Origin of the sequence: Emticicia aquatica (assembly GCF_923079645.1) — a bacterium.
Lineage (GTDB): Bacteria > Bacteroidota > Bacteroidia > Cytophagales > Spirosomataceae > Emticicia > Emticicia aquatica.
In genome coordinates, this window is record NZ_CAKLPY010000008.1 from 1 (window position 1) to 57,671 (window position 57,671).

Sequence of the window (57,671 nt, forward strand, 5' to 3'; positions counted from 1 at the left end):
TGTTATCAAACAAATGATTGTTTTTTAGTAAATTCATCAATTCGACTTTGGCGTTGGTTGGTCCAAATAGTAGCACTTCATCAAAATGACGAATTTCCTCACCAAGTTTTTTATAATAAGCGGCCTGTTGATGTTGTTCTTTATTGTGCATCAGGTTTTCGCTTTTATTCAAACTATGCTCTTTTTCTTCGTGCGTAAATTTGGAGGTAATGATTTTTGTTTCAGTTGGATTATTTGAAAATCCCATCAAATAGGCAATAGAATGGTCCATCCAAACACCTAAATATTTTGCTTTGGTCATTTTTTTAAGGTTTTTTTGTTGTGTTTCCATGATTTACCGCATAATCTTTCAGTAAAGTTGCCAGTGAATCGTGATACTCTTCAAGGATTTTTATATTGATTTGTGGTGTAGCAATGTCTGGAGCCGAAATGGGCATTTCTACGATATATTTTGATAATTCAGGAAAATTTTCTTGAATTGTCATCGTAATTTTTAAAATATCAGCATTAAGCTTTTTTTCGGTTTTCATACATTCTATTAGAAGTTTTTAAATAGAAAAAAAATCGCTTTTACATAAAACTTATAAAAGCGATTTGAACTTACCACTAAAATTAAACCACTTACCAACTACTTTATTCACTATTTACATTCACTTTTTGGATACAATATACAATTTACAACAAAAGTATCAAGAGCAGTAATATCACAATGATTGCTCCGACTGAAAGATAAACACCACCACCAATTTGGGCGATATTTGTTTTCAACGTACGAACCTCTTTGCGTAATTGTTTCTTTTCTTGGAATGTCATTTTTGACTTATCCATTGCTTTTATTTCGTTCAATCGACTAATCAAAACGTTGGCTTCTGCCGATTCGGCTTTCTTGGTTTTATCAGCGAATGTTGCGTTTGATTCGGCTTTCAAGAGGGTTGGCATCAATGACAACAATACGATTGTTAATATATAAAGGCTATATTTTTTCATCAAGTTGTTATTAGTTTTCCGATATTGACGGAGCAAGTGTGAAATAATTTTCACTTAACAAAGGTGCGTCTCTTTTGGTAAAGAAGTGTTACATAATTGTTAGAAAGTATTACATAATTCACACATTATCAAGCGGATTACGTTTTTTGTCCTTCAGCGACTTGAAAAAAGAAGGTGTTAAACCAGTTACTTTTTTGAATTGGGTGGAAAGGTGAGCCACACTACTATAATGTAGTTTGGCAGCAATTTCGGTCAGATTCATTTCATCATAAATAATCAATTCTTTTACTCGCTCAATTTTATGCCGAAGTATATAATGTTCGATGGTTGTCCCTTCTGTTTCTGAAAAAAGGTTGGCCAAATAAGTATAATCATAATGCAATTTATCGGTTAAATAATTAGAGAAATTAACTTTTGGTAATTCGTCTTTATAATGAACCATTTCAACAATTACATTTTTTATTTTTTCAATCAACATTGATTTTCTATCGTCCATTAGCTCAAGTCCAGATTTTGATAAAGATTCTTTTAATTGGTCGTGCTGTTGGGGGCTAATATTTTCCATGACTTCGACTTCACCTAGCGAAACATTAACAAAATGAAGTCCGAGTTTTACTAATTCCTCTTTGACCCGCATTTTGCACCTCAAGCTAACCATGTATTTGATATAGATTTTCATGTTTTATCCATCAATTTAATTTACGATGCAGCAACTCAACGTAAATGGTGGAAGCTGTTTTTAACCTAAAAACAATCTTTTTTAAGTAGTTAATACTTATATTTTTTACAAATACTACATTCTTTCCATGTACCAATTTAGTTCTTTTTCCATTTTTTGGTAACGAAAAATAGCGTTAATAATCTTTTGTAAACGCATAAAAGCGGTTTCGCTTTTCATGACATAATCGAAAGCTTTGTGGTGCATACAATTAACCGCCACATCTATTTTGTCTTGTGAAGAAAGGATAATTACAGGTATTTTGGCGTTATATTCTTGGATTTTATCCAATGTTTCGAGTCCATTCATGGCATTTTTATCAATACCATCAAGATGATAATCTAAAATTATTATATCGGGATTGTTTGATAAATGCTCAACGCAGTGTTCGCCAGTTGCGTATGCTTCAACGTCAAAATCGGCGTGTTGTAAGAATTCTATTTCTAGTGATTTCAAAAATACAGCGTCATCATCAACTAAAAATAGTTTTACTTTTGTTCCGTTTTTCATTATTTAGGATTTTTAATTTTAAATAATTCTTCTTCTAGTTCTTCACAAGCTTGTACACAAACATTTTCGAGTTTAAAAACCAACTCTTGAATTTCGTTAGCTTGTTGTTGCGTGTTGGCATATTCTTGTATTTTTTTTGCCATATTTTCAAAATCTGGACTGATGCCCATAATTGAAAATGAAGGAATCATTTTATGAACAGCCGAGAGCAATAAAGTCCAATCATTATTTTGAAGACTTTTTTTCATCGCATCAATTAATGGCGGTGTTTGTTCTAAATAAAGCGAAATCATCTCTGACATTAACCTCGGATTAGACTTTGTGCGATGGCTTAAATACCTCAAATCCGTACATTTTATCTTTGTATTTGCATCACTTTCGAGATGTTCGTTCGTTGTTTTTTTCATGTTAAAAGAGTTTTTCAAAAGACTCACTATTTTGGTGTACAACAACCGTTCATCCAAAGGTTTGGCTATGTAATCATTCATTCCAACGGCTTTACATTTGGCCAAATCAACGGTTGTTACATCGGCGGTTAGAGCAATAATCGGAATGCTTGAATTCATTTTTTTGCGGATATATTCGGTTGCTTCAAAGCCATTCATTTCGGGCATTTGTAAATCCATCAAAATAATATCATACGATTTGGTTGCTAACTTTTCGACGGCTATTTTTCCATTGGCGGTAATGTCACATTCAAAACCAAAGTCATCTAAAAGCGTTTTCATCAACAACTGATTAAGAGCAATGTCTTCAACAACTAATACCTTTATGTTTTTAATTTCGGTATCTAATTCTATAATTTCGTTAACAAATGTGGCATCGGCTTTGGTTTTACGGAATTGTAAGCAAAAGCTAAAGGTAGAGCCTTCGTCTGTTTTGCTTTGTACGCTGGTTTTACCGCCTTGCTGTTCTACCAATTGCTTGACAATAGCCAAACCTAATCCAGTTCCGCCATACAAACGAGCCGTTCCACTGGTGGCTTGCTGAAAATTATCAAAAATATTACTGATTTTGTTTTGAGGAATTCCGATACCCGTATCTGTAACCGAAAATTGAATAATTACATTTTCTGAATCTTCATTGATTAGGTCAACGCTAACAGTTATTAGTCCTTTTGTAGTAAATTTTACGGCATTACTTACCAAATTAAGTATTATTTGGTGTAAACGAACGGGGTCACCGAGCAAAACAACAGGAATGTTTTTGTCGTATTTTGAGATTAATTTTAGGTTTTTTTCTTGAATTTTTGTTTCAAATAAATGCAACATCGCCGAGATTGAAGAAGCCAAACGGAAAGGGATTTCTTCAAATGTCATTTTTCCTGCATCAACTTTTGCTAAGTCGAGAATATCATTGATTAATACAATTAAAGCATCGCCACTCATTTTAATGGCGGTCAAGTATTCCTTTTGTTTGGCCGACAAATCTGTTTTTAGTACTACTTTTGTAAAACCAATAATCGCATTCATCGGAGTTCTGATTTCATGGCTCATGTTTGACAAAAATTGCTGTTTGGCTTTTACGGCATCTTCTGCAATTTTTCTGGTTATTTCAGATTTACTTTGAGCTTCTTCGGCAATTGCCGTGGCTAGTTCGGCAAAAACTTTGGCTTCAATCAATTCTTTTTCAATTCTTTTTTGCTCTGTAATATCCCTTGCAACCACCACAACACCCAAAACTTTCCCTTGTTCGTCTTTATAAACTGAGCCATTAAATAGTACATCGGTCAATTTATGGTCTCGAATAGTGAGCGGATAATCAGCCACAAATCCTTTGGCAAATACTTCTTGGTAGCCCTTTCTGGCTTTATTTGGTTCAGTAAAATAGTTGAAAAAATCAGTCCCGATTAATTTTTCACGAGAAACTCCTGTAATATTGACCGAGGCGTTATTCATATCGGTTATTTTACCTTTGATGCTAATCGTAAAAAGTGGGTCTAAACTCGCTTCTATGAGACTCCGAGCATAATTTGCGATGATTAATTCTGCTGCACGTTTTTCTTTTTCTTGATTCTGAAATGCTAATTCATTATTTGCTATGATTAGCTCATTGGCACGTTTTTCTTTCTCTATATTCTGAAACGCCAATTCTTTTTTCGCAATTATTAATTCATTAGCACGTTTTTTCTTTTCTACGTTCAAAAAGGCCAATTCTTTATTGGCAATGATTAACTCATTAGCACGTTTTTCCTTTTCTTTATTCTGAAAAGCAAGTGCTTTATTGGCAATGATTAACTCGTCCGATTTTATCATTTTTATGATTATATTTTAGTGGTAATAGGTTTTCATAATTTAGTTGCTTTCATTAAAATCACCAATATTTTCGATTGGAATGCGTCGTTTTTCCTTCAATTGTTTGAAATGTGAGGGAGAAAGTCCCGTAACTTTTTTAAACTGGCTTGACAAATGAGCAACACTGCTATAATTCATTTTATTGGCAATTTCAGTAATATTCATCTCTCCGTAAATAATCAATTCTTTGATGCGTTCGGTTTTATGCGAAATAATAAACTGTTCGATTGTCATTCCTTGAACTTCCGAAAAAAGGTTTGCCAAGTAAGTATAATCGTGATCTAGCTTTGTGCTTATAAAATCAGAAAAATTTGTTTTAGGCAATTCATCAGCGTAATGAACCATTTCTATGATGACTTTTTTGACTTTTTCAATCAACATTGCTTTTTTATCGTCCATCAATTCAAGGCCAGCAGCTAACAATTCTTTTTTTAGTCGTTCTCGCTGTATATCTGAGATATCTTCCATAATTTCTACAACACCCAAATCAACCACGATAAAGTGGAGTTTAAGCTTTTTCAATACCTCTTTCACCATCATTTTGCAACGAGTACTGACCATGTATTTGATATATAGTTTCATGCTTTAACCATCAAATTTAAAAATCATTAATTCTTCCGAAGTTTGATTAATCCTCACACCCACTTTTGATAACCGTTGAAATCTTTTTGAACTGTTCGTTTGCATTGAAAATGTGATATGCGTGAGTTGGAATAATCATTCCTTTTCGTTTTGGAAGCGGATACAGTTGTTTTTCTAATAATTGTTTTGCTAACAACCATTTTTGGTAAATTTTCAATTATTTCGACAATAATATGGGCTTTTGATTTTTCCGATTCTGGGGTCTCCATGCTGTTTTATTTTTATAGGCAGCTTTACTTGTATAGATGGCGTAAAGGTGAGGATATTAATAGCTTAAATTTTATATAATTCTTAAAATTGTTTACATAATTCACACATTTGGGTATTTGGGTGGTTTTTAGAAATAAAAGCGGAAGAAGTTTTTGTACGAACAAAATGAGAAGAAAGTAGGCTTTAAACTTGCGAAATGGAGTAGTCCAAACGAAATATTGAAAAAAGATCAAACAAAATATTGAATTTAGTATTTAAAAAACAGTTCTTTTGTTGATGGAAATGGACGAACGTCACGACTTCTGATAAACTACATACCTTCTTATCATAGAATGCCCATGACAATCGCATTTGAAGAAGATAGGCAAGAATATATTGAAAGTTAAATAGAAACACGAAAATAGGAAAACATTCAAATATTTTTAGGTTTAATGGAGAGTCAGCATCTACAGTTTTTGAATAAAGAGATAAAGAAATCGCAACAAATACCACAACCTAAAAAAGGGAACAATATAAATATTAGATTTATTTTTTAATAATAACCTTACAAAACAACAGATTTTTCAGGTTCAATAAGGAGAATTATGTTAAATAGTTAAAGTATGAATCTAAAACTTCAAATAAATTTTAAAGGAAGTTCATTGTTTTAAAGCAGAGTATCGTTTTTTTATAAAAATAGACACATATTTTCATCATAAACATAAGGGTACTTATATTACATAACATATGCTACTAATTTAGCTTGACATATATGATATAAATATATGATAATCAAGGTGTTTATGAAATTTAATTAATCTGATAACAGATTTGTAAAGAAAAAAAGTGTAGTCGATAATTGCAAATTTTTCTGTGGATAGCAGTTTATTTTCGTTTCATAAAGATTAAATATACAAATAATATTTTCTATGGTGTGATTTTCTATGAATAGTTATATTATCATTGGGTTCAAAAAGTCGTAACTTTTTAAACCATTGGATTCTGAAAATGTACATATATAAATCCTATATATTTAATGTTGAATGTATCGCCCAAAAAGTAGGTTTAGCTAAATATGGAGTTCATGAGGTTTCATAGAAGTTGTAATAGTTGTATTGTGAAACCTAAACGTTGAAAACTCACATGAGTTAATCCCTATATTTTGCATATCCCATTTAGCCACAAAGCTTTGTTGCAAGAATATATACAAATTCCCTATTTGATGTAATCAATAAGCCATTTTTCTTGATTTTCACCATAACAATTTAAGACACTATCTAAGGAAGACAGCAATAAACCATTTTTACAACTTGTGGTCGTACCACTCCAATAAGGTAAAATATACCTTGGCTGTATCGTATAAATGGTCCCAGATGAAAAAGAAACCCTACAATTGGGTAAATCCATTTTTTTTGAGTGTCGAATATCGTGAAGAATATAACTTTCACCAAGGCCTGAAAGCATTTTAACGCTGTTTGATACGGCCGAATAACTCTTATGTACCAACTCTAAGTTATAAGTTTTTTTGCCTTTTGCTTTCCAATCCTTCCATGAACAGACCACTTAAACTAAAAAAATCAAGACCAGTTTTATAACGTTCCAGTCTAAATTTAACTCGACCTTCTATTCATTTGATTATGACATTACGAAACCTTTTGATTTTAATATCTCTTTTTTTAAAAGATAACTGACTTTTGAGCAATAAATCTGCTTACAAGTCGGGCTGAGAGAGTAATTATAATTTTGAGACTTGCCATGATTTTTGTAGGTTTGTTTAATACCTTGCTAATAACTCATTTTTGATTTACCCATGAAAAAATACGGTAACAAATATTTTATATTTTCTTTTATCAATATAAATATTAGTTGAAGCTAGGTATTTATAAAATTTCAATGACAACTTCCAATGAATATTGTAATATGATGAAGATGCTACTTCTGATGCTTGCCATTATGGTAAGTTTTATTACGTTTTCGCAAAACGTTACTGTTAATCCCGGGGCTGGTTCTTACGCAGATTTATCGTCTGCATTTGCCGCCATTAATTTAGGCACACATACTGGTGTGGTTACGGTAAGTATTGTTGGCAATACTGCTGAGCCAGCTGGTGGTGCAATTCTTAATGCCAGTGGGACGGGTGGTGCTTCTTACACATCTATTACCATTTCTCCAAATGGTGGGGCTGCAAGAACAATTACTGGTGCTGCAACTGCGGGGTTGCCAATGATTGATTTAAATGGTGCCGATAATGTAACTTTTGATGGATTAAATACTGGAGGGAATTCGCTTACTATTGAAAACACTACCGTGTCAGTTACATCGGGAACTTGTACATTACGTTTTGTTGGCGGTGCCACTTCTAACACCATTACAAGATGTTCTATTAAAGGTGCCAGCAATGCTTCTGTATCCACCAATGGTGCTACAATCATTTTCTCAATTGATGCCGTTACAGCAAACGGTAACGACAACAATACCATTTCCAATTGTGATATCGGCCCTTCTGGTGCCAACCTGCCTACTAAAGCCATATTGGGCAATGGTTCTACTACCACTACGGCCATCGGTAACAGTGGTATCACCATCAATAACAATGACATTCACGACTATTTTGGAGCAGCAGTAACCAGTGCCGGAATTTCCACTAATGGTGGTTGTAATACATGGAGTATTACCAATAACCGCTTTTATCAATCGGAAACCAGAACATGGACTACAGGTGCTCAACATAATGCAATAAATATTAGTAACACAACTGCCAATAGCGGTGCACAGGGATTTACCATTACGGGGAATATTGTTGGCTATGCTTCAAATACACAAACTGGAATATACACATTGACAGGTTCCAACGGTACTTTCCGTGGCATAGTCTTCAATGGTATTACCGCAGGTACAGTTTCCAACATTAATAATAATACGGTTGCTGCCGTTAGTGTAACCGGTGTTACATCAAGTGGTGTAAGCTCCGCTTCTCCTTTCATAGCCATTTACATAAACAATGGTGTGGCAAATACAAACAGCAATACTATCGGAAGCCAGTCAGCAACAGGTTCATTGGTTTATGCAACAAACTCTGCAGGTGCCGCTGATATGATGGGTTTCTTCAATTTCAGTAGTGATACTTGGACTGCAAACAACAATTTAATTGGAGGGATGACGACTTCCAATGCGGGTACAGGAGCAGCCAATGCTTATGGTTTGCGTGTAAATACTACGTCAACGGTAACTACTACCCTGAATGGAAACACGATTGGGGGTACCGTAGCCAATTCCATTCAAAGTACGTCAACGGCAGCGAGTGCACAGGTGGCTGGTATTTTTATTTCAACGTCTTTTGCAACAGTCTCTAATAATACAATCAGAAATCTTACGAATGCAGGCGGAACCGGAACAACAACAGCCGCATCGGTTGTGGGTATTGATTTTATCGGTGCAACGCCGGTTAACAACGCAGTACAGAATACGATTTTTAACCTGAGCAACACCAATACTACATTAGCTACGGTTGTAACAGGTATTCAATTTACAGGTGCAACTGGAAATGTCGTGGAAAGTAACCTGATTCACAGCCTGACGTCTGCAACAAACAGCACAACTGCAGAAGTAAATGGAATCAGGGTTGGGAGTGGTACTACCACCTTTCTTAACAATATGATTGCCATTGGTGCGAGCATTACCAATGCCATTGGTACGGCTGCCAGCAACTCGAACGTGAGCGGTGTTAATGGTATTAACGAAGTCCTGGGAACAAATAGTTTCTTTCATAACAGTGTTTATATAGGCGGGGCCCCAACAGCAGGTGTGGGGGCATCTTATGCCTTTAACGGAACCCAAACTACCATTACCCGCAGTTTCCAAGATAATATTTTCTTTAATGCAAGAAGTAACAGCGGGGCAACAGGTAAAAACTATGCAGTGAAAATAAATGGTACCACTCCCAATCCAACCGGCCTAACCATTAACAACAACATTTATTTTGCCAACGGAACCGGTGGAGTATTTGGATTTTTCAATTCTTTAGATGTAGCCAATCTTGCGGCCTGGAAAACGGCTGTTGGGCAGGATGCTGTAAGCTTTGAAAGCAACCCTCTATACATTGACCCCACCAATGCAACACCTGACCTGCATCTCCATCCAACCTCTGCTACAGTAGCAGAGGGCAATGGGGTTGATGTGGGTGTAGTGAATGATTATGACGGGCAAACAAGGGCTGGTTTAACACCAGTTGATATTGGTGCTGATGCTGGTAATTTTATTGGGGTTGATTTAGCCCCCCCCGTAATCACTTATACCCCTTTAGGGTTTAGTTGCAATACAGCCAACAGGACACTTAACGGCGTTACCATAACAGACGTTTCTGGTGTACCTACAGCGGGTGCATTGCAGCCCAGGATTTACTATCGCAAAAATGCGGGTGCCTGGTTCTCATCGCAAGGTGTATTGGCCAGTGGAACTGCCACCAACGGTACCTGGAACTTTACCATTGTTGCAGCCGATATGGGCGGTTTGGTCATTAGCAACAACGTACAGTATTATGTCATTGCACAGGATATTGTGCCAACACCAAATATTGGTTCAAACTCAGGTGCAGGCCTGGTAGCTACAAATGTTAATACAGTTACCACAGCCCCAACAACACCAAATAATTACAATGTGGTGAGCACTATCAGCGGTACATATACAGTGGGTGCTACAGGAGATTACCCCACAATTACAGCGGCGTTTAATGCATACAACAACAGTTGTCTGGGTGGTCCGGTTGTATTCAGCTTGATTGATGCAGCATATACAAACACTTCCGATACCCTGCGAGCCAATCCGTTTGCCAGTAACTTCAATACACTTACCATAAGGCCTGCTGCTGCGGGAACCACCATTACAGGTAACATGAATGGCCCTGCCATTGTATTGCTGGATGCCGATTTTATTACCATTGATGGTTCATCTGCCAGCTCAATTGCCAGTCCCTGTGCTGTGGGCGGAAATGCAACTATCAGGGATTTGACCATTACCAATACTAACGTGGGTACATCGGCTGGTGTAATATCTATAGCAACCGGTGTAAATGGTGCACAGAACAATACCGTTAAAAATGTGAATATCCTTGGGCAGGACCCCACAACCACATTGATTGGTATTGCTGTGGGTGGTAATACAATGGGTACTACCGGGGCAGATAATGACAATATTACCATAGACAACTGCAGTGTAAGAAGGACTATTTTTGGTATTTATAATGCCGGTAGCAGTGCCGCCAACCGCAACACGGGCAGTAAAATAATCCGTAACGAACTTTCAGCCACTACCACCAACCGCATCAGGCGGGTAGGCATCATATTATTCAACAATGATGGTATTGAAGTTTCCTATAACAGCATTGGTGGTATCGAAACCGACGAAAGTGCAGATGCAATAGGTATAGCTCTTGGTACTCAGGCCATTGACCTTACAAATGTCACTTCGGGAGAAGTGGTGAATGCAGTGGTTGCCAACAACAAAATTAATGGTGTTGCCAGCCTAAATACCACTGGTTTTTCAGCGGCAGGTATTACTGTTGCAGGAGGTAATTCGGGTGCAAACACCATCTATAATAATATGATAACAGGTGTAATAGCTCCTTCAACAGCACCAGATATACTTGCAGGTATTTACGTAATTGGAGCTGCAGGGGCAAATACCCGTTTGTACTTTAATTCAATTTCTATGACAGGTGACAGGGGTGCCGTAACAGTGCAATCGCCATCTTATGGTATTGCCATTACCGGTACTGACCCTACAGTTGATTTACGAAACAATATTTTATATACAACTCAAATTGCCTCAGGTGGTGGTGCAGATGCCAAAAGCTATGCAATAGGTATGGTAAGCACTACGTTTGCCAACCTCAATTCCAATTACAATGCCTTCTGGAGCACAGGCACCAACGATGGTGGATTTCGTTCGGGATCTTTAGGTATAGCTGCTGGTACCAGTTATGCTACATTGGCTGGATGGGCTGCTGCAGTTGCCAATGATGCCAATTCAATAGAGACAGATCCGTTATTTAATAACCCGCTTAGTAATCTTCATTTAACTACATTTGAGCCGCTGGCTACACCTTTAGAAGGTATTACAAATGATTGTGATTGTGAAACGCGTAGTGCAACAACTCCAGATATCGGAGCGGATGAGCTTATAAATTGCTCTGTTACCCTTAGTTCCCCTACGGGTACCAATAACCAAACGGTATGTATCAATACGGCAATAACCGCTATTATTTATAACACCACCGGTGCCACGGGCATTGGCGTTGTCACCGGCTTACCAGGAGGTGTAAGTGCAAATTGGGCAACCAATGTGCTCACTATCAGCGGTACGCCAACTGCATCGGGTACGTTTAATTACATTATCCCCTTGACTGGCGGCCCTTGCACAACAGGAACGATAACCGGTACAATAACGGTAAATGCCATTCCCACCGCTCCAACCATTACAGCCAGCGGACCAACCACGTTTTGTAATGGTGGCTCTGTTACCTTAAATTCAAATGTAGGTAATAATAATGCGTTAAATTTTGTAAAAACGAGTAGTCAATACGTTAGCGTTCCGCATAGTGCCAGTATCAATTTGGGAGCAACATTTACGATGGAAGCTTGGGTAAAGTACTCAGGGCAAAATGTAACAATTGTAGATAAAGGCGATTACGACTTTTTATGGATGCTGAATCCTGACCCTTTAAGTTCGGGGTTGAATACCTTGAAAATGGGTTTTTACACAAAAAATACAGGAGTATGGTCTTATTCAACGGGTACCGTTTCAGAAAATACGTGGACGCATGTGGCTATTACCCTCGACGCAGGTATACTTACTTTTTATGTCAATGGAGTAGCTGCAGGGACTGCCTCAGTTACTTTTTCACAAGATGCACTGGAAATGAATATTGGCAGACAACAACCCACTTATTGTATCTGTAATCATTTTAATGGTAGCATGGATGAGTTACGACTTTGGAATATTGTAAGAACTCCGGCCCAAATGCTGACCAATATGAACAGCACGATTCCGACCAATAGTACAGGATTGGTAGCCTATTATAAGTTTGATGAAGGCTCGGGCACAACCACTGCTGATGCTACTGGGAATGGCAATAATGGAACATTGGTAAACAGCCCTACTTGGGAAGCACCTGCTACATCGCCTGTCAATGCCGTTGTTTGGTTGCCTGGTGGAGCAACAACACCAAGTATTGTTGTTAATAATGCTGGTACCTATACAGCTACAGTTACTAATGGTTATGGTTGCAGCACTTCATCAAGCACCATTGTAAATGTCAACTCAAATGCAGCTTTAGTAACCCTCACAAGCCCAACTGATGATTATTCAACGGGGATAATTCTGAAAACAGCATCGAGTGTAAATGGTAACATAACGGCTACCAATAAAGTAACTGGCACGGCCAAAGTTGATTATAAAGCCACGTCAATTCAACTAAATGCAGGTTTTAAGGCTGATAACGGAACAGTATTTAATGCAGTCGTGGGGGGGTGTAATTGAAATGATACTTCAGAACTAATATTTTTCAAATCCTCTAATAAATAAACCTCTTCCATCGGACATTTATGAGTGTGGTTCGTCCCTGACGCTTTTTTAATTAAATAAAATCAATCGAAATTCAAACTAAGAAAGTCCTAAATATATTTTTTATAAAAGTCATGAAAACCTATAACCTCATTTATTTCGGCATTAGAAAAAATATGAACAATTAGAAAAACTATTTTTATCTGTAACTATTTACTCAGACAACCCCTAATAAAAAAGGTCAGTAGCCAGTGAAAACTTGGCAACGCTAATACCTCCCTCTAAAGTTTGACACTCAGGGTGTTTTCCTAAGTTTCCAATAAGTGATACCTTGTTGAGACTTCTCATTATTTCTATTTTACAATTTTGATATTTCTTTCTCAAAGACTTATTTTAGTTGGTTTTTCTGCAACCAGTTAAAAAGATTCGACTCAGAAGAGCTATATCTTTTAGCTATGAATTTTTTAGTTGAACCATTACTGAGAAGAGCTTCAATCTCAATTTTATATTTATCCAATTTACTTTTCCCAGCTCCAACAGGTCTTCCAAGTTTTACCCCATTGGCTTTTTTAGTTTGCAGTGCCTCTTTTGTTCTTTTAGAAATCAAGTCTCTTTCTATTTCTGCAACCATTGAAAATACCATTGCCATCACTTTACTCTGAATGGTATCGTCCAATTGCCAGTTTCCTTTAACGGTATAAATCTTGATTCCTTTCTGAGTGGCTATCGAAATTATTTCCATGCACTCAAGCATACTTCTACCCAATCGAGAAAATTCACTTAATAGAATGGTATCTCCCGAAGTAAGCGTTTCAACAATATCTCCAATTTTTCTTTCTCTCCAATGAATTCTGCCCGAAGCCTTTTCTTCAACGAATTCAACTTTACCTAAATTTTTATCATTGGCAAGGTGTAGTAGTTGAGATTTGTTTTTTTCAAGGTCTTGGTCAATGGTTGAAACCCTTAAATAAGCGACATTTCTTGGCATAATTTTAGTTATTCGATAAATAGGTAATGATTTGAATTATAATGGATTAAAACATTCTGTAATATTAGATATTTTTATCTAATTATTCAAGTGGTATATATGAACGTTTAAACTATATGAAAATTTCTGAATTTTTGAACGAAGATTTCATTCAGTATCAAGATTTATTGTATGTCTGAAATACATACCTGCTTGATGTTTGTAAAATTCCCTCTCAGAAGATAGCAGGAATTATAGCTGCTTTTCAAACTAAAAAGACAATCTATGGAAAGCATATCAAGTCAGGCGAAAGTATTTGGCTTGAATATGACCACTTGCCATCAAAAATTAGGGAATCTAAATTACTACCATCAAAACCTGCTTTGATTGAAAACTTGAAAAGTAATAAGTTTGACTATGACAAAGAAAATAACTCTTTGTATCAGCGTGAAATGGTTTTACTGAATATTGCTGTTGATAATTCAGAAATGTTTATCGTTGAATTTAGAGAGTATAAAATTCCTAAAAATAAAATTAGTCCTTATTGCAAAACATATGCAACGCTAAAATTATTGATACAATTTGAACACCTTAAAATTCATGAAAAATATAATTTGTACAATGCTATTTCGGATTCAGAGTTTTCATTTCAATCAAATAATATCGACTATTTTTATGCAAAATATGCCGATATAGTGGCATTTGGATTAGTAAGGAGCATTACTCACAAAGGAGTATCGAATAAAAATGCTAATAAAATTACAAAAACACATGAAGACCTCGTTGGGCATTTTTATCGGCATGGAAATAAACTTTCCAGAACAGATATTCTACAAAAAGTCGATACAGCCCTAAAATTAAAAAATCTTCAACCGATTAGTCTTTCTACTGTAAAAAGGATTCTTTTGAATAACGATAATAAAAATCTTGACGATATGGTTAGGAATGGAGAAACTTGGATGAAAAACACGATTTTACCATTTCTAATTCGTTCAGAACCAGAAAATTCAGGAGACCATTACCAAATTGATGCAACCAAATTACAAATTTATTGCAAAGAAGGAAGCAGAGAGGGAGCATTTTTATGGATTGCTGTTGTAATTGATGGATACTCTCGACAAATTATGGGCTTTGCTATTGCCGATAAAGAGACGCCTGATTTATATGCAAAAGCCCTTAAATCAGCCTTTTTAAGAGCAAATTGGTTACCTGCTGAAATATTAAGAGATAATTATTTGGGTTATACTCGGGATAACGAACTATGTGATTTGATTCAACAAACAGAAAATTTAGGAGTCATTTGGCGAGCTCATAAAGTAGGAAACCCTCGGGACAAAGGTATCGTTGAAAGTTTTAATCATATTTTTAATACGGTGTTTTGTAAACAGATTTCTGGTTATATAGGAGAAGGAATTAAAAGCAAAAATATAAATGCAAGACCTAATCCAGAAATGCTGACCTTTATGAAAAAGAATAAGCTCTTACTAAACATCGATGAAGTTATTTTAAGAGTGACTGCAAGTATTCATAAATATAATAGGGATGGAACGCAAAATGAAAAAATCCCCCTTTAGAAAAGTTCCAACTAAAACCGCCTAAAAACACAATTGTCCTCAATAGTGAATCAGATGCTCTGATTTACTTTAAAAAGAAAATAGTAAAAGTATCTCGTTCAACTATCTGTATAAATGTGAATGGTTGTTCTCATTTCTATCGCCTTTCAAAAACAGACTTAATTTTAGCATTACACGATACGATGGTTCAGGTTAGATATGACCCCAACTATATGTTGTCAATATATCTTTTTACAGAATTAGAAAGTAAATTTATTACTCGCTTACATGAAGTACCCATTATTCCACTTGCTCAGGTAAATCAAACAATTGATGACCAATCAAATTTACACGCTTATTTTCAGCAAAATAAACAGCTTTTAAAAGACTTACAGCAAAAGATTGAAGAGCGTCAATCAGCGATTGATGCTTTGGACTTACCGCCTCATGTGTTAGAGTCTGGCTTTTCAGGTGATTTAGAAATTTATAAATCAGAAAAAGAAGAAAAAATAGATATAGATTATGGTAATAGTATTCAACTGCCTAAAGATAAAAAACTAAAAACAGATAAAACTTTCATCAAATACAGAACTGTTTACAATGAAATACAGGATTTACTATATAAGCAAAAAGGAACAGCCAAAAGATTATAGTTATGGAACTAAACAACTTCAACATAGATTTAATTAAAAAACCACCTGTTGGTCTGACTCTTGAAACCAACACTTTAAAAATCATCAATGAAAATTGCTATGATGCTTTAGAGTGGTTGCCTTTATCGGCGACTCGGGTTTTGGTAAGACCAAATCTTTGGCGTACTTTTTGAATAAAAATCGTAATGTTTATTATGTTGTTGTTGAAAAAAGTATGACTTCCAGAAAGTTTTACATAGAACTTCTGAATATTTTAGGGTTTACTAATACCTTTGGTGGTAGCGACCTGAACAATTTAATCAAAAGCATTAGCTTTCATCTTAATCAATCTAAACAACCAAACCTTTTAATTATTGACGAAGCTGGTAAGTTTAGTGCTAATCAACTCCTATATTTACACGAAATAAGAGATAATACAAAAATAACACAGGTATAATTCTTTGTGGTCCGCCATATTTCAAAAAAAATATGGAAAATTGGAAGCTTTCTGAAAAACAAGGAATTTCTGAACTTTATCGAAGGATTCAGTCTTGGATAACTTTAGAACAACCAACCATGAAAGAAAAAAAGCTTTTTGTGCAGAACACGGTATTTTATCAGAATTGGCAGATGAAATATGTCAAGAGAGCAAGGATTTTGGAACGTTGGAGAACAAAATTTTGGAAAGTCGAATATTGCCACTAAAAACACTTTTGACAGATACAAATATTGTGTAAAATGGCAAAACGAGTGAAGTAAAATTATATCTTTGAAATAGTAAAAAGGTCAATGGGCAATTGTTATAATATTTTAGCATTTAAAAAGAAAACATTGAATAAAACAGAAAGAAAAATATTTATTTCAATGAGCAAAATATGATTGAAAATTGGCTTTAGTAATACAAAAAGAAGTTTTTCCAAATAAAATTATATCTAATATTTCAGGAAACGAGGATAAATTTGGGTAATAGCTAAACCCAAAATAATAGAAATAAGTATCGAAACATACTCAAAATGGCTTATTTGATTCATGTTCATGGAAGATTTTTCAATTTAAATTTTCTATCTTTGATAATTGTGGTAAGATTTCCGTGCAATAAAAATAACGTTCTAAATCGCAATAAGTCATCGTTATTTCATTGTGTTCAAGGAAAAATATATGATGTCAAATGCAAATAATATTTGGCTTACTATTTTTATCTAGCTAAAATGAGGGTCATTTAATTTTTTATCGAAATATGAAAAAATTATTTTTAACATTCTTAATATTTAATCTTTCCATACAAATTACATTAGCTCAGAAAAGGCAAGAAATCATGATAAATGATTTTGATGACAAACCACAAACTGTAAACTGGTGGCGGGATAATGAGCATGTGAAATTTTCTTATGATGAAATCAAAAAGAATCAAGCAAATAAACGGTCGAAAGCGTGCCTTTATGTAAAATGGGATTCAATAACGACCACTAAACCATTTACATGGTTTACGGACCTTAAAGCTGATTCACTTGCTGCTGACGGAATGGAGTCAAAATGGAAATCTTTTCAACAGAATACCTGGCTATCTTTTTGGTGTAAAGGCGGTGAGGGAGACACTTTAATGCTTCATTATCTTGTATTAAGTAAAGGACATAGTAGCAAGTGGGGGGCTACAACCATGATACCTGTTATTGCTAAAAAATGGACTTTTTATAAGGTTCGGTTTGTAGATTTACAGTATGAAAACTGGGGCAAAATTACAGCTGATTTTGATTTAAACACAGATATTGGCCGATGTTTTGAAGTGGGTTTGAGGTCAGGATTAGTCACTCCCAAAGGCTATATTGAAGCATGGTTTGACAATATAAAACTTACCAATTACGAACCTTTTAAATAATTATTATGAGATTCTGGAGGATTATTTTATTAAATCTTTTTTTACATCTTGGTACTTTTACTTTTTTGATAGCCCAAGTTCCAAAGGATTATAAGGGAAAACCATTCAAAGATAAATATTACAAATTAGGTGCTCAGCCAATTCCCGGCAGAGTGGAACTGGCATACTATGATTTAGGAGGAGAAGGCGTTGCCTACCATGATAATACACCTGAAAATGAAGGTGCTAAATTAAATCATGAGGTGCATGATTATGGCAGTCATTGGCGTCCAGGAATACCAGCTTACATTGCATTCTTTCGTGAAAATGAAGCGGTAGATATATCTTATACTAAAGATTGGGCAGATTTTAACCATCCCAATAAAGTTGATCCTAAAGTAAATCAACTTTACATAGGCTGGGAGGAAGATGGTGAATGGACGAATTATACAGTTAACATATTAAAACCCGGAAGATACCGCATCATTACAGTTTATGGTTATAAGGATAATAAATCGGAAATGTGGTTGAATAACAAAAAAGCCACCACATTGGTATTACCCGAAAATACTGGCGACTGGCACAAATGGACACAGGCCACCATTGGTGAGATATTTTTTCCCAATGCTGGATTGAACCTACTTACATTAAAATATAATAAAGGAGCCAACTTGGCTTACCTTGATTTTTTACTTGTGGAAGAATTCAAAGGAAAATAAAAAGATACACTGTTATATAAAATAGTCATTTCCTGCAAGCCAACTTCTTTTATCTTTACGTAAGTAGCGTATGACGTCACTTTTTTTCTTTGTAATGTCTTGATTATCATTTATATACATCATTTAAGCCAAGTTAAATCAGCAGCAAATGTTTTGCTGCATAATTTATCCCAAAACACAAACTATTATTTAAAATTACTCATTCAAACATCTCTTTGTTGCCGAATAAGAATAAAGCAAATAGTATCTACACGAAATTCCAAAATTGTATTAATTAATAAAGGATTTTTCAAAAGTCTTCAGTTTATTGACGTATTATTTGAGTGTGTTCTGGCAAAATTTCTCCGCTTCAATTTTGGTTCAGCGAATGTGTATTTATTTCATCAAAAATAGTCGGTACTCTCCGACGAGAGATTTGAATCACTCGTTTGTTATTCAAAACAAGGTATTTTAACTGATAATTGATACTTTTTATATACTCTTTGCAAATTATAAATGACTTACTCGGACGACAAAAATTGGTTTTTGGTAAAATATTTTCAAAACTTTTGAGCGATGCGGCTGCCATTACCTGTTTTCCAGATGAAAGATATAGAAGTGTATAGTTGCCATGAGCTTCTAAAAATAAAATAGCATTGGTTTCAATACTTTGGTTGCGGGTAATCTTGATGATAGTTGTGGACATATTTATTATAATATTTTATTGTGTTGGACGGAGTCATTCTTGAAATAAAATTACAAAAGAAACTGATAAAAGCATATTTCTAAGTTAAAAATTTAGTTTTTTACTTAAAAAATAGCCAGATTTATGACAGACTTTTAAAATGCGACATCAAAGTAGTTTAGCAAACAAACCTGTTTTTGTCGATGTGTGGCTTGGCAAATTTATTTTGGTAGATTTGTGCTTTATTTCAAAATCACTTATCAATTATTAAATTTATGCTTACAAGAGAGTTTTTAGAGAATTTGGTGAATAAATATAAAACAATCAATTTGTTCACTAAAAAACTTTATAAAATTGGCCCAACTAGCGTTGAGATTATCTTTTTCGGACTCAAAGATACTGACAATTTTACTAAAGCTATTACTCATCTTGAAGTTGAGTTGCTACAAAATATTGACCTTACTATATTTGTTTCGGACGAAATACATGGAAATCTCAAACTTCCTTTACCAACTTGGGAGTGGTCAAGTGTTGATGAATATGGCAATATTCCAACCTATGATTTGAGCCTTTTAATGGCAAATTTTATCGAAATGCAAAGTACTTTTTGTACACTCAATTTTGAAAATAAAATTGCGACCTATTGGACATATGACACGCTTCAACTTCCAGAATGGGAACGGAGTTTTCCTTTTCGTAGTATTTTTCACAATTATTGGCAAAAAGACCCTAATTTATTGACGATTCATGCGGGTGCAGTGGGGTTTGGTAATGGAGGGGTTTTGTTGACAGGTAAGGGTGGTTCTGGTAAATCTACTGCGGCGTTATCTTGTTTAGATAGTAATTTGCTATATGCTGGCGATGATTTGATGTTGATTGATACAAACACTTGCATGATTTATAGCCTTTATAATGTTGCTAAATTGGAAGCTCATCAGCTGAAATTATTCCCTCATTTTGAACCGCTTATTTACAACCACAAAGCACTACCTGTTGAAAAAGCTCAATTGTTTTTGCATGAATATTTTCCTGAAAAAGTGATTTCTATGATGCCACTAAAGGCGATTGTTTTACCAAAATTTTCAGGAGAAACAAATACTACTTGGACCAGAGCAAGTTCGGCTGAAGCATTAATCGCATTAGCTCCATCGTCAATCGGTGTTTTCCAAGAAAAGGCGAAATATTTAAACAAAATTGCGAAATTATGTAGATTGGTGCCTATTTATAAATTAGGAACGGGTACGAATTTGAATCAAATTTCGCTTAGTATTGTAGAAATATTAAACGATATTAATTAATTTTGATTGTGTGGCATACTCAAAACCTGAGATTTGAAATAATGCGTATATTTTATTGATTCTTCCAGATTCAAATGAATACCATCGTTTGTTTGGTAGCTTGATGTATCAGATTGTATAAAATTAATTTTTTCTTTTTTTATAAAATCAGTCATAGCCATTCTAATTGATTTTGCTTTATTCAAGTGAACTAACTTTGGATTCACGGGCATTTCAAAAAAATAAACATTAACCCCTTTTGATTTTAAAAATCTGACATAAAATGATAATTCTTCCAACCTTTTGAGTAATGCTAATGAATCAATTTTTTCTGAATAAACTGCTTCTTCAATTTTAAATTTTTTATCGAATAATAAATCATTTTTATGCTGCTTGCTATATGCTATCATTTGTTGAATTGACATTTTTTTTGCCTTTCTATCGTTACCAAACAAAAGTTGCATCTCTTTAATGATAATTGGAATTGGATGTTTTTCTATTCTTAATGATGGAATGTTTTTGCTAACAAAAGCCGCAAAAGGTGAAAATAGTGTATGCTGAAAATCTTTTTTTTCAGGTCTATCAATGTAATTTGTTTCAATAAATACATTCTGCGGAAAATTGTTTTTATATTTAATAACCTTTAAACCATCATAAACACCTTGCCCAATTAAAGCAAGATTAAAAAAATGGGATAAACTATCGGTCAAAATTTTGGTAGAAAGCGACGAGCCAACGATAATATTTTGAAGTGAATCATTATCTAAATACTTCTGAGCCGTCGTTAAGTTTAGTTGCCAATAACTTTGCGTTCCCTCAATGTTTGGAAAAAAACTCAAAAATACCGTATAAGAAAAAAATACAACCACAAATACAATTATTATTTTCTTTATCATGGTGCTAAAATTGAAAATAAATAAATTCTGCTATTGAACCAGCATTGGTTATTATTAAAAATAGCATAAGACCGTAAACATAATAGTCGAATTTTTTAATGTTTATTAACCATTTTTTATCCTTTAATAAATAGACTTGATGATACAGAAAAACGGGTAATGAATAGAGTAAAATATAGACTATTAAGAGCTTAGTTGCAGGAAACGGCCTATTTTCGGCTAATGTTTTGAAAAAGTCAATTACGTGAGAAAAATCTGTCAATTTGAATAAAATCCAGGCAAAAGTAACCCATGTAAAAACAAACATTCTTTTGATAATAATCGTGAAAAAATGAGAATTTAATTGAATTCTTTCACCCAAAAATCGTTCAATTACCAAAGCTAATCCATGAAAAACTCCCCAAATTGCGTAATTCCACGAAGCACCATGCCACAAACCTCCAATAAACATTGTTAGCATTAAGAATAAGTACATTTTCAATTTACCTTTCTTGTTACCTCCCATTGGAATATATAAATATTCCATCAAAAAAGTTGACAATGAAATATGCCACCGTTTCCAAAACTCTCTAAAAGAACTTGAAATATATGGGAAGTTGAAGTTTTGCATAAGCTCGTAGCCAAACAGTTTTGCTAAGCCAATAGCAATTAGTGAGTAACCCGCAAAATCTGCAAATATTTGACAGGAATATCCCAAAACCGTAACTAACAAATCAATTGTTGACCTCGTATAAAAAAAAGGATAACCCATTCCAAAAGTAAAATCTTTCAGATTATCAGCAACAAACATTTTTAGAAAATAACCAAGTATAAGTTTTTTAAAAGCAGATTGCCAATCTATGGTTTGAATTGTTTTCCTTTGAATTTGTGGCAAAAAATCATGGGCTTTTACGATTGGACCAGCTATTAAATGTGGAAAAAAAGAGATAAAGCAATAAATGTTTTTGGCGTGTGTCCAAAATGAATATGAAATGTATTTTTTTCTATCAAAATACTTTTCTGTGTAAACATCTATTACTAAACTTATTCCCTCGAAAGTAAAAAATGAAATACCGATTGGTAATGGAATGGTTAGTAAAAATAAACCAATAGAATCGGTCTCATTCAGAAAAGTCTTTGAAATAAGTGGGCTATATTTAAAAAAAACAAGTACGCCCAGTTCGGCGAGAACTCCAGCGATTGCGATACTTTTTTTATTAAATTTTGAACCATAAGTTATATAATAACTTGTAATGATATTTATTGCTGGAGAGAAAATTAAAAGTAGAATAAGAATAGGTTCGCTGAAAGCATAAAAAATAAAGCTTGCTAAAACCAATATATAGACCTGATAATTAGCTAAAATAGGCGTATAGTATAAGCCAAACGTAATAATAAGTAAAATGAAAAAAGGAAAACTAGTAAAAAGCATCGTTTTGCTACAAATTAATGTTTAAACTGCTCGAAGTTATTGAGAAATTATATAAATATTTGTTTTTAATTTATTTAAAGTTATGATTAAACATTTAGAAGTAGAAGAATTAGCTTTTTTAAAACCAGAAATATACTACAATCTTACTCGATTTGGCTCTGTTTTGGACGGAGGATACGTTTTGCCATACAACAGTGTGGTTGAAGCTGACTTTCTTTTATCAGGAGGAGTTTCATTAAATAGCGATTTTGAAAATGCTCTTACAATTATCAATTCCAATTTACAAGTAATTTTGGTTGATGGCCGAATAAGTATTATAAAATTTTTTATTCTGCGTCCATTTTATAAATTATTGAAAAACATGGACTTTTTTCCGTTTGTACAATCCTATTATTTTTTCAAGATTTACAAAAAATCTACCTTTATTAAGAAATATATTGGTTCGTCATTTTCGATAAAAGAGATGCTTGCGTCATTGAATAATGTTGAAGCAGCAAAAACTGGGATTTTAAAATTAGATATTGAAGGCAGTGAATATGATATTTTGGATGATATTGTTGCCCACAAAGAGAAATTTAATGCAATTATAATGGAGTTTCATTACATTAAAGACAAACTGATTCTTTTAAAAGAGTTTACCTCAAATCTAAATTTTAAGATTGTAAATGTATCGGTCAATGAGGTTGGTGTTGACGAAAACAGTTTTCCTCATATTTTAGAAATAACATTCTTAAATCCTACCTATAATTTTAATTCTGCTGACTTTGTTGGTCAAAATCGTAATAATATTCAAGGACGAGATTTGTTTTTACTTGATTTTGCTTAAACGCTAATTTATTTAGAAGTAATGAAAAAAATTGTTCTGTGTATTCCTCGAGGCTGTGGTTTAAATGATATTTTATGCCGAGTTGGATTTTCGCTGGAATATTGCCAAAAATATAACCGAACGCTGATAATTGATACTAGAATTGCTGGATTATGGGATGATTTTTCAAATTATTTTATTAAAAACAATGATGATTTGGACATTATTGAACGTGCTGATAACCAAACATTAAAGCAACTCAATTTGCTTAGTTGCTATCCTAACGAAAGGCAAGGGAAAATCGAATTTATCTATTATGATTTTTATTGCAATCAAAAAACCAATCACATAAAAAATAGTTTTATCAGGAAAACTACTTTATTTCTTGAATTATTTCGATTATATATTTCAGTACCAAATACTTCTATATATCAAAAGCTATTGTTGATTTTCGATTCAATAAAATTTAAAAAAAGTAAAAATATATTAGCTAATAATGACTCTTGTGACGCAGATGTTATCCTTCATCACCAAAGTGGTGGCGGAGTAACGTCATTAAATACACTCAAATTTTTCAAATTTACAAAAGATTTAAAAGAGCATCTTCTTGAAAAAATGCAAGAATGCGGAGATGATTATTTTGCAATTCACGTTCGGAATACAGATTATAAGTCTAATTATAAAGCATATTTTGATACAATTAAGGACATTGTTGCTGGAAAAAAATTATTGATTTGCAGCGATGATGTTGAAGCCATTAACTACGCAAAATTTTTTTTTGATACAGCTGATGTGTTCTCATTTTCTCATATTGAAAAAAGAGATGGAAAACCCTTACATAAATCAAGTTGGAATAAAACTCCCGATGAAAAAAAACGTATAAATTATGATATGTTTGTAGATTTAGTGTGTTTAGCGAATGCCCAAAAACTTTTTATAATTCCTTTATTAGAAGGTAATTATCTTAGTTTTGAAGTGCCGAAAGGTAGTTTTTCTGGGTTTTCATTATTAGCCAAAGGGCTTCATGAAAACAAGGATATTTTATCAGCATTACTCAGCGAATGAAAATAAATGTTTTTTTTTATAATGCTAATAATACGTTAATGGTAATATTATTTTCAAGAAAAGTAAAAAAAACAATCGCAATGTAGTTAATTTGTGTTTATAGCATCAATTAAAGAAATACTGAAAAAAGCCAACCATTATGAAAAACTATTCTGTTGCAACTCTTGGAATTGCATACGAACATTTTGATGACGAAACGGTCATTGTAAATCTACCCAAAGGGCATTATTATAGCTTAGGAAATACAGCACATTTTATTTTCCAATTATTTGCAAATGGGTCAAATGCTACACAAATAGCAAATGCTCTTTCTTCAACTTTTGACATTTCAACAGCAGCAGCATTAGAGGTAGCTAACGATTTTATTAATCAATTAATTCAGGAAGAATTACTCGTCGAAACAAATACCTTTGTTGAATTTCAAGCTCCTGAAATTGCTGTCAAAAAAACTTTTGAAGAACCTTTTCTAGAAGTTTTTTCAGATATGAAAGAAATGTTGACGTTAGACCCCGTTCACGATGTAGACCCTAAAAAAGGATGGCCACTAAAGAAATAACAACCCCATTGGTTAGCGTCATTATTCCTGTACTAAATGGCGAAAAATTTATTAAAAGAGCCATCGAAAGTGTTTATGCTCAAAACATTACCCCCATTCAAATAATAGTTATTGATGGTGGCTCAACCGACAATACTTTAAATATCGTATCAAATCTCGGAGATTCGATTGTGGTTGTACATCAACAAGGTAAAGGTTTGGCAAAAGCCCGAAATCAATCAATGGATTTTGCTGAAGGACAATATTTGGTGTATCTGGATAGTGATGATATTATACCACCACAGAGTTTTGAGCGTATTTTGAGTACATTTGATGAATTCCCAGAAACGGAGTTTGTTTTTGGAAAAATGCAACATTTTTTTGAACAAGGTGCTTACAAGGCAAGTCTTGATGAAGAATCATATCTTACGCCAGTTATGGGGGCAGGTCTTTTTAAAATGTCTGCTGTTAAAAAATTGGGTTATTTTATCGAAGAACTCAACCCTTGTGAAGATATGGAATGGCTTCATCGGGCAAAAACTACACTTCATGTAAAAACTCTTGAAGATATTACGCTCTATAAAGGTAGGCACGAAAATAATTTGAGCAGTGCAGGCTCATTTGTTTATGAAAGTATGGTTAGAAGTATGAAAACAATTATTGATAGAAAACGTGCATCCAACGCCAATTAGTGTGATTATTCCTGCTTTTAATGCAAGTAATTATATCAAACGAGCTTTAGATAGTGTTTTTAGCCAATCGGTTCTACCAAAAGAAGTGATTGTAATTGATGATGGATCAACGGATAATACTGCGACAATAGTAAAGGCTTATGGAAATGTAGTGTCTTATATTTATCAAACAAATCTAGGTCCATCATCAGCTAGAAATGCAGGAATTAAAGCGGCTAATGAAAATATTATTGCTTTTTTAGATGCGGATGATTATTGGCCCAAAAACAAACTTGAAACTCAATTAGCAATATTAGAAAAGGATACTTCTTTGGATGTGGTTTGGGGTCGAGTAAAAATTGATTATAAACACGAAGGTATAGAAAAATTCACTCGGGAGGGCGTTTCTGATGACTCAGTTTTTATTACTTGCTTAGGAGCCGCATTATTTCGAAAAAATGTTTTTAATGAAGTTGGTTTATTCAATGAAAATCTAAAAACATGTGAAGATTGGGATTGGTATATTCGAGCAATGGATAAAAAAGTTAGTATAAATAAAATTCCAGAAATTGGCCTTTTTTATTGTCGGCATGATGATAATTTGACCAAAGATCTTCAAGATTTAACCAAACAAAGCATTCAATTATTAAAACTAACTATTAACAGACGACGCCAAAATACTAATCATGAGTAAACTTAATATTTCAGTTATTATACCTGTTTACAATGCTGAACTTTATATTAAAGAATGTATTGACTCTGTTTTAAATCAAACGTTACCGCCACAAGAGATAATCGTCATTAATGATGGCTCATCAGATAATAGTTTTTCAATTTTACAAAGTTATGGCCATAAAATTAATTTGTTTAATCAAGAAAATAAAGGACTCGCCGCCACTCTAAACGCAGGTATCAAATATGCAAAAAATGAATGGATTACTTTTTTAGATGCCGATGATTATTGGCATCCGCAAAACTTAGCATGGAAAAACGAATTTTATCAAGCAAACCCCGACACGCTTATTTGTTTTGCATGGCTAAAACAATTTATTAGCCCCGAACAATCTGATGAAGTTAAAGCAGGCATTTTTTGTCCAACAGAAGCCGAAAAAGGATGGGTTAAGCCAACGATGATTGTACACCGCTCAATTTTTGAAAAAGTTTGTTACTTTAATGAAAGCCTTCGCCTTGGTGATTTTATAGAATGGTTTTCTAAAGTACAAGAACACGGGATTAAGTATGATATCATTAATAAAGTGGTACTTTATCGTAGATTACACCGCAAAAGTTTATCTAATGATGTCCGTTCTCAAACAGATTTTGTTAAATTATTAAAAGCAAAAATTGACAGACAACGACTGCAAAATAAATAATCCTACTTAAAATGTTTATTTTTGAACATAAATATGCTTCGCCGCCCAAAGACAATACTGATTTTATTTTTAATTTGCTGCTCCATTTTAGCATATAAATACCGTACAAAACTAGCAAGAAAAAAACTTGAATGGAGTTGGCAACTTGGTCGAGAAATCAGTCAAGAAATACAAAGTCCTACGTCTGATATAAAAATCATTGAGGCTTTTCCAAACTTAGTTTTTAATGAACCGATGAGTATTAAGTTTTTGGACGATAGTTCAAATACTGTTTTGGTGGCTGAAAGAAGTGGCAAAATCAAATGTTTTCCAAAAAAATCGACACAAAATACATCAAAAACAATTTTAGACATTTCAAATAAAGTAGCCACGAAGTTTGAGAAAGGATTGCTGGATTTTGTGGTTCAACCGACCAAAGATTCATCACAGTTTATCTATCTTTTGTATACTTTCACAGAAAAAAAAGAACCATTTGTTCGTGTTTCTCGATTTAATTTTTCAAAAAATACCTTAAAAATCAATAAAAATTCAGAAGTAGAATTATTAAGATACAAAGGTCGTGAACATTTGGGTGGGGCATTAGTTTTCGGGAATGATGGTTTTTTGTATATTTCTTTAGGTGATGGACTAGAAACTGATCCAAATAATGCTGCTCAGAATTTAAGGGTATTCAACGGAAAGCTTTTAAGAATAAATGTTGATAATCCTCATAAAAGTCTTTACACAATTCCGAAAGACAATCCTTTCTACGAAAACAAACAGGGCTATAAAACTGAAATTTATGCCTATGGATTCCGAAACCCTTTTCGATTTAGTATAGATTCTTTAACCAATCAAATTTGGTTGGCGGATGTTGGTCAGTATGATTTTGAAGAAATAAACATTGTCCATAAAGGTGGTAATTATGGTTGGCGGTTAATGGAAGCTGATATTTGTTTTAACCCACAAACAAATTGTTTCAAAGCTGGTTTGAGTAGCCCTATTTTTAGTTATAAACACGGAGTTGAAGGTTTTTCAATCACAGGCGGATTTGTTTATCGTGGTCGTCTTAACCCCCAACTTTATGGAAAATATATTTACGGCGATTATATTAGAGGTGCTATTTGGGCTTTAAGTTTTGAAAACAAAAAGGTAATTAAAAATGAACTTATTGCTCATGAAGCCGGGAATATAACGGATTTTGGTATTGATGCGGAAAAAGAAATTTATTTTTGCGATTTCAGTGGTGGAAGAATAAAAAAAATTGTTCCATTTCAATCTAAATAAATGTGTAACTTAATCAATAAAAATTAATTGTTTTTTTTCTAAAAGTGTAAAATTCAACCAATTGTTTATCACAAAAACACACAAAAGATGTTTAGATTTATCGTTTTTGGTAAAAGAATCGATATTTTGAACTTTTAGGCAATAAAAAGACCCGACTAGATCGGGTCTTTTTGGTAAAATTGAATGTTTATTTACAACAAAAATTTCGGTTTGATATTGGTTAATTATTTCAAATCAAAACGGTCAAGATTCATAACTTTAGTCCATGCTGCTACGAAATCTTTCAAGAATTTCTCTTGAGAATCGCCACATCCATAAACTTCCGCCAAAGCACGAAGCTCCGAATTTGAACCAAAAATAAGGTCAACACGAGTACCTGTCCATTTAACTTCACCTGTTGTACGGCTACGTCCTTCAAATACATCTTGATGAGCAGATGTAGCTCTCCAGCTAGTACCCAAGTCTAGTAAGTTTACAAAGAAATCGTTGGTAAGCGACTCCGCACGCTTTGTAAATACACCAAGTTGAGATTTATCAAAGTTAGTGTTTAATACACGCATACCACCAATTAGTACAGTCATTTCGGGAGGAGTAAGTGTTAATAATTGAGCTTTATCAACTAACATCTCTTCTGCTGATGTTGTATAATGTGTTTTTTGATAATTACGGAAACCATCCGCAATTGGCTCAAGTACAGCAAACGATTCAACGTCAGTTTGTTCTTGTGAAGCATCAGTACGTCCAGGTGTAAATGGTACAGTTATATTGTGTCCTGCATTTTTTGCAGCTTGCTCAATACCTACACATCCACCTAAAACAATTAAATCGGCTATTGAAACCATCTTGCCATCAGAAGCAGAATTGTTGAATTCATGCTGAATACTACCAAGTTTGGTTAAAACTTTATCAAGTTGAACAGGATTATTTACTGTCCAAAACTTTTGTGGTGAAAGGCGAAGACGACCTCCATTTGCACCACCACGTTTATCAGAACCACGGAACGTTGATGCAGAGGCCCAAGCAGTAGAAACAAGCTCAGACACCGATAGTCCTGAAGCTGATATTTTAGCTTTTAAAGTGATAATATCTTGAGTATCAATTAATTGATAAGTTGCCGCTGGAATTGGGTCTTGCCAAATCAAATCTTCAGATGGCACTTCTGAACCAAGATAAAGTATTTTTGGTCCCATATCACGGTGTGTAAGTTTAAACCAAGCACGAGCAAAAGCATCAGCAAATTGGTCAGGATTTTCAAAGAAACGTCTTGAAATTGGCTCATAAATGGGGTCTAATCTCAAAGCCATGTCTGTTGTAAACATGATTGGAGCATGACGTTTTGAAGAGTCGTGTGCATCTGGTACAGAATTCGCACCTGCATCACCTTTTGGTTTCCATTGTTGAGCACCAGCTGGACTTTTTGTTAATTCCCATTCAAAACCAAACAAGTTATTGAAATAATTGTTGCTCCATTGCGTTGGTGTTTGTGACCAAGCTCCTTCTAAACCACTGGTAATTGTAAATTCGGCATTTCCTGTTCCATAGGTGTTTTTCCAACCTAAACTTTGCTCCTCAATCCCTGCTGCTGCTGGCTCTGGGCCAACATATTTTCCTGGGTCACCAGCACCATGTGCTTTTCCGAAAGTGTGACCTCCAGCTATTAGTGCTACTGTTTCTTCATCATTCATCGCCATACGGCCAAATGTCTCACGAATATCACGAGCTGCTGCAAGTGGGTCTGGTGTTCCATTTGGTCCTTCAGGATTTACATAAATAAGCCCCATTTGTACAGCCGCCAGCGGATTTTCCAATTCACGGTCGCCAGTATAACGCTTATCTGCTAGCCATTCGCCTTCAGCACCCCAATAAATATCTTCTTCTGGTTCCCAAACATCTTCACGTCCACCACCGAACCCGAAAGTATTAAAACCCATCGATTCTAAAGCACAATTTCCTGCTAAAATCATAAGGTCAGCCCAAGATAACTTTCTACCATATTTTTGTTTAATTGGCCAAAGTAATAAGCGAGCTTTGTCTAAATTTCCATTGTCTGGCCAACTGTTTAATGGTGCAAAACGTTGTGTTCCTGCACCTGCTCCACCACGACCATCAGCGATGCGGTACGTACCCGCACTATGCCATGCCATACGTATAAAAAACGGCCCATAATGACCGTAATCTGCTGGCCACCAATCTTGAGAAGTAGTCATTAAGTCAAAGATTTCTTTCTTTACAGCAGCTAAATCAAGTGATTTAAACTCTTCTGCATAATTAAAATCTTCTCCCATTGGGTTAGAAAGCGAAGAATGTTGACGTAAGATATTGAGTCTTAATTGGTTTGGCCACCAATCTAAATTTCTTGTGCCACCGCCAGCACTTTGATTTGTTGTGCCACCATGAAAAGGGCATTTTCCTGCAGCGGATGTATGATTTTCCATTTTTTTAGTTTAATAAATTATAATGTTAAAATTTAAAATCACTATTCGTATTATTTTCGATTCTCAAAATTACGACAGCAATACCAATAAATCAAATTGATATTTTTTATAATCATATAGTTTTTGTCTATGTTGTTTTCAGTTTTACACCTGATAAATAGGGTAATCATATTCCTAAAAATGGGTTTGCCAATCTTTTCTTTCACGATTGTGAATAGATTTTTAATTATTTAACTAAAAAGGAGTCGGTCAATTCAACCATTTTTATTTTTAATAAATAAGATTGATGTAGAAAGTCCAAAAAGTATTATATTTTAGCATTATATCAACAGAATATAGGATTTATATTATATATTTTTGCTCAAATAATTAACCCTTTCCATCATGTCAGACCCGATACTAATTTTACTTGTTGGCGTTGTTATTGTAGTAGGTGGCATCATTGGCTTCAAATTACATCCATTCTTAGCACTTCTTTTGGCGGCTTTGGCAGTTGCTTTGCTCACTCCGACCGAATTAGTTGAACAATATTTTCTTTCAAAAGGAACAGCACCAATCGAAGCGTACAAACTGGCACATAAAAGTATTGGTGAACGAATCGGAACAGAGTTTGGTAATACTTGTGCCAAAATTGGTATTTTGATAGCTATGGCGGCCATTATCGGAAAAGCGATGCTTGATAGTGGTGCTGCCGAAAAAATCATTAGAGCTATGGTCAAAATAACTGGCGAAAAAAATGCTCCTGTTGGTTTCATTTTGAGCAGCTTTTTTCTAACAATTCCAGTTTTTGTCGATACTGTTATTTTCTTGATGATGCCCTTGGCAAAAGCTATGGGTATGCGATTGGGTAAAAACTATCTTTTATTGGCTTTATCGGTTATTGCAGGAGCGGTGATGGCGAACTCTTATGTGCCGCCTTCGCCTGGCCCTTTGTTTTTGGTAAGTGCCTTGAATGTTCCGATAGGTTTGATGATGCTTTGTGGTTCTTTGCTTGGACTTTGCACCATTACAGTTGGATATTTGATAGCTATTTTCTTGAATAAAAAAATGCCTATTCCACTTCGAGATTCTTCTGATGCTCGATTAGAAGATATTAAAGCCATTGCTGAGAAAGATGATAGCGAACTTCCATCTTTGGGTTGGTCATTGTTGCCTGCTGTTTTTCCTTTGGTAACGATTTGTATTCGGTCGGCATTTGATGCTTTTCATAAATCTGATAAACCATTAACTGATTTTTCTATTCTTAATAAAACATTAGACGCTATTTTATTCTTTGGCGATAAAAACATTGCTTTGTTGATGGGAGCTATATTCGCACTTTTAGTACTTTCTAATCAGAAAAAAACAACAAAAGATAAGCTTACAGCATTTGTTCAAACGGCTTTGATGAGTGGCGGTGGAATTATCTTGATTACTGCGGCTGGCGGTGCTTTTGGCGGAATGTTGCAGCAGTCGGGCATCAGTACCAGAATAGCCGACCTTACTAAAGATTATCAGATGGCATTGATTCCGTTGGCTTTTTTCATAACAGCTGTTGTACGCACAGCTCAAGGTTCAGCAACAGTTGCCTTGATTACTGCTTCTGGCATATTGGCTGGGATGGCACAAAATGCTAATCTTGGATTTCATCCTGTTTATTTATGCTTGGCCATTGGAAGTGGTGCAAAATTGATTCCTTGGATGAATGACGCTGGATTTTGGATTATGTGCAAAACCAGTAATTTAACCGAAAAAGAAGCCCTCAAAACTATTGCACCAATGCAGAGTTTAATGGGTTTGGCAGGAGTAATCTTGACAATGATAGCCGCGTGGCTTTTTCCAATGATATAATTTACATTCGGATTTAAGTGCTTAAATCCAAATAATTCTTTCTAAAAATCCATCATGGAAAACATAGTTATAAAAACAAATTCTAACGATAATGTAGCAATCGTGGCCAACCCAACAGGTTTGAAGCGTGGTGCGATTATTTTAAATGGAATTGTGTTGGAAGAAAATATTCCGATGGGGCATAAAGTTGCATTACAGACTTTAAACGAAGGTGATGCTGTAATACGATACGGGCAAGTTATTGGTTTTGCTAATCAAAACATCGAAAAAGGTTGTTGGATAAATGAAATGAATATCAGCCTACCACAACCGCCAAAATTAGAAGATATTCAGTATGTAAAAAAAGATATTTTGTCGGTAGAGCCATTAGAAGGTTATACTTTTGAAGGTTACAAAAATGCTGATGGAAGTGTAGGTACAAAAAATGTTTTAGGAATCACAACGAGCGTCCAATGTGTTGCAGGAATCACAGATTTTATTTGTCAGAAAATAAAACGAGAATTGCTCCCACTTTATCCAAATGTTGATGATGTAGTAGCTTTTAACCATAGTTATGGTTGTGGAATTGCCATTGATGCTCCAGCAGCGATTATTCCTATTCGTACTATTCGCCACATTGCTCAGAACCCGAATTTTGGCGGAGAAATTATGATTATTGGGTTGGGTTGTGAAAAACTTCGTCCTGAAAGATTACTGCCCGATGCTCAATATTCATCTGAGAATTCGATACTTTATTTACAAGACGAATCATTCGAGGGTTTTGGGGAAATGGTTGATGGAATTATGCTAATGGCCGAAAAGCATTTACAAAAACTTAATCAACGTAAACGTACAACTTGCTCGGCTGCTGATTTGGTCGTAGGAATGCAATGTGGTGGAAGCGATGCTTTTTCTGGTCTGACGGGAAATCCAGTTGCTGGTTTTGCAGCCGATTTGATTGTGAGAGCTGGAGGAACGGTATTTTTTTCGGAAGTTACCGAAGTGCGAGATGCCATTCATCTACTTGTGCCGAGAGCCATCAATGAAAAAGTTGCCCAAGCCTTAAAAGATGAAATGGCTTGGTACGATAATTATCTACAACAAGGCAGAGCCGACCGTAGTGCCAACACAACCCCAGGCAATAAAGGTGGTGGTTTAAGTAATATTGTTGAAAAAGCTTTGGGTTCGGTCGTAAAATCGGGCGTAAGTCCGATTGTAGATGTGATTTCTCCAGGGGATAAAATTCGACAAAAAGGCTTAAATTTTGTGGCTACTCCTGCTAGTGATTTTGTTTGTGGAACACTCCAACTTGCCGCAGGAATGAATATGCACCTGTTTATCACAGGTCGGGGTACACCTTATGGGCTAAATATGGTTCCTGTCATAAAAGTGAGTTCAAACACAAAACTCAGTAATCGTTGGTACGATTTGATTGATTTTGATGCTGGGCCTGTGGCTTTTGGCATGAAAACCATCGAAGAAATGGGTTGGGAATTATTTCTTTTGATTCTTGAAGTAGCAAGTGGAAACAAAAAAGTAGCAACTGATAAATTAGGACTATACAATGATTTGGTGCTGTTCAATCCGGGGCCATTAACTTAAATAAATTAAATCGATGTCTTTAAACCTAAATAGCAAAGGGCCTAAAATAAAAGAATTTCATATTACGCCCATTGCGGTAGTTGACCCCCCTTTGCTCAATGCAGCAGGGCTTCATGCACCTTATGCCCTCCGAACAGTGGTTGAACTGGTTACTGATGATAATATCAGCGGTATTAGCGAAATACCGGGCAATATTGCCATAGATATAGCCCTAGAAAAAAGCAAATCGCTCATCATCGGTCAAGATCCTTTTCAACTCAATCAAATTAGAGATATTTTATCTGCTAATTTTGATACAGAAGATACAATAAAAAGAGGTGATACTCCATGGGACCAACGTACCATTGTTCATATTTTTAGTGCAATTGAAGTAGCTTGTTTGGATATTATCGGCAAAATAATCAACCGACCTGTAGTAGATTTATTGGGTGGCCGCCGCCGAGAGTCCGTTCCTTTTTCAGCATATCTTTTTTATAAATATGAAGGTGCTGGTGGAGCATTAGGTTTTGATACAAACCCGAATGCCATTGGCTGGGATGCCGCTCGACAAGCAAGTGCTTTGAATCCAAATGAAATCGTTACTCAAGCAAAAGCTATGTGCCAAGAGTTTGGTTTTCAGTCTATTAAGCTGAAAGGTGGTGTTTTTGAACCTCGCCAAGAAGTTGATGCTGTTTTGGCACTTCGAGAGGCATTTGGAGCAGAAACGCCTATAAGAATTGACCCTAATGCTCTGTGGACAGTCGAAACATCCATCAAATATGGCAAAGAAATGGAAGGGGTCATTGAATATTTAGAAGACCCTTGCCGTGGACAAGAAAACATGGCTACTGTAAGAAAAGCCTTGAAAACGCCATTGGCAACGAATATGTGTACAACTTCTTTTGAGGATATTCCAAGAAGTATTGAGCTAGGAGCTGAAGATATTATTTTGAGCGACCACCATTTTTGGGGCGGTTTACAAGCGTCTATGACTTTAGCTGGTGTTTGCCAGACATTCGGGCGTGATTTGTCTATGCACTCAAACTCTCATTTGGGTATTTCGTTGGCGGCAATGGTGCATTTGGGAGCAGCCATTCCTAATCTCCGTTATGCTTTAGATACGCATTATCCATGGCAATCTGATGAAATTATTACTTGTGGACGTCTAAAATTTGAAGATGGACAAGTGGCTGTTCCAAAAGGTGCAGGATTAGGGGTTGAACTCGACCGACAAGCATTAGAAAAACTACATCAAAACTATTTGAAATGTGGTCTAACCAAACGCAACGATGAAATAGAAATGCAGAAAGTCCAACCCGATTGGAAGTTTATGCCCACAAGATGGTAAAAATTTACTAGTTAGATTTGTAAGAAAATAAAGTATCAATACAAATACAAAACAATGGAATTATCAAAAATAAAATCATCACTTGAAGATGGACTTCTTTCTTTTCCAATTACAGATTTCAATCATAAAGGTGAATTTAATACTGAAACTTACGCTCAACGCCTCGAATGGTTTATAAGTCATGATGTTTCATCTGTATTTGTGGCAGGTGGAACAGGAGAGTTTTTTTCACTTTCTGCCACCGAATACGAGCAAATTGTCAATATTTCTGCCAAAACAGTAGCCGAAAGAGTGCCAGTCATTTCAAGCGTAGGTCGAAGCACCTCTGAAGCAATTGCTTTTGCGAAAATAGCCGAAAAAGCAGGCATCAATGCCCTTTTGCTTTTTCCACCTTATTTAACAGAATGCCCTCAAGATGGGGTTTTTGAATATGCAAAAACCATCATTCAAAATACGTCTTTACCTGTAATTTATTATAACCGAGGCAATGGTGTTTTATCGGCTGAATATATAAAAAAATTAGCTGATGTTTGCCCAAATTTTATTGGGTTGAAAGACGGCACAGGCAATATGCAAGATTTGAATGATACCATTAAAACGGTTGGTAAACGTCTTTCTTATATCGGTGGAGTGCCTACGGCCGAGATTATTGCCGAAGCATACTTATCTATTGGTGTCAATACTTATTCATCGGCAGCGTTCAATTTTGTGCCAGAATTAGCTAATAAATTTTATAAAAGTTTACGAGCGGGCGATAAAGCAACGGTTGAAGAAATTACCAAAAGTTTTTATATTCCATTAGTTAGATTACGTGGTAAAAAGAATGGTTATGCCGTAAGCTTAATAAAAGCGGGGGCAAAAATCATTGGTAAAAGTGCAGGAGACGTTCGTCCACCGCTCACTATGCCAACTGATGGCGAAGTTGAAGAACTTCGCCAACTTATCGAACAAAATAAGTGAAGTTTCGCTGGTGAAACGACTTAAATTTCTATAAAATTCAAAAATGTTACGACAACCGTTTGGCTATATGAAAACGGTTGTCGCAATACTAGATAAGTACTTTATTTCCAAAATAGTATTAAGTTTTATTGTTTTTTATAATCTAACATACGATTCGCCCAAGGAATAAAATACTTAAAGTTTGGAGCATCCGTATGCCCTCCATCATGTTGTCGCCAGGCCAAATGACCATCAAGCATATCTGTATTTACAGGTGGCATTTTTTCGGTCAAATAATCATTACTCACGCCAATATCTTTTACTCCTAAAAGTTTAAAAACACTTCCTGCGGCAACCGTTGCCATATAACTACCTTGTTGGTCGAGCCATTTAGCATCGCCTTTTTCGGGGATTCCATAACTAATAAATGTAGGTCTTGGTGCTGACAAAGCAATAAGTTCGTGTGAGTCAACTGGTAAATCGCAGCCTGTCTTTTTTCCAAAAGTTGCCTCAGAAGCACCATATTTCATGTAATTTCCCGCCATCCAGTAATATTCTCCACCAGTTAGACTTTCCACGGCCTCGCCAAATACCCTACGATGAAGAGTTGTGCCGCCTTTTCCTGAAGAACCTATTAAACCTATAGCAAAACGAGGCTCAAAAGCCAGTGTTACCAAAGCCGCTTTTCCGTAGCGAGAAACCCCTTCGATACCTATTTTTTTGGCATCAATTTCAGGGCAAGTTTCTAAGTAATCAAGTCCACGAGCAGCACCCCAAGCCCAGGCACGCAACGCTCCCCAATCGTCAGGTTTACGGGGTTGTCCTTTATTGACCAAACCGATGATTCCTCTTGTAATTCCTGCTCCATTGTCGGCTTGAATACTTGCAGGGTCGATCGTTGCATAACCCCAACCTGCAGCCAATAACTGCTCAGTTGGAGGTAGGTCTCCAACGGGTGGCGGAGCAAAAAAATTGGTGCCAGGCAAACGAGTGATTGGTTGATAAGCAGGGTATTGGTCGAATATTGCTTTCAATGATGGGTCATTTTTTATCATCATCTCTTTGAATGCATTGTTTATTTTTTCCATGTTTTCAAGTGATGGTTGTGCTGGAGAAGGAAACGATGGTCGCCCAAACATCATTAGCACAGGTACAGGCCCTTTAACATTGCTTGGAATGACCACCATCATATTTATATCGACATTTATGAGTGGATATTCATTGTTATCAACATGACCGATTACTTGTTTGGCAATTACTGGAATACGTCCCACAAATTCTTTATCGGTAATTTTGACTGTCCATTGTACGCTTGGAATATTTTTGGGTAAACGCCCATAAACTTCTCTTTCAATATCTTCTACCAATTCAGGGCGGCGTTTATTCCACCAAATGTCGGCGGTTGTAACTTTTGAGCCATTTTTCAACGTCAATGCATCGGGTAATTGCGGGCACGGATTGGCCAGAGATTCATCGTAGTTTGCATGATTGGGAGCAGATTCATTCCCACTTGGGCCTGGTCTTAAAGTTTTTATGCCTAAAACCTGCATCATTCGGTCGTGGTCTTGTTGGTCAGTTAATGTGACCATTCGAGGATATTTCGTACTATCAATTTTTATAGTTTGTGCTGATATTGAGCCAATAATCATAAGAAAAAAGCACAAAGAGAATGTATTTTTAATGTTCATTTTAATGGTTAAATAGCATTTAAAGATGAATTTTTGCCTGAAAATATTTTATAAAGAATAAGCAAGTTACATTTTTTTCATAACAAAACGTGTATTAAATAATTGCTTTTTGGCTGGGGAAAAAGGCTACCGTTTGACCGAAGATTTTCTTAAATAAAGCAATTGCCATATCATAAAATATCACTTCTTTCTCAATTTATGCCGAGTTGTCGAGTGCTAAAGCCTACTGGTCTATTTAAAAGCCAAATATCAAAAAATAATCTTTTGTTTATATAATTATTCAAATAAAAAAAAGTATTATTTTGCTGATATTGTTTTTATTCAACTCCCTTAATCAATGAAAAAAAAAATTAAAAATTTAAAGATTCATCTATCTGCAAAAATTGCTTTGATAGTCATTTTTTTTGCTTTTGTATTAAGTTCATTTATGTTTTCTTCGCCAATAAAAAAATTAAGTTTTGGGGAAAATTTGACTTATACTAAATCTGATACGCTGCCAAAATTGAAAATTCCTGATGGCGTTGACCCCAATGACGAAAATTGGAAAGGGATAGATTTGGAACCTAAACCGCCTGTATTGCCACTCCGAGTTGAAGATGAAAAAAAACAATTTCTCTTACCTCCAGGCTATCATATTGAAGCTGTTTTGACAGAGCCAGCCATCCAACAACCAGGAGCAATTACCTTTGACGGTAACGGAAGAATGTATGTTTTGGAACTTCGTTCGTATATGCTCAATGCCGACTCGAAAGATGAGTTAGAGCCAACGAGCAGGATTTCTCGTTGGGAAGATAAAAACAACGATGGTGTTTATGAAACTGGCACAACTTTCGTCGATAAATTGATTTTCCCTCGTTTTGTTTTGCCTTATGGCAAAGACTGTATCCTGACAATGGAGTCGGATGCTGACAATGTTTATAAATACACAGATACCAATGGCGATGGGAAAGCCGACAAAAAAGAGCTTTTTACTACAAAATATGGCCGTTCGGGCAATGTAGAACACCAACAAGCATTTATGTATTATGGCATGGATAATTGGCTTTATAGCACTGTCAACGCTTTTAGAGTACGAGAAACGCCCAATGGTGTGATTCGTGAAAAAACAGGTTTTAATAGAGCTCAATGGGGTGTAACGCACGATGATGACGGCAAACTTTGGTTTCAAGGTGGTGCAAGTGGTTTGCCTTCTTATTTTCAGTTTCCGATTCATTATGGCAATTTTGAAGTACCTAATGAATTTGCTAAAGGCTTCGATGTTCCTTGGGGAGCGGCCGTAAAAATAGCTGATATGCAAGGTGGTATGGATGAAATCAGACAACCTGATGGTTCTTTGAATCGGGTTACTGGTTCGGCAGGAAATGACGTTTATCGTGGCGACCGATTACCAGAAAATATCAAAGGACAATACTTTTATGGCGAACCTGTCGCTCGAATTGTTCGACAAATAAATCCTGTTGTAAACGAAGGCCTTACCACGCTTCACAATGTTTATCAAGACCAAAAATCTGAATTTTTACGTTCAACAGACCCACTTTTCAGGCCCGTTGATATGACAACCGCTCCTGATGGCACTTTGTATATAACAGATATGTATCATGGTATTATTCAAGAAGGACAATGGACGCAAAAAGGCACTTATTTACGCACAAAAATTGAGCAATATCAATTAGATAAAATAGTTGGCTTAGGTAGAATTTGGCGAATTACTTATGATGGGAAAGAACGTGATAAAAATCAACCAAAAATGCTTAACGAAACTTCTGCTACTTTGGTTAAGCATTTGACACATCCTAATGGTTGGAGAAGAGATGCAGCTCAACAATTAATTGTCTTGAAAAAAGACCTTTCCGTTGTTCCTGCATTAAAAACAATGGCATTGACAAATAAAAATGTTTTAGCCAGAATTCATGCTATTTGGTCTTTAGAAGGGCTTAATGCCTTGAAAACTGACGTGGTTCGACAATTATTAAAAGACCCAAATCCTCGTATACGTATTCAGGCATTGCGTGCGAGCGAAACTTTATATAAAGCTGGAGCAAAAGAATTAGAAGCAGATTACAAAACCACTATGAACGACCCAAATACTGACGTAGTGATTCAAACGATGCTTACTTCCAAAATTTTAAAGTTACCAGATTTAGAAAATGGAATAAAAACGGCGATGGCAAATAATAAAGCGGCAGGTATAAAATTGGTTGGTGAACAAATAATTACACCACCAAAACCACGAAATATGGGGCCATTCGGTGGCGTTGAACTTAGCAAAGAACAGAAAGAAATTGTTGACAGAGGTGCGGTTATTTATAATGAATTGTGTTCGCAATGTCATGGCAATAATGGCATGGGAACGCCTGCAGGAAATGGTAAGTTGATTGCACCGGCATTGGCGGGTTCTCAACGTGTGCAAGCTCATCCTGAATATGCAATCAAAGTGGTTCTGCACGGAATGGAAGGAGCAATAGATGGGAAAACGTATGCTGGTGGCATGATGGCGAGCATGAAAGACCATGATGATGTTTGGGTTTCTGATGTAATTTCGTATATACGTAATGGTTTGTCAAATGACGCTTCTTTGATTACACCCAAACAAGTGGCTAAAATTCGAGCAAATACGGCCAATCAAGTAGGTATTTTTCAATATGAAAAACTTATCAAATCAACGCCTAAAGAATTTCAAATAGCCGATGGTTTGAAGATAACAGCCAGCCATACAGCGTCAACCCGCATTGGAGGGAATGTTTCGCCTCAAAGTGCTTTCACTTATGAAGGTTGGTCAACTGGAAAAAAACAAGAAAAAGGGATGTGGTATCAAGTAGAATTCCCTAAAAGTGTGAGTCTTTCTGAACTTCAGTTTAATGTTGCTCCCATAAGAAGATTTACACCGCCAAAACCAAATACACCACCTGCACCACCACAAACAATGCAAACTTTTCCACGAAAATATAGTATTGAAACCTCTATCGATGGAAATGTTTGGGAAGAAAATATCAAACAACTCGTTGGAAATGAGGGCGATAATACTGTTCTTTTGAGTACGCCAAAGGTAAAGTTTTTAAGAATAAAATTAGATGAAGGATTAGAGAAAGAAACCGAAGAAATTCCTTGGACAATGCGTCAAGTTAAAATATTTGGACAAAATTAATTTTACTAAGAAACATCATTTTTCAAAAGTAGGCAGAAAGCAATCATTATTTTCATAAAAAAATAATGATTGCTTTTGTTTTGTATCCGAAATTGTTACTTTTTTATTGACAACTTGAAAATGGGTTGTTGGATGGCGGTTAATAGCTGTTTCGAGTTTTTTGATTATTTTTGCAAAAAAAACTAAAAAATTAATTTAAAATGGCTGAATTTCCTCCTTGCCCCAAATGTAATAGCGAATACACTTATCCGAGCGATGCTCTTTTGGTGTGTCCTGAGTGTTTTTATGAATGGAATCCTGAAGAAGTCGAAACAGAAGATACAAGCTCAGGTTTAAAAGTATTAGATTCTAATGGCAATGAATTAAAAGACGGCGATACAGTAGTTGTAATTAAAGACCTGCCCGTAAAAGGAGCTCCAAAACCAGTTAAAGCAGGCACTAAAGTAAAAAATATTCGCCTTACTGATGGCGACCACAATATTGACTGCAAAATTGATGGATTTGGTTCGATGGGACTAAAATCTGAATTTGTTAGAAAAGCCTAAAAAAATGTTTAGCATATTTCAGATAATCAACTATTTGGAATATGCTTTTTCTTTCATTTAACGGTGTTAATTTAAGCCTTTTTTTTGTTAAATTTCTCCTTTTAAATTCTATTTTCCCTTAAAATTGATGTTGTTTTATCATAAAATAAATTGTTGTAAAAGTTAATCAAACACTTTTTTCAAACTCCTTTTTTTGAAAATATGGCCGAATTTATTTCGCTTAAAAACTGCCCTCCTACCCTGTCCAAATCAAAATGTAGTTAATATCCTTTTATGATTTTTTTTGGAGTGGAGAAGAATAATTTTTGCTTTGAAATGAAAACAGAATAATGGGAAAACTCCAATCTCACTTTTAAGAAATTAATATTTTTGAGTGCTTCAAGATTCTAACCAATCAGTTGAAAATCAAATATCACATCTTTGGGTTATTTGTTCAATTTATGCGATATTTGATTCTAAAATCACGCTATTCCATCAGAATCGACTAGTTCCTATGAGAAAATATACCTTTTTCGTGCTATTGTTTTTTATTTTTGCTCATCATGTTTTCTCGCAAAATTTTACCAACACGCTGTCAAACGGTTCGTTAAAGGTCGCAGAAAACAAACATTTTTTGGTGCATGAAAATGGAAAGCCATTCTTTTGGCTTGGTGATACAGCGTGGGAGCTTTTCCATCGGTTGAATAGAGAACAAGCCGATTATTATTTAAAAAGACGTGCCGAGCAAGGTTATACCGTTATTCAGGCTGTTGCGTTAGCCGAATTTGATGGACTTCATACCCCGAACGCTAATGGTGATTTACCGCTCAATTATGACGATCCAACGCAACCCAACGAACGTTATTTTCAACACGTTGATTACATCATAGATAAGGCTGCAGAAAATGGTTTATTTATTGCTTTTTTACCTACTTGGGGCGATAAAATATTTAAAAATATGTGGGGAAAAGGACCAGAAGTTTTTACTCCTGAAAATGCCAAAACTTATGGAAAATGGTTGGCAAACCGTTATAAAAACAAGAAAAATTTGATTTGGGTTTTAGGTGGCGACCGTAATCCAAGAGAAGGTACTAATGATGTTCAAATTTGGCGTGCTTTGGCATCAGGAATTATTGAAGGAATCGGTAACGCCGACCAAGCCTTGATAAGTTATCACCCACAACCAAATCAACTTGGTTCGGGAGAATGGTTTCATAACGACAACTGGCTAGATTTTAATATGTTTCAAAACGGGCATTGTCGTGACCAACCTATTTATGATAAAATTTCAGCTTCTTATAATCGAATACCAGCCAAACCTGTTTTAGATGCTGAACCGATTTATGAAGACCATCCTGTTTGTTTTAATGCGAAAGAGTTTGGTACTTCAAGCCCTTACGATGTACGAAAATACGCATATCTTGATGTTTTTGCTGGTGCTTTTGGTCATACTTACGGTTGTCATGATATTTGGCAAATGTACTCGCCTTACCGCGAAGCTGTTAATGGACCACATATTTATTGGCAGGAAGCTCTCGAATTGCCTGGTGCAAATCAGATGAAATTTGTAAGAAAGTTGATAGAGTCTCGTCCAATTTTAGATAGAATTCCTGACCAATCTTTGATTGTCGAAAATAATTTACACGCTGCCGAGCGGATTCAAGCTACTCGTGGTAATGATTACGCATTTATTTATCTTGCTGAAGGAAGACCATTTACAGTTAATTTAGGAAAAATAACTGGTTCAAAAATATCGGCTCTTTGGTATAATCCTCGAAATGGTGAAAGCAAAGAAGCAGGAGCTTTTGATAATCGTGGGCAACAAAAGTTTACTCCTCCTTCAACAGGATATGGGCAAGATTGGATTTTAATCTTGGATGATGAAAGCAGAAAATATGCTAAGCCTTAGCTATCATTCGGCAAGCTTTGATGTTTGTTCGACCTTTGATAAATGGGTTTTCAATGCCTCATTTTCATTAATGTAGTGCTGCAATTGGCCTTTTAAATAGGCAACTTGAGAAAGCAACGCATCGACTGTTCTGTCAGTCTCATCCCATGGAGCTGCTTCGTTTAAGTGTTTGGCTTGGTTTGCATATCCTCTGCAAGTTGAACTGCAATATTTTGCTGTCGAACGATTAGCAAAATAAACGGTCCCACAGTACAAACAGGTTTTTTCAAATACTTTTGCGTTATACTTAAATTTACTTCGGTCTAATGTAGGCATATCTTATTTAAAATAATAGAGTAAATATAATTAGGTAAAATTTAATATCAAAATAAAAACGCAATAATAACATTATAAAAATGTTTAATATTATTCCAAAACCCTATTAACTTATAATTTTTCTCATTTCTCCAACAATAACTTCAAAATATTGACTTTATTAATCAATATTTCACAATTTTTTCGAGACTTCAAATTATCCGAAAGTTTTTTAATTTCTTCTAAAAGAGCCAGCTTTTCTGTTTTTTCATCATCTCTCAATTTATTTTTTTCAGCACTCTTTATATCTGTCAATGACGTTATTGAATCCTTCTCGAAAGCTGTTCCTGCCAAATCTTGAATTTCTTTCTTACTTAATTTGCTTACTCCTTGTAAAACCTCGTTCCGCAAATCCTTTGAAAGTTTTGTCATTCCTTCAGCAAATTTTCCGTCATTTTTTATGGTTCGTGACGTAACATTAAATGTTTTGGCTAAACTTTCAGCAACATTGACAGCTGGCTCAACTCCACCTTTCTGAACAGTCTGAAGAGCAATACCTCGATTACCTTTTTGTGAGTTATATTTCAAACCTCGGTAATATGATTCTTCTTCGAGCGTCAAATTTCGACGACCAATTTGCAAATCAATCATATACTCCTTTACATCCTCAATCGATTCAAAAACTTTCAACGCTATTTTGAAATCAATTTTATTCTTTTTACAAATATTATAGCGATTATGCCCATCGACTAAAACGTAAACCGAAAGTTCGGAGTCTCCCCTACCCAAATCATACTCCGATGTTTCCCACAAAACAAGAGCATCTTGACAGCCATGAATCACAATATTTTGTTCTAATTGTGTAAATTGTTCGAGCGTGAGTGGTCGTATAAATTCCTGTAATTCAGGTAAAATTTCAATACTGCTCTTTACTCTTTCAACATCATTAAAAGCCCCCAAAGCGGTCGGTTTTGGTGTATTATGAATTACGGTAAGTTCTTGTGCTTTCTTTTTAAATAACTCTTTTTTAGATGCCATTGTATTGATGATTAGGATTTAATATTCACTTGATGCTACTTCATGAGCTAAGTCCATGTATTGTTTTGCCGCCTTAGATTTACTATCAAATTGAAAAATATCTTCATTCAAATATTGACTTTGCTTAATGACTGTCAAATTTTCTAAAATACTTTTAAATACAGGAATCGTTGGATAAGTATCTGATACATTTTCCATAATGGCTTGATGAATCGTTTGATTGAGATGCACCATCGTAAACAAAAACCCTCTTACTTTTAAGGTCAGATTAGTATATTCTTTTACATTATCAATTTTTTCAATCAAATTACGAACCCCATTAAAGGCCGAACTTTCTGGTTGAATTGGTATCAAGCATTCGGTCGAAGCATTCAATGCTGAAATTGTCATAATTCCCAACGAAGGCGGGCAATCAAAAAGAATAAAGTCATATTGGTCAGTTAATGAATGTATTTTTCTGGCTAAACGCATTTCAGAACCCACCTCTGTAATAAGTTTAATCTCATAAGTGGCCATCTTGATATCAGACGGAGAAAGATGAAGATTTTCTTCTATTTCGATAATGGGCAACGGCTCTCTCGTAATGAGCGATTCTATTACTTGCTTTTCAGGATTATGCACACCAAAACACTGTGACAAGTTTCCTTGCGAATCCATATCTACTAATAAAACTTTGTATCCTAAAATAGATAATGCTTTCCCTAAATTAATGGTTGTGGTGGTCTTCCCTACTCCACCTTTATGGTTAATCAAAGAAATACAACGAGCTTTTGCAAACATCTGCTCTGAGTACCCATAATTTCTGATTGCAACTTCTAATTTTTCAAGATGTTTACTTGAAAAAGCTTGAACGCCTTCGAGTGCTTTATATATAGTTGTAGATGGAATTCCTGCTTCTTTTTCTAACTGAGTTCTATTAATAGACGGTTTCGATAAAAGAAATTTACGTAATATTTCGGTGGTAATCATAGTTAATGAATGTTTTTGAAACACAAATATATATAAAATAATATTTATACACTTTATATATATGTTTTTTTATATTTTTCATTTCCCATAAGTGAACGGTTTTCACTTATAGCATTTTTAGCACTTTTTTGAGTGAAAGTACAAATAAAATAATCGTAATTTTCAACCGATTTTCCCATAAGTGAACGGTTTTCACTTATGGCATTTTTAGCACTTTTTTGAGTAAACAGACGGCTAAAATAATCCTAATTTTCAACCGCTTTTCTCATAAGTGAACGGTTTTCACTTATGGAGTTTTTAGAACTTTTTTGAGTGAAAGTACAAATAAAGTAATCGTAATTTTCAACCGATTTTCCCATAAGTGAACGGTTTTCACTTATGGAGTTTTTAGCACTTTTTTTGAGTGAAAGTATAAATAAAATAATCGTAATTTTCAACTGCCTTCTCTATAAGTGAACGGTTTTCACTTATGGCATTTTTAGCACTTTTTTGAGTGAAAGTACAAATAAAGTAATCGTAATTTTCAACCGATTTTCCCATAAGTGAACGGTTTTCACTTATGGAGTTTTTAGCACTTTTTTGAGTGAAAGAACCAATAAAGTAATCGAAAAATCCAACCAATTACTTTTATGTATTTATATAACATTTTTGGGGGAGTAAAATTGACTTAAAAATAACCAAATTGATTAAGATACCCCAAAAATGTTATATTTAAGTTTGTGTCATTTATAAAACATAACTATTTGATAATAAACACTTTATGCAAATTTCAAAAAAAATTTAATTTTACATATATTCTAACAAACCACGTAACTACTTGATTATAAGGCAATTGAGACTAAATACTTATTACCAACTAAGTATAACAAAATTGGGAGTTAAGTCATATTACATACTTTTATAAACAATTCCCCATTTTTGTTATATTTCTTATTTATAACAAAAATGGGGCGGCGGAGATGTTATTTTAAATAAATCCTGCTTTTTCATCTATTATTTTTTGTTTTAATTTCAATATTATTTAAAAAAACATCAACAAAAAATTGTGTTTGTTGTCTTTTAATCTTTTTAATTATCTTTTTAATCTTTTTCGCTACCCATAAATGCTTGATTATCAGTTTATTATGAGCTTTATTATAACAAAAATGGGGAATACTATAACATTTTTGGGGATTGTTATAACAAAAATGGGGAATACTATAACAAAATTGGGGAATATTATATCAATTTTGGGGATTGTATAACAAAATTGGGGCAAATATAACATTTTAAAATAAAGTGTTATATTTGTTTTGTTAATAGCTGAATAAAAACCCTATGAAACAGAAACAGGAGGTAAGCAGAACCGTAAAATTAATAAAGAAATCAAACGATTTGGTTGAAGGTCGTTACAGATTTGATATTTGGGAAACCAGAGTGTTTACCAAAATGCTTACATTGATAAGAATGGACGATGAAGATTTTAAAGAATATCGAATTTTTTTAAAAGATGTTGTGCATGATTTTGGCTTGTCGCACAAAAATGCTTACAAGTTGCTAAAAGATGGAGCGAAAGGTTTGACAAAGAAAGAAATCAGAATAATAAGAGACACGCCCGAAGGATTGAAGGAATTTCAAACACACATAGCGGTGGGTGTAGATAGTTTTGTGAAAGATGGAAACTATTTGGATATATCGTTTCATCCGAAGATGAAGCCTTTTTTATTGCAACTTCAGACGCAATTTTTAATGTATGATATTCGGAATGTATTGAGCATCCAAAGTTCATTTTCGGTAAGGATTTATGAATTATTAAAGCAATACGAAACGATTGGTAAAAGGCGGTTTAGTATTCAAGACTTAAAAGAAATGCTCGATGTTCAAGATAAATATCCGCTTTATGCGAATTTTAAACAGAGAGTAATATTGAAAGCCCAAGAAGATTTGGAGAAAAGTACGGATATTAGATTTACGTTTGAGGAAATTAAGTCAGGAAAACAGGTTACAGAATTAGTATTTCATATTATTAGAAATAAAGAAATCTTAGAATTAAGGCAAAACAATATTTTACCAACAAAAAAAACAAAGGAAGAGCTTATTGTAATTAATGAAATAGAGCAAGAACTATTTAATTTGGTAAAAGATTTTAAAGGAGCTAATTTGAAAAGTATCCAAAATTGGCTAAAAACCTATCCAGCGGATTACGTAAAATCGAGAATAACTTTGGTTAAAAATCTGCTTCAAGTAGGGCAAAAAGTTGATAATCCGATGGGATTTATTCAATCTTTAATGATACAACCAAATATTTTTGACCCAATTCAAGAAGAAAAAGAAGCACTAGAGGCCAATAAACAGAAAGCCAAACAACAAGAACTTGCCAAACAACAGGAACAGAATAAAGAGCAGCTTCTGCAAGCGTTGAAAGACGAATATGAAGAAAGTAGAATAGCATTGATGAATACTATTTTTACAAAATATCCAGATTTATCGAAAGAATTTTTGACAGATTTAAGAAATAAACGCAATAAAGAAAATGCCCCCTTTATTGTACAATTGGCCTATGACCATTACATCACAGATATTGATGGATTAGCACCAGCAAGCAAAGAAGAAATTATCTATAATCACAGACTTGGCGGCAGCTTTAGTGCATTGCTTATTGAGTGGTTTGACGTTAATTTTATGAATGAAATGAATGAAATGAATGAACAGTTTAAAGAAAAAGTACAATCAATAAATTTATAAAAATGCACATTATTTTCATCGGTTTATTGATTATTTTAAGTCGATTCGTTATAAATAGCTTATTTTTTTAAGCATTTTATCATTTTAGAATATAATAGTTTTTCGTCGATTGGTTTTGAAATGTAATCATTCATGCCGACGGCCAAACATTTGTCCACGTCAACAGTTGTAACATCAGCAGTGAGAGCAATAATTGGAATGTTAGATTTTAACTCTTGGCGAATATACGTTGTGGCTTCAAAACCATTCATTTCGGGCATTTGCAAATCCATCAAAATTATATCATACGGTACTTGATTGGCAAGCGAATTTGCTACAAGCATATCTACGGCAATTTTTCCATTCTCGGCAATATCAACCACAAAATCCAAGTCGGCTAATATTATTTTTATCAATAATTGATTGAGTGCCATATCTTCAGCCACCAAAACTTTTATGTTTTGAAGCTCATCTTTTGCAGAAATAGTATTGGTGAGATTCGATTTTTCCTCAATTTGGGTATTTGGTTGAGTTGTTTCAAAATCCAATACAAAACCGAAAGTCGAGCCTTTTCCCAGTTCACTACTAACGATGATGATGCCACCTTGTAACTCTACTAATTGTTTCACGATGGCAAGCCCTAAGCCAGTTCCGCCATAAGAGCTGCTAGTTTCTTTGTGAGCTTGTTCAAAATTGTTGAAAATATGTTCGAGTTTATTTTTTCTTATGCCAATGCCAGTATCGGTTAATTTAAACTCGATGCTTACTTTTTTTGTATTTTTACTTAGCATCCGAATACTCATCGTAATTTTTCCTTCTGTTGTAAATTTCACCGCATTACTTACAAGATTTAAGATTATTTGACGTAAACGCATTTGGTCACCGAGTAATATTTGAGGAATTCGCTCATCATATTCTTTATTAAACTCTAGGTTTTTTTCATTGATTTTAGCTTCAAATAACTGAATCATGGTATCAATTGAAACGGATAAATTAAACGGCGATTGCTCAAAAGTCATTTTTCCTGCATCTACTTTGGCAAGGTCCAGAATATCGTTAATTAAAATAACCAGTGCATCGCCCGATACTTTAATAGCATTTATGTATTCTTTTTGAGTTACATCCAACTCAGTTTTTAAGACAATATTCGTAAAGCCAATAATGGCATTCATTGGCGTACGGATTTCGTGACTCATGTTTGACAAAAATTGCTGTTTAGCCTTTACTGCATCTTCGGCTATTTGGGTTTTTAAATCTGCATTATTTTTGGCTTCTATCAATTCTCTTTTTGTAGCAACCTGAGGCGTAACTTCATCAGCAATAATAACGACGCCCGAAATAGTTGCGTCTGATTCGTGGTAAGGTTGGTAAACAAAGTTAAAATAGACATCCTCTATTTTTCCGTTGCGTAGTAAGGATGTTTGCGATTCATAGCCTTGAAAAGGAACACCAGTTGAATAAACATTATCAATTATATGTGGAAATGGTGTGTTTTTTATTTCGGGTAATATCTGGAGCAATGGTTTTCCTTCAATTTCTTGTCCTTTTCCCCACATTTCCTTCAAACTATCATTGGCAAGTGTCACCACCATGTCTTTGCCTTGCATGATTGCAAAAGCAAATGGCGATTGCATAAGTAGCATATTGTAGCGTTTATTACTATCTTCGATAACTTTTAGGGCTTTTTTCTCGGCTTCTAATTGTATTTCTAAAACCTTTTTTTGTTTTACTTCCAATTCGATCGCTAATCGTTTTACTTCCGTAATATCGGCAATTGTTAATACAATCAATTCTTCATTTTGACTTTCTTGAACAATTCGGTGGGCATTGAGTAACATTGTTTTCTGGCCAATTACAGGAAAAGTTTGTTCCACTTCAAAATCATGAAAACGAATATTTTTTGGAACAATATCTTCGAGCAATTCTCTTAATGGAGGAATATTCCATAGATTGTTACCTAATTTATACAACGAGATGCCTGTAATGTCATCTTCGTTGGTATTAAACATTTTGCAGAAAGATTTATTAGCCGATTTAATTCTAATATTTTTGTCAAGAATAAGCACAGGCTCATGTACTGTAGAAATGATGCCTTCGTAGTAAGTATATAATTCTTCAATTTGTTGAATTCTTGCATGAAGTTCCTGATTACTGGTTGTAAGCTCCTCGTTGGTTGACTCAATTTCTTCTTTTGATGTTTCAAGCTCTTCGTTTAGGCTCTGTAATTCTTCATTGCTCGAAATTATTTCTTCATTGGCACTTTGCAATTCTTCATTGGCGGCTTCTTGGTCGTGTGTAATTGAACCCATATCTGCTCTTGCTGCGGCCAATTCTTCTTCTAATTTTTTTATTCTTCGGTCTTTGGCAATAGAATTATTCTTTGAACCCGACAATGGATATTCGGGTAATTCCATTTGTTGACCAGTAAAAACTACAATTAATAATGGTTCTTCGCCTTCAACTTTAAGTGGAGCAACTTCAATATTGACAATTTGTACGGTGTTTTTTTCAACATCACGATTCATTTCGATACCTGTTTTCCTAACAATTTGTTTGGTTTTTATGGCATGATGAATGGCATTTCGTAACTCAAAAGTGATTTCGAGATGAGCCATTTTTAGAATATTGAAGCTAGCTTTACCCGATGAATTTTGGAGATAGGAAGCAGTTAAACCTTTAAACTGCAGAATTTCTAAATCATAATTGATAATCACGCTTGCTGGCACATATTGAGAAAGTAGCACCGAATCAAAGGCATTGCCAAGATTACCATTTGCCGAAATTGGTGTTTTTTTCGGAATAATATTCGCTAGAATACTTGAATCAGGCAAAATTATCTTAGAAATATGGGTTTTAATATCTGGATTCCTGTATAATCCCGAATTTTTTTTGCGGGAATAGAACTTGAATTTTTTATTCAGGACATTGAAAAGCTGGGCAGAAGTTCCGATTGTTTCCGATTTTCCGAGCATCAAATATCCTTCTTCATTCAATGCATAATGAAAAGTACTTATCGCTTTTTTTTGGGCTGACGTATCTAAGTAAATAAGAAAATTACGGCAACTGATAAAATCCATGCGTGAAAAAGGCGGGTCGTTCAAAATATTGTGTTGAGCAAACACACATACATCCCGCAGAGATTTGGTAATACGATATTTATCTTTTGATTTTACAAAAAAATGTTGGAGACGTTTTGCCGATACATTTTTAAGTTGATTGATAGAATATTCGCCATTGCGGGCGATACTTATTGCTTCGGCACTTAGGTCGGAAGCAAAAATCTGAAAAGGAATATTGATAGCTCTATTTTGCTGTATTTCGAGTAGAATCATGGCAATTGAATATACTTCTTCGCCAGTTGCACAGGCCGCTACCCAAATTCTGAGTGTGTCGTCTGGCGTTTTACTTTTGAGTAAACGAGGTAAAATTATCTTTTTCAACAATAAAAATGCTTCAGTATCTCTAAAAAACTCGGTTACATTTATTAATAAGTCTTGATAAAGAATATCAACTTCATTGTTTATTTGAAGGAGCAAATCGGCATATTGGTCGATTGATTTTATTTTATGAATCAACATTCGGCGGAGCATTCGCCGCTTGATTGTATTCATTTTGTAATGGCTAAAATCAACGTTTTTTCTCTTGTGTAGCAGGTCAAGAATTATTTTTAAATCAGGGTTATTGTTATCAATGGCATCTTCTGGAGTTGGTTTTATGGAATGTCGTTTGATTAATGGATGTTTGCTCATCCATGTCAATTCAATTCCAATCTCTTTTGGTGATAAAACAAAGTCAACAACTCCTTCTGCAATGGCAGAATGGGGCATACTTGTAAATTTAGCAGAATCATCCTGAGCGAAGGTTATTCCACCTGCCTGTTTAATCTCTTTTAGCCCACGAGTACCATCGCTTGCACTACCCGAAAGCACAATACCGATAACATTTTCTTTATGGGTTTCAGCTAATGAAGAAAATAATATATCAATCGAAATAGGGGAGCCTCCTTTGGTTCGTGGCGTTAGCTTAATATGCCCGTCAATTACTTCAACCCCTTTATTGTATGGAATCACATAGACATTGTCGGGCTGCATTTTTTCCATATTATCAATGTCTTGTACTTTCATAGCTGTTACTTTCGATAAAAGTGGCGTTAGCATACTTTTATGGTCTGGACTGAGATGTTGAACAAAAATATAAGCCATGCCAGTGTTAGGCGAGAGGTTTTGCAGGAGCTGGGTGATTGCGTCCAAACCGCCTGCGGAAGCTCCAATTGCGACCACCGTAAACGGATTGTTTATTTCATTATCTAAAATAGGCGTTTCTTCCTTGATTATTTCAATGCTTGGTTCGGGTTCTGATTTTGCATTTTTGATAATAAGTTTTTTTTGTGTAGAAAGAGTTTTTTTAGAAGTCGTTTTCATGTGTACCTGCGGTTATAAGCGAAGGTAACGTTAAATACTTGTCTATTTGGGTTTTTGGATTAAAGTTTAGAATTAAATCCAAATAATGAAGATAATATTAAAATAAATCGCCAAAATGCTAATAATGAATGATTTACAAAAATTTTATGCACAAAATAAATATAAAGTTTAATTGCACTTTTTGATTGAACTATGTTATTTCAATACTAAAAGAAAACGTACAATGTGTGAATGTTGTAAGTCTTTTATGAAATTTTGTAACACTTAGGCTAGCCATGTAAATTACCTTTGAAGACTATTTTATAGCGAAAATTTTTGGTAATAAACAAAATCATCAAAATATGAAAAATACTTTTTTCTTAATCAGTATGATAGGTATCGTGCTAATGTTCAATGCTTGCACACCTTATGTTAGTACGCGTCCACCAGATGTTGTTACTACTCGCCCGATGAGTCCGAGCAATTCTCATGTTTGGGTTGAAGGAAATTGGGTCTATAATCGTGGAACTCACTCTTATACAAGAAATAATGGCTATTGGTCAAAACCCAATCGTGGACGTTCGTATAAAGAAGGACAATGGAGAACAACTCGACGTGGAAATCATTGGGTTCAAGGCCGATGGAGATAAAATTTTGTGGTAACGTTTATTTATAAACGTTATAAATGTTTAGGAAATTTTTAAATCTACCTAACAATCGGATTATTACAATATTTCAAGAAATTAAATTTCTTGAAATATTGTCTCAAACAAATTACGCTAATTTTACATTTACAGCGTTAAGACCTTTTCTGCCATTTTCGAGATTAAAAACAACTTTGTCTCCTTCTCTAACATCATCAACAAGGCCTGAAATATGTACAAATACTTCTTCATTACTAGCATCAACCGTTATAAAACCAAACCCTTTAGAGTTATTGAAAAACTTTACAATTCCTGAATCTATTTTATTAAAAAAACATTAGTGAATTGCAATGTAATTAATTACAAGCAATTTTTTATCAATTACGAATTATAAATTGATATGTCGAGTAGGGGAGAAGCGTTATATTTTGAGTATTTTATTGAAATATTTATGATTTTGGCTTTCATTTCGGTAAGCTGCTTATCATGAAATAGAATTGAAAAAAAACAAACGCATTTGAAGAAATAATTGAAGTTTTTTCGAAAAAATATATATTGTATAATCATTGGGGTTATCTTTAATGAATAAAAAAACAGAATATGACGATAACAATTACATCAACTATAAAAAAACTACTTTTACTATTTTTAGTAATTGCAGGACTATATTATGCCCGAGTTTTTTTGATACCATTATGTTTTGGCGGAATTTTAGCGACGCTTTTTTTGCCTTTTTGTAATTGGTTACAACGAAAAAAAACACCCAAATTCTTTGCAGTACTTATCTGTTTATTTACAATTATTGTTGTTATTGGTGGCTTACTTTCGCTTTTTGGCTGGAAAATATCAGGTTTAATGAAGGACGTTGAGTTATTGAAACAGCGAGCCATTGATTCGGGAATACAGTTGCAAACCTTTATTTTTAATCGTTTTGGACTCTCTGCCGAAGAACAATTGAGTATTTTAAAAAAAGAACAACCCTCTTATGCTAATATCATGCAAACGATGGTTGGTTCGCTTTCAAACTTATTTGGTAATTTGGTTTTAGTGTATATTTATTTTATTTTTTTGTTGTATTATCGAGGGCATATTAAACAATTTCTGCTTAAACTTTCGCTCGAAAAAAACAAATCAGAAATGGAAAATATTATCCAAACAACAGCCAAAGTATCTCAGCAATATTTGTTGGGTTTATTCAAAATGATTGCTTGTTTATGGATTATGTATGGAATTGGTTTTAGCCTTTTAGGCGTAGAAGATGCGTTTTTCTTTGCAATTTTATGTGGTTTTCTAGAAATAGTGCCGTACATCGGGAATATTGTGGGTACAACTTTGACAGTTTTTGTGGCAGCCCTACACGGCATGGAAATATCAATGCTCGGAGGAATTGTACTTGTTTATGCCACCGTTCAGACGATTCAAGGCTGGTTACTTGAACCACTTATATTGGGAGCTCAAGTGAAAATCAATCCATTATTTACAATTATTGCTTTAGTATTGGGCGACCTCATTTGGGGTATTCCAGGAATCATTTTGGCTATTCCTTTAACCGCCATTTTAAAAATCATTTGTGACCACGTAGAGCCACTCAAGCCGTATGGTTTTCTGATTGGTGAAATTGAAACTGACCAAATCGAATCGGGTTTTATTAAAAATATCAAACGAGGATTATCAAAAATGCAAAAAAAATAATAGCTACCAAAAGAGAATCTAATGTTATTTTTTATCTAAATATAGCATAGTTTTCTAGAGTAATATTGCTTCAACTAAACAAATCTAAGTATTTAATAAATGATAATTTTTAGCAACGAGAAGAAATTTCTTCTCGTTGCTCCGTTTATGTGCTTTGGGCTATTTTAATAACGCATTGTTTTAAGAAAGTGTGAATGTTGTAAGGATTCTGCTAAATTATGTAACAGATTTAGTCCCAAAAATGCTAACCTTTGATTCTATAAATTTATTTTTTTAAACCCCATCCAACGTTAAATATAGCGTAAAAAATCTACGTATTATTTAAGAAATAGTAGTTCAATCAGAACTATAACTAAAGCTATGATAAAAGTTAATAAAGAAGGGGTACTGCTCGAAAAAACTTCACTTGCCTTTGAAGATGAAGGCGTATTAAACCCAGCAGCCATTCGAGAAGGGGAGTATGTTCATATTTTTTATCGGGCGGTAAGCAAAGGCAATTATTCGAGTATTGGTTATTGCAAACTCAAAGGGCCGTTTACAATAATTGAACGGTCTGAAACGCCCGTTTTATTACCTCAATTTGAATACGAATCGCATGGTATTGAAGACCCACGCATAGTAAAAATTGATGATTTATACTATCTCAGTTATACGGCTTATGATGGTGTAAATGCTCTTGGGGCTTTGGCAGTTTCAAAAGACTTAAAAAATTGGGAAAAGCAAGGAATATTAGTACCACAACTGACTTATGATGAATTTAATTATTTGATTGAATTTAATAATAAGCCAAACGAAAAGTATAATCGTTATAACGCTCATGACTATATTTTTGAAAATAGGGGCAAAAAAGTACTTCTTTGGGATAAAAATTTGATATTCTTCCCCAAACGCATTCACAACAAATTATACTTTTTACACCGAATAAAACCAGATATTCAAATCATTGTTGGCGTGGAAAACTTACAAGAACTCACCCCTGAATTTTGGCAAAATTATTTTCTAAAATTCAATGAAAACATTGTTCTTTCACCAAAATACGACCACGAAGTAAGCTACATTGGTGGTGGTTGTCCGCCTATTGAAACGGCTGAAGGCTGGTTATTGATTTATCATGGTGTGAAAGATAGTATTAAAGGCTATGTTTACTCTGCTTGTGCGGCATTACTTGATTTGGAAGACCCAAGAATAGAACTTGCTCGACTGCCATATCCACTCTTTGAACCCGAAAAAATATGGGAACTCAAAGGTGAAGTAAATAATGTGTGTTTTCCTACTGGAACAGCTCTGTTCGACGATACCCTTTATATATATTATGGAGCTGCTGATGAACGTATTGCCTTTGTTACAGTGAGTATTTCAGCATTATTGACTGAATTATTGTTGAATCCTAAAGAAAAGTAAATAGCTTTTTGCTCCTGCTTAATTATCAAAAAAACGTTTTCTTTTTAAGAAAACGTTTTCAATATTTCATCTTTCAAGAGAAACGTATTTGAGTAACTAACCTTTGGCTTTGTTTGAGCAAATGTAGAAAACCTATATTTATATTGAAATGGATAAAAACAAAGAAGCCATCTTAAATAAGATGGCTTTTTGAGACAACCCTAACCACTAAAAATTTGTAAAACTGATATTAACTATTTAGTATTTATAATTAAAAATATTCTTCCTATATTTCTTTATTTGCATCAAATTTTGCAACTTTTTTGCGTTTAAATTAATGAAATCCATCATCGTTTTACCTAATTTGGTTAGCTGCAAAACTTCGTATATTCCAAGCGTCAATAATGAGGCAATTAGGAAAATTTGTAATTGGAAAAACATGATTTCATTTATTTAATTGGCTAGTTTGAAAATTTAAACATCCGTTGATTTTGGCATTGATACAGCCTTTTTTGTGCTGTTTTTCAAAATTGATGATTTTACTATTTTGGGCTTTGTAACCCTTGGCACAGCTATTTTTGGTG

The 57,671-nt window shown here is 34.5% G+C and carries 49 protein-coding genes (1 of these 49 running past the window's edge); 27 read left to right on the top strand and 22 right to left on the bottom strand.

Annotated elements, in window-relative coordinates:
* From MJQ71_RS19955 to MJQ71_RS19995, 9 genes are all read right to left on the bottom strand, one after another.
* On the bottom strand, positions 1-301 hold a 301-nt coding region (locus MJQ71_RS19955; protein ID WP_238808709.1), incomplete at its 3' end, for a hypothetical protein.
* 4 nt (positions 302-305) lie between these two features.
* The gene (locus MJQ71_RS19960; protein WP_238808710.1) at positions 306-530 is read right to left on the bottom strand and encodes a hypothetical protein; all 225 of its coding nucleotides are present in this window, start codon (positions 528-530) and stop codon (positions 306-308) included.
* A gap of 145 nt (positions 531-675) precedes the next feature.
* Positions 676-987, bottom strand: coding sequence for a hypothetical protein (locus tag MJQ71_RS19965; protein ID WP_238808711.1), 312 nt, complete (start codon positions 985-987; stop codon positions 676-678).
* A 118-nt stretch (positions 988-1,105) separates the two neighbouring features.
* The gene (locus MJQ71_RS19970) at positions 1,106-1,666 is read right to left on the bottom strand and encodes a helix-turn-helix domain-containing protein (protein ID WP_238808712.1); all 561 of its coding nucleotides are present in this window, start codon (positions 1,664-1,666) and stop codon (positions 1,106-1,108) included.
* Positions 1,667-1,780: 114 nt separating this feature from the next.
* Complete coding sequence (locus tag MJQ71_RS19975) at positions 1,781-2,215, bottom strand: response regulator (protein WP_238808713.1); 435 nt, start codon at positions 2,213-2,215, stop codon at positions 1,781-1,783.
* The gene (locus tag MJQ71_RS19980) at positions 2,215-4,470 is read right to left on the bottom strand and encodes a PAS domain-containing hybrid sensor histidine kinase/response regulator (RefSeq protein ID WP_238808714.1); all 2,256 of its coding nucleotides are present in this window, start codon (positions 4,468-4,470) and stop codon (positions 2,215-2,217) included. The genes MJQ71_RS19975 and MJQ71_RS19980 overlap by 1 nt, the downstream gene beginning before the upstream one ends.
* Positions 4,471-4,509: 39 nt before the next feature.
* Positions 4,510-5,091 carry an AraC family transcriptional regulator gene (locus MJQ71_RS19985; protein WP_238808715.1) on the bottom strand — a complete coding sequence of 194 codons (582 nt, stop codon included), beginning with the start codon at positions 5,089-5,091 and terminating at the stop codon, positions 4,510-4,512.
* Positions 5,092-5,144: 53 nt separating this feature from the next.
* Positions 5,145-5,360: a hypothetical protein gene (locus MJQ71_RS19990; RefSeq protein WP_238808716.1), complete on the bottom strand. Its 216-nt coding sequence runs from the start codon at positions 5,358-5,360 to the stop codon at positions 5,145-5,147.
* Positions 5,361-6,555: 1,195 nt separating this feature from the next.
* Positions 6,556-6,804, bottom strand: coding sequence for a hypothetical protein (locus tag MJQ71_RS19995; protein WP_238808717.1), 249 nt, complete (start codon positions 6,802-6,804; stop codon positions 6,556-6,558).
* A 429-nt stretch (positions 6,805-7,233) separates the two neighbouring features.
* On the opposite strand from MJQ71_RS19995, the gene MJQ71_RS20000 reads away from it, so the two are divergent.
* The gene (locus MJQ71_RS20000) at positions 7,234-12,876 is read left to right on the top strand and encodes a beta strand repeat-containing protein (RefSeq protein WP_238808718.1); all 5,643 of its coding nucleotides are present in this window, start codon (positions 7,234-7,236) and stop codon (positions 12,874-12,876) included.
* A gap of 252 nt (positions 12,877-13,128) precedes the next feature.
* Here the strand turns inward: MJQ71_RS20000 and MJQ71_RS20005 are convergent, their stop codons facing one another.
* Together MJQ71_RS20005 and MJQ71_RS20010 are read right to left on the bottom strand one after the other, a co-directional pair.
* On the bottom strand, positions 13,129-13,248 hold the full coding sequence (locus MJQ71_RS20005; RefSeq protein ID WP_310587551.1) for a single-stranded DNA-binding protein: 120 nt from the start codon (positions 13,246-13,248) through the stop codon (positions 13,129-13,131).
* 40 nt (positions 13,249-13,288) lie between these two features.
* The gene (locus MJQ71_RS20010; protein WP_238808719.1) at positions 13,289-13,888 is read right to left on the bottom strand and encodes a recombinase family protein; all 600 of its coding nucleotides are present in this window, start codon (positions 13,886-13,888) and stop codon (positions 13,289-13,291) included.
* Positions 13,889-14,202: 314 nt separating this feature from the next.
* Here MJQ71_RS20010 and MJQ71_RS20015 point away from each other — a divergent pair, with 314 nt between their 5' ends.
* The 7 genes from MJQ71_RS20015 to MJQ71_RS20040 all read left to right on the top strand — a co-directional run bounded on the left by MJQ71_RS20015 (position 14,203) and on the right by MJQ71_RS20040 (position 18,626).
* Positions 14,203-15,441, top strand: coding sequence for an integrase catalytic domain-containing protein (locus MJQ71_RS20015; RefSeq protein ID WP_238808720.1), 1,239 nt, complete (start codon positions 14,203-14,205; stop codon positions 15,439-15,441).
* A 116-nt stretch (positions 15,442-15,557) separates the two neighbouring features.
* Positions 15,558-16,073, top strand: a complete 516-nt coding sequence (locus MJQ71_RS20020; protein ID WP_238808721.1) for a hypothetical protein — start codon at positions 15,558-15,560, stop codon at positions 16,071-16,073.
* 2 nt (positions 16,074-16,075) lie between these two features.
* Positions 16,076-16,246, top strand: coding sequence for a hypothetical protein (locus tag MJQ71_RS20025; protein WP_238808722.1), 171 nt, complete (start codon positions 16,076-16,078; stop codon positions 16,244-16,246).
* Positions 16,186-16,509: an AAA family ATPase gene (locus MJQ71_RS20985; protein ID WP_374759625.1), complete on the top strand. Its 324-nt coding sequence runs from the start codon at positions 16,186-16,188 to the stop codon at positions 16,507-16,509. The genes MJQ71_RS20025 and MJQ71_RS20985 overlap by 61 nt, the downstream gene beginning before the upstream one ends.
* 32 nt (positions 16,510-16,541) lie before the next feature.
* Complete coding sequence (locus MJQ71_RS20030; protein ID WP_238808723.1) at positions 16,542-16,757, top strand: hypothetical protein; 216 nt, start codon at positions 16,542-16,544, stop codon at positions 16,755-16,757.
* A 610-nt stretch (positions 16,758-17,367) separates the two neighbouring features.
* Positions 17,368-17,928, top strand: coding sequence for a hypothetical protein (locus MJQ71_RS20035; protein WP_238808724.1), 561 nt, complete (start codon positions 17,368-17,370; stop codon positions 17,926-17,928).
* A gap of 5 nt (positions 17,929-17,933) precedes the next feature.
* Positions 17,934-18,626, top strand: a complete 693-nt coding sequence (locus MJQ71_RS20040; RefSeq protein WP_238808725.1) for a carbohydrate-binding protein — start codon at positions 17,934-17,936, stop codon at positions 18,624-18,626.
* A gap of 349 nt (positions 18,627-18,975) precedes the next feature.
* On the opposite strand, the gene MJQ71_RS20045 is transcribed toward MJQ71_RS20040, so the two are convergent.
* Positions 18,976-19,311: a LytR/AlgR family response regulator transcription factor gene (locus MJQ71_RS20045; protein WP_238808726.1), complete on the bottom strand. Its 336-nt coding sequence runs from the start codon at positions 19,309-19,311 to the stop codon at positions 18,976-18,978.
* A 254-nt stretch (positions 19,312-19,565) separates the two neighbouring features.
* Here MJQ71_RS20045 and MJQ71_RS20050 point away from each other — a divergent pair, with 254 nt between their 5' ends.
* Positions 19,566-20,588 carry a phosphoenolpyruvate carboxykinase (ATP) gene (locus MJQ71_RS20050; protein WP_238808727.1) on the top strand — a complete coding sequence of 341 codons (1,023 nt, stop codon included), beginning with the start codon at positions 19,566-19,568 and terminating at the stop codon, positions 20,586-20,588.
* On the opposite strand, the gene MJQ71_RS20055 is transcribed toward MJQ71_RS20050, so the two are convergent.
* Positions 20,585-21,463: a hypothetical protein gene (locus MJQ71_RS20055; protein ID WP_238808728.1), complete on the bottom strand. Its 879-nt coding sequence runs from the start codon at positions 21,461-21,463 to the stop codon at positions 20,585-20,587. The genes MJQ71_RS20050 and MJQ71_RS20055 overlap by 4 nt on opposite strands.
* Positions 21,464-21,467: 4 nt before the next feature.
* Positions 21,468-22,874 (bottom strand): MBOAT family O-acyltransferase, encoded by a 1,407-nt coding sequence (locus tag MJQ71_RS20060; RefSeq protein ID WP_238808729.1) that lies wholly within the window; start codon positions 22,872-22,874, stop codon positions 21,468-21,470.
* An 82-nt stretch (positions 22,875-22,956) separates the two neighbouring features.
* Here MJQ71_RS20060 and MJQ71_RS20065 point away from each other — a divergent pair, with 82 nt between their 5' ends.
* The 7 genes from MJQ71_RS20065 to MJQ71_RS20095 all read left to right on the top strand — a co-directional run bounded on the left by MJQ71_RS20065 (position 22,957) and on the right by MJQ71_RS20095 (position 28,589).
* Positions 22,957-23,700: a class I SAM-dependent methyltransferase gene (locus MJQ71_RS20065; protein ID WP_238808730.1), complete on the top strand. Its 744-nt coding sequence runs from the start codon at positions 22,957-22,959 to the stop codon at positions 23,698-23,700.
* Between the two features lie 21 nt (positions 23,701-23,721).
* Positions 23,722-24,744, top strand: a complete 1,023-nt coding sequence (locus MJQ71_RS20070; RefSeq protein WP_238808731.1) for a hypothetical protein — start codon at positions 23,722-23,724, stop codon at positions 24,742-24,744.
* 139 nt (positions 24,745-24,883) lie between these two features.
* Positions 24,884-25,300 (top strand): PqqD family protein, encoded by a 417-nt coding sequence (locus MJQ71_RS20075; RefSeq protein ID WP_238808732.1) that lies wholly within the window; start codon positions 24,884-24,886, stop codon positions 25,298-25,300.
* A complete protein-coding gene (locus MJQ71_RS20080) occupies positions 25,282-25,971 on the top strand; it encodes a glycosyltransferase family 2 protein (RefSeq protein ID WP_238808733.1) in 690 nt (229 codons plus the stop codon). The genes MJQ71_RS20075 and MJQ71_RS20080 overlap by 19 nt, the downstream gene beginning before the upstream one ends.
* Complete coding sequence (locus tag MJQ71_RS20085) at positions 25,952-26,644, top strand: glycosyltransferase family 2 protein (protein ID WP_238808734.1); 693 nt, start codon at positions 25,952-25,954, stop codon at positions 26,642-26,644. The genes MJQ71_RS20080 and MJQ71_RS20085 overlap by 20 nt, the downstream gene beginning before the upstream one ends.
* Positions 26,637-27,323 (top strand): glycosyltransferase family A protein, encoded by a 687-nt coding sequence (locus tag MJQ71_RS20090; protein WP_238808735.1) that lies wholly within the window; start codon positions 26,637-26,639, stop codon positions 27,321-27,323. Before MJQ71_RS20085 ends, MJQ71_RS20090 begins: the two co-directional genes overlap by 8 nt.
* Positions 27,324-27,356: 33 nt before the next feature.
* Positions 27,357-28,589, top strand: coding sequence for a PQQ-dependent sugar dehydrogenase (locus MJQ71_RS20095; protein WP_238808736.1), 1,233 nt, complete (start codon positions 27,357-27,359; stop codon positions 28,587-28,589).
* Between the two features lie 224 nt (positions 28,590-28,813).
* On the opposite strand, the gene katG is transcribed toward MJQ71_RS20095, so the two are convergent.
* On the bottom strand, positions 28,814-31,024 hold the full coding sequence (gene katG, locus MJQ71_RS20100) for a catalase/peroxidase HPI (protein WP_238808737.1): 2,211 nt from the start codon (positions 31,022-31,024) through the stop codon (positions 28,814-28,816).
* A 384-nt stretch (positions 31,025-31,408) separates the two neighbouring features.
* Here katG and MJQ71_RS20105 point away from each other — a divergent pair, with 384 nt between their 5' ends.
* The 4 genes from MJQ71_RS20105 to kdgD are packed head-to-tail and all read left to right on the top strand — an operon-like array spanning position 31,409 to position 36,722.
* Positions 31,409-32,854: a GntP family permease gene (locus MJQ71_RS20105; protein ID WP_238808738.1), complete on the top strand. Its 1,446-nt coding sequence runs from the start codon at positions 31,409-31,411 to the stop codon at positions 32,852-32,854.
* A gap of 54 nt (positions 32,855-32,908) precedes the next feature.
* Positions 32,909-34,435, top strand: coding sequence for a galactarate dehydratase (gene garD, locus MJQ71_RS20110; protein WP_238808739.1), 1,527 nt, complete (start codon positions 32,909-32,911; stop codon positions 34,433-34,435).
* A 13-nt stretch (positions 34,436-34,448) separates the two neighbouring features.
* The gene (locus tag MJQ71_RS20115; protein WP_238808740.1) at positions 34,449-35,762 is read left to right on the top strand and encodes a glucarate dehydratase family protein; all 1,314 of its coding nucleotides are present in this window, start codon (positions 34,449-34,451) and stop codon (positions 35,760-35,762) included.
* Between the two features lie 54 nt (positions 35,763-35,816).
* Entirely contained in the window at positions 35,817-36,722 is a 906-nt protein-coding gene (gene kdgD, locus MJQ71_RS20120) for a 5-dehydro-4-deoxyglucarate dehydratase (RefSeq protein WP_238808741.1), read from the top strand.
* Between the two features lie 125 nt (positions 36,723-36,847).
* Here the strand turns inward: kdgD and MJQ71_RS20125 are convergent, their stop codons facing one another.
* Positions 36,848-38,350 (bottom strand): glucuronyl esterase domain-containing protein, encoded by a 1,503-nt coding sequence (locus MJQ71_RS20125; protein WP_238808742.1) that lies wholly within the window; start codon positions 38,348-38,350, stop codon positions 36,848-36,850.
* A 376-nt stretch (positions 38,351-38,726) separates the two neighbouring features.
* Here MJQ71_RS20125 and MJQ71_RS20130 point away from each other — a divergent pair, with 376 nt between their 5' ends.
* The 3 genes from MJQ71_RS20130 (at position 38,727) to MJQ71_RS20140 (ending at position 43,967) form a co-directional block, all read left to right on the top strand.
* Positions 38,727-41,534, top strand: coding sequence for a DUF7133 domain-containing protein (locus MJQ71_RS20130; RefSeq protein ID WP_238808743.1), 2,808 nt, complete (start codon positions 38,727-38,729; stop codon positions 41,532-41,534).
* 200 nt (positions 41,535-41,734) lie between these two features.
* A complete protein-coding gene (locus MJQ71_RS20135) occupies positions 41,735-42,079 on the top strand; it encodes a zinc ribbon domain-containing protein YjdM (protein WP_238808744.1) in 345 nt (114 codons plus the stop codon).
* Positions 42,080-42,572: 493 nt separating this feature from the next.
* Entirely contained in the window at positions 42,573-43,967 is a 1,395-nt protein-coding gene (locus MJQ71_RS20140; protein ID WP_238808745.1) for a glycoside hydrolase family 140 protein, read from the top strand.
* Positions 43,968-43,970: 3 nt separating this feature from the next.
* Here MJQ71_RS20140 and MJQ71_RS20145 read toward each other — a convergent pair whose 3' ends face one another.
* The 3 genes from MJQ71_RS20145 to MJQ71_RS20155 form a co-directional block, all read right to left on the bottom strand.
* The gene (locus tag MJQ71_RS20145) at positions 43,971-44,282 is read right to left on the bottom strand and encodes a hypothetical protein (protein ID WP_238808746.1); all 312 of its coding nucleotides are present in this window, start codon (positions 44,280-44,282) and stop codon (positions 43,971-43,973) included.
* A 123-nt stretch (positions 44,283-44,405) separates the two neighbouring features.
* Positions 44,406-45,299: a ParB N-terminal domain-containing protein gene (locus MJQ71_RS20150; protein WP_238808747.1), complete on the bottom strand. Its 894-nt coding sequence runs from the start codon at positions 45,297-45,299 to the stop codon at positions 44,406-44,408.
* A gap of 18 nt (positions 45,300-45,317) precedes the next feature.
* Complete coding sequence (locus MJQ71_RS20155) at positions 45,318-46,268, bottom strand: ParA family protein (RefSeq protein WP_238808748.1); 951 nt, start codon at positions 46,266-46,268, stop codon at positions 45,318-45,320.
* 1,317 nt (positions 46,269-47,585) lie between these two features.
* Between MJQ71_RS20155 and MJQ71_RS20160 the strand changes: the two genes are divergently transcribed.
* A complete protein-coding gene (locus MJQ71_RS20160; RefSeq protein WP_238808749.1) occupies positions 47,586-48,992 on the top strand; it encodes a replication initiation protein in 1,407 nt (468 codons plus the stop codon).
* A gap of 59 nt (positions 48,993-49,051) precedes the next feature.
* Here the strand turns inward: MJQ71_RS20160 and MJQ71_RS20165 are convergent, their stop codons facing one another.
* Positions 49,052-53,392, bottom strand: coding sequence for a CheR family methyltransferase (locus MJQ71_RS20165; RefSeq protein WP_238808750.1), 4,341 nt, complete (start codon positions 53,390-53,392; stop codon positions 49,052-49,054).
* A 341-nt stretch (positions 53,393-53,733) separates the two neighbouring features.
* Here MJQ71_RS20165 and MJQ71_RS20170 point away from each other — a divergent pair, with 341 nt between their 5' ends.
* Positions 53,734-54,021: a DUF995 domain-containing protein gene (locus MJQ71_RS20170; RefSeq protein WP_238808751.1), complete on the top strand. Its 288-nt coding sequence runs from the start codon at positions 53,734-53,736 to the stop codon at positions 54,019-54,021.
* Positions 54,022-54,145: 124 nt separating this feature from the next.
* On the opposite strand, the gene MJQ71_RS20175 is transcribed toward MJQ71_RS20170, so the two are convergent.
* Positions 54,146-54,337 carry a cold-shock protein gene (locus tag MJQ71_RS20175; RefSeq protein ID WP_238808780.1) on the bottom strand — a complete coding sequence of 64 codons (192 nt, stop codon included), beginning with the start codon at positions 54,335-54,337 and terminating at the stop codon, positions 54,146-54,148.
* A gap of 278 nt (positions 54,338-54,615) precedes the next feature.
* On the opposite strand from MJQ71_RS20175, the gene MJQ71_RS20180 reads away from it, so the two are divergent.
* Together MJQ71_RS20180 and MJQ71_RS20185 are read left to right on the top strand one after the other, a co-directional pair.
* Positions 54,616-55,707 carry an AI-2E family transporter gene (locus tag MJQ71_RS20180; protein WP_238808752.1) on the top strand — a complete coding sequence of 364 codons (1,092 nt, stop codon included), beginning with the start codon at positions 54,616-54,618 and terminating at the stop codon, positions 55,705-55,707.
* A gap of 360 nt (positions 55,708-56,067) precedes the next feature.
* On the top strand, positions 56,068-57,108 hold the full coding sequence (locus MJQ71_RS20185; RefSeq protein WP_238808753.1) for a glycoside hydrolase family 130 protein: 1,041 nt from the start codon (positions 56,068-56,070) through the stop codon (positions 57,106-57,108).
* A gap of 453 nt (positions 57,109-57,561) precedes the next feature.
* Here the strand turns inward: MJQ71_RS20185 and MJQ71_RS20190 are convergent, their stop codons facing one another.
* On the bottom strand, positions 57,562-57,671 hold the end of the coding sequence (locus MJQ71_RS20190) for a hypothetical protein (RefSeq protein ID WP_238808754.1). It continues 184 nt past the right edge of the window; the window shows 110 of its 294 coding nt (coding positions 185-294); the start codon falls outside the window, past its right edge — the gene reads right to left on this strand; its stop codon occupies positions 57,562-57,564.

Bases quoted from the DNA above. Each gene is read 5' to 3' on its own strand.
- MJQ71_RS20050 (WP_238808727.1), top strand. From the start codon at position 19,566: ATGCTTACAAGAGAGTTTTTAGAGAATTTGGTGAATAAATATAAAACA.
- garD (WP_238808739.1), top strand. From the start codon at position 32,909: ATGGAAAACATAGTTATAAAAACAAATTCTAACGATAATGTAGCAATC.
- MJQ71_RS20095 (WP_238808736.1), top strand. From the start codon at position 27,357: ATGCTTCGCCGCCCAAAGACAATACTGATTTTATTTTTAATTTGCTGC.
- MJQ71_RS20055 (WP_238808728.1), bottom strand. From the start codon at position 21,463: ATGATAAAGAAAATAATAATTGTATTTGTGGTTGTATTTTTTTCTTAT.
- MJQ71_RS20135 (WP_238808744.1), top strand. From the start codon at position 41,735: ATGGCTGAATTTCCTCCTTGCCCCAAATGTAATAGCGAATACACTTAT.
- MJQ71_RS20075 (WP_238808732.1), top strand. From the start codon at position 24,884: ATGAAAAACTATTCTGTTGCAACTCTTGGAATTGCATACGAACATTTT.
- MJQ71_RS20030 (WP_238808723.1), top strand. From the start codon at position 16,542: ATGGAAAATTGGAAGCTTTCTGAAAAACAAGGAATTTCTGAACTTTAT.
- MJQ71_RS20180 (WP_238808752.1), top strand. From the start codon at position 54,616: ATGACGATAACAATTACATCAACTATAAAAAAACTACTTTTACTATTT.
- MJQ71_RS19995 (WP_238808717.1), bottom strand. From the start codon at position 6,804: ATGCTTTCAGGCCTTGGTGAAAGTTATATTCTTCACGATATTCGACAC.
- MJQ71_RS19965 (WP_238808711.1), bottom strand. From the start codon at position 987: ATGAAAAAATATAGCCTTTATATATTAACAATCGTATTGTTGTCATTG.
- MJQ71_RS20080 (WP_238808733.1), top strand. From the start codon at position 25,282: ATGGCCACTAAAGAAATAACAACCCCATTGGTTAGCGTCATTATTCCT.
- MJQ71_RS20115 (WP_238808740.1), top strand. From the start codon at position 34,449: ATGTCTTTAAACCTAAATAGCAAAGGGCCTAAAATAAAAGAATTTCAT.
- MJQ71_RS20125 (WP_238808742.1), bottom strand. From the start codon at position 38,350: ATGATTATTGGCTCAATATCAGCACAAACTATAAAAATTGATAGTACG.
- MJQ71_RS19975 (WP_238808713.1), bottom strand. From the start codon at position 2,215: ATGAAAAACGGAACAAAAGTAAAACTATTTTTAGTTGATGATGACGCT.
- MJQ71_RS20130 (WP_238808743.1), top strand. From the start codon at position 38,727: ATGAAAAAAAAAATTAAAAATTTAAAGATTCATCTATCTGCAAAAATT.
- MJQ71_RS19980 (WP_238808714.1), bottom strand. From the start codon at position 4,470: ATGATAAAATCGGACGAGTTAATCATTGCCAATAAAGCACTTGCTTTT.
- MJQ71_RS20105 (WP_238808738.1), top strand. From the start codon at position 31,409: ATGTCAGACCCGATACTAATTTTACTTGTTGGCGTTGTTATTGTAGTA.
- MJQ71_RS20155 (WP_238808748.1), bottom strand. From the start codon at position 46,268: ATGATTACCACCGAAATATTACGTAAATTTCTTTTATCGAAACCGTCT.
- MJQ71_RS20040 (WP_238808725.1), top strand. From the start codon at position 17,934: ATGAGATTCTGGAGGATTATTTTATTAAATCTTTTTTTACATCTTGGT.
- MJQ71_RS19990 (WP_238808716.1), bottom strand. From the start codon at position 5,360: ATGGAGACCCCAGAATCGGAAAAATCAAAAGCCCATATTATTGTCGAA.
- MJQ71_RS20060 (WP_238808729.1), bottom strand. From the start codon at position 22,874: ATGCTTTTTACTAGTTTTCCTTTTTTCATTTTACTTATTATTACGTTT.
- MJQ71_RS20065 (WP_238808730.1), top strand. From the start codon at position 22,957: ATGATTAAACATTTAGAAGTAGAAGAATTAGCTTTTTTAAAACCAGAA.
- MJQ71_RS20145 (WP_238808746.1), bottom strand. From the start codon at position 44,282: ATGCCTACATTAGACCGAAGTAAATTTAAGTATAACGCAAAAGTATTT.
- MJQ71_RS19960 (WP_238808710.1), bottom strand. From the start codon at position 530: ATGAAAACCGAAAAAAAGCTTAATGCTGATATTTTAAAAATTACGATG.
- MJQ71_RS19985 (WP_238808715.1), bottom strand. From the start codon at position 5,091: ATGAAACTATATATCAAATACATGGTCAGTACTCGTTGCAAAATGATG.
- katG (WP_238808737.1), bottom strand. From the start codon at position 31,024: ATGGAAAATCATACATCCGCTGCAGGAAAATGCCCTTTTCATGGTGGC.
- kdgD (WP_238808741.1), top strand. From the start codon at position 35,817: ATGGAATTATCAAAAATAAAATCATCACTTGAAGATGGACTTCTTTCT.
- MJQ71_RS20170 (WP_238808751.1), top strand. From the start codon at position 53,734: ATGAAAAATACTTTTTTCTTAATCAGTATGATAGGTATCGTGCTAATG.
- MJQ71_RS20035 (WP_238808724.1), top strand. From the start codon at position 17,368: ATGATAAATGATTTTGATGACAAACCACAAACTGTAAACTGGTGGCGG.
- MJQ71_RS20005 (WP_310587551.1), bottom strand. From the start codon at position 13,248: ATGAGAAGTCTCAACAAGGTATCACTTATTGGAAACTTAGGAAAACAC.
- MJQ71_RS20045 (WP_238808726.1), bottom strand. From the start codon at position 19,311: ATGTCCACAACTATCATCAAGATTACCCGCAACCAAAGTATTGAAACC.
- MJQ71_RS20025 (WP_238808722.1), top strand. From the start codon at position 16,076: ATGGAACTAAACAACTTCAACATAGATTTAATTAAAAAACCACCTGTT.
- MJQ71_RS20140 (WP_238808745.1), top strand. From the start codon at position 42,573: ATGAGAAAATATACCTTTTTCGTGCTATTGTTTTTTATTTTTGCTCAT.
- MJQ71_RS20070 (WP_238808731.1), top strand. From the start codon at position 23,722: ATGAAAAAAATTGTTCTGTGTATTCCTCGAGGCTGTGGTTTAAATGAT.
- MJQ71_RS20150 (WP_238808747.1), bottom strand. From the start codon at position 45,299: ATGGCATCTAAAAAAGAGTTATTTAAAAAGAAAGCACAAGAACTTACC.
- MJQ71_RS20165 (WP_238808750.1), bottom strand. From the start codon at position 53,392: ATGAAAACGACTTCTAAAAAAACTCTTTCTACACAAAAAAAACTTATT.
- MJQ71_RS19970 (WP_238808712.1), bottom strand. From the start codon at position 1,666: ATGAAAATCTATATCAAATACATGGTTAGCTTGAGGTGCAAAATGCGG.
- MJQ71_RS20010 (WP_238808719.1), bottom strand. From the start codon at position 13,888: ATGCCAAGAAATGTCGCTTATTTAAGGGTTTCAACCATTGACCAAGAC.
- MJQ71_RS20090 (WP_238808735.1), top strand. From the start codon at position 26,637: ATGAGTAAACTTAATATTTCAGTTATTATACCTGTTTACAATGCTGAA.
- MJQ71_RS20185 (WP_238808753.1), top strand. From the start codon at position 56,068: ATGATAAAAGTTAATAAAGAAGGGGTACTGCTCGAAAAAACTTCACTT.
- MJQ71_RS20000 (WP_238808718.1), top strand. From the start codon at position 7,234: ATGACAACTTCCAATGAATATTGTAATATGATGAAGATGCTACTTCTG.
- MJQ71_RS20160 (WP_238808749.1), top strand. From the start codon at position 47,586: ATGAAACAGAAACAGGAGGTAAGCAGAACCGTAAAATTAATAAAGAAA.